The organism is Cupriavidus oxalaticus, from assembly GCF_038900635.1.
In the GTDB taxonomy this organism is placed as follows: Bacteria; Pseudomonadota; Gammaproteobacteria; order Burkholderiales; family Burkholderiaceae; genus Cupriavidus; species Cupriavidus oxalaticus_B.
In genome coordinates this window covers 1-47,904 of record NZ_JAYMRX010000039.1, presented here as the reverse complement: position 1 = coordinate 47,904, position 47,904 = coordinate 1, and the positions used below count along the sequence as shown (strand labels likewise).

The following is a 47,904-nucleotide window of genomic DNA, read 5'->3' as shown; positions in this document are numbered from 1 at the left end:
AGGGCTCGACCGTCGGCAGCAATGGCTGCAAGGCCTTCCACAATTCGTTGTTGATCTTTTTTCGTGCCATGGCACATCACAACGCTCAATTGCCATGTGGCGATGACATGGTTTTGTTAGCCGCTCTAAGGGCATGGAACAGGCCCTGGCCGCGGTGTTCCCGAACACCACCCTGCAGACCTGCATCGTGCATCTGATCCGCAACAGCCTGGAGTACGCCAACTGGAAGGAGCGCCGCGCCGTGGCGGCGGCGCTCAAGCCCGTGTACACGGCCCTCACCGTCGAGGCCGCGCTGGCCGAGTTGGCGGCCTTCGAGAACGGGGAATGGGGTCGGTGGTATGCACCGATCGGCGCATCCTGGCGTCGCGCCTGGGATCAGGTGATCCCGTTCTTTACGTTCCCGTCGGCGATCCGCAAGATCATTTACTGTCATTGCGTAGAAGCGCTTCCGCCGTTTCCGCCGACGTTAGGGTATGCAAGGCCCGGTAGCGGTAGCCTTTGCCATGATTTACCGCAACACCGCATGTTTGCAGCAAATGCCTCACTCTCTAGCAGAGCATGAGGACTCGTCATCGGATAGAGCTCAGGCGATCAATCATGCCCTTGACCGCCTTAAGCTGGACCGCCTCTTTCGTATCCCATTTGTCCAAGCCTGTGTAGCCCCACCAGTCCCAGCGACGAGAATCGATTGCCGCTGCAGTCGGCGATCACCGGTGGCGCAGGGTGTGGGCGGTGATGGAGCAGTGGATGCCCGGTGACTTGCTGGTGCTTCGCGTCGGCGAGAAGCGATCTCGTGCGGTACCACGCGTCGTCTGGATGGGTCTCACTCGCGGTGCCGTATCTCTTGACCAGTTTCTTGGAGGCCCGAGCGTGTTGCGCGGGGCGGCGGTGGTGCGTACAAGTGGCGTGCAAAGTGTTGAGGACTGGCGTCTGGAGTCATTGCGTGAGATCCTAATCGGTGCGAGCGTATATAGCGAGAGCCACCAAGGCCTGCTCACCGTGACACAGTTCACCCACCAGTCGGTTTTCAGTGCCCCACGGTGTCGCGACGCACTATCGGCGCGGTCAGCGCCTCTGGCACGCGCCCGCAGAAACGGGTACACCATGACGGATTCGCACTTTCAGGACGCGATGAATTGGTCGTTGGGGCCTCATCGCCGCAGCGGTTGGGACAACCGATACTTTATGGACACAAAATTTAGCGACTTCCAGACACCTGAGGTCCTGAGTATCGCCATCGTTGGAGAGAATGGTTACGTATTCTATGGAGAGCGTACGGACTTTAGCGAAACCAGGTGCAGCGATTTCGTCCGAGCGCTCGTGATACCGCAGTTCGGCCGATGCGAGGAAAGAGCGATGAATTTGGCGCAACTGCGTGAAGAGTTGTGCGATTGGATCGCGGGCATTCCTGCGGCTTCCAAGCCTGTCCTCTGCTACGACCACACCGTGGACCTTGACATGCTGCGAGTACTTCTGAGCGGGCGATTGCCGACCGATTGGCGCTTCGAGAATATCCGTGGCCAACTCGACCCTGCACGCCCGTCGGCATACTTTTTTACGGTACGGTGGCGAGCACCACGTGTTGCACGATGCGCGTGCCAATGCATACGCTTGCGGCTTTTAGCCGACGACGCTCGTCCGCCGATGGTCTACGGCATCTACGGCATAAACTCCCAGCCATAGCCTGGGGAGGGCATCCCCCGTCCTTCTTGAGAAATTCGTTGCAGCACGGCGTTGAGTTGCGTTGCCGTGAGCTCGTGACGGTCTTTCAGAAGCTGCGATGCCACTTCAGATGCTGGAACATCCATGACTTTGGCCACAAAGTAGCCGTGGTTTTCCTTCCGGGTGACAATGCCTCGTTCATGCAGGCGAAGAAGGGCTTCATTCAAAGGAGATCGGTATACGCGCAACTTGTCCGCCAGGCGCTGCGCAGGAAGATGTGCGCCAACGGCCAAGTTTTCATTCTGGATAAACGAGATGATGTCGATGGCTGCCGAACTGCACTTGCTCATAGTTGTGCTTGTGGAAATTCCCTTTCTTTAGTGGAGAGATTGTTCCCGTGCGCCTTGCGCCAAAGTCTTCCGCAATATCAAGGGGATGACTCCGCCTTCGCGGAGAAGGTCCACCTCAAGTCGAGTCTCGACAGCGGCCGTCGCCTCAAACGTGTCCACCGTGCCGCTTCGGCGAACAATGCGCACAAGAATGTTGCAGCGAGGTGAGAGTTTATCTGGGGCTGCGTTTATCACAACCATGTCACCCAGTTGAATGTTCAAAGATTGCGGAGTCATACCTTTGGGCATGCGTAAAGGCAATATCCCCATGCCAATGAGGTTGGAGCGGTGAATGCGCTCGAAGCTCAATGCGATGACGGCCCGAATCCCGAGCAGGCGTTGCCCCTTGGCTGCCCAGTCTCGGGACGATCCTGTCCCATAGCGCTCTCCTGCGATCAGCACGACGGAATCTCCATCCCGCCGGTAGCGGTCCGCCACCTCGAAGATTGGCTGAATACCGCCGCTTGGCACATGGACAGTGTGGGCAGTCGGCGCGTCGGGCTGCAGTAGGTTGAGGAGGGTCTTGTTGAAGAAGGCGGCCCGAACCATGACTTCCCAGTTCCCGCGGCGTGACGCGAATACGTTGAGGTCGTTCCGGTCGTCTCCTCGGCTGACCAGAAAGTCGGCGACAAAGCTGTCCTTGGGGATAGCGCTCGCCGGCGAGATGTGGTCGGTTGTAACGTCGTCTCCAAGCACCAGCAGCGGAAATGCCTCATAGCTTCCCAATTGCGACGCTTGGTCAAGGGATGCGAAAGGCGGTCGGCGCAAAGCTGTCGAACTATCATCCCATGGGTAGCGTGGCGAATCAGGCGAGGGAAGGGAACCCCAAATCGGGTTGCCGGATGCGATTTCGAATGCTTTACGGTAATCGCGAGGGTCCGTGCCTCTGGCCAGGAGCTCCTCTACTTCTTCACGGCTAGGCCAGAGGTCTTTCAGGTACACCGGCGTGCCATCAGGGGCGACCTGCACCGGCTCGCGCTCAAGGTCGGCCTCGGCGTTGCGCGCCAAAGCGAATGCGACCACGAGAGGCGGAGACATGATGAACGCCAGATTCAGCTCGGGGTGAATGCGTCCAGGGAAGTTGCGATTGCCGGACAGCATTGCTACAGGCCACGCCGACTGGTGGGCCATGGCCTCCCTTATTTCGGGTGTCAGTGGGCCAGGGTTCCCGATGCACGTCGTACATCCATATCCGACTATGTCGAATCCCACCGCGGCCAGATCGTCCGTCAGCCCACACCGCTCAAGATACGCCGCCGCAGCCGGCGAGCCAGGGGCAAGCGAGGTCTTTGTCCACGGTGCGACGGAAAGTCCAAATGCGCGGGCCTTCCGTGCGACAAGTCCAGCCGCAATCAGAAGAGCGGGGTCGGACGTGTTTGTACAACTGGTAATCGCCGCGATCGCAACGGGATAACGCGGCATTTGCTCCAATGCGACCTTCTGTTCAAAGGGAAACTTGGCAAGTGCGGTGCCGGTGTCAGTGTAGGCCAGTAGGTCCTGTGGTCGCCTAGGCCCGGCAATGTGCATATCAACGCTTGCGAGGTCGACTTCGATGGTCCGGGTGTATCGAGGCTCTTGGTTTTTGTCGAACCACAGGCCGATGCGCTTGGCATACTCTCCGACCAGCGCTACGTGATCTGTGCTCCGGCCCGTCGAGATGAGATACGTCAGCGTCTTGTCGTCGATGGGGAAGAAGCCTGTCGTCGCCCCGTACTCTGGCGCCATGTTGGCTACAACGGCTCGCTCGCCCGCAGACAGGGTGGCAACCCCTGGCCCGAAGTACTCTACGAATTCGCCCGACACTTCAATGGCCCGAAGTCGCTGGGTGACGGTCAGCGCCAGGTCGGTAGCCAGTACGCCTGGACGCAGCGCATTGTGGAAGCGCACGCCGATAACGTCCGGGATGCGCTGCATGACGGGCATGCCAAACATCACCGTCTGCGCTTCAAGTCCGCCAACCCCCCAACCAAGCACGCCAATGCCGTTAATCATCGGAGTATGACTGTCGGTGCCGATGAGCGTATCGGGAATGACCCATTTGGCGCCATTCCGCTCCTCGGAGGTCACGACTGTCGCAAGTTGCTCCAAGTTGAGGGTGTGCATGATGCCTGTCCCAGGCGGATGAATCCGAACGCGGGCCAGGGACTTGGATGCCCAGCGTAAGAAGCTGTACCGCTCGGCATTGCGAGTGCATTCAACCTTCAGGTTCACTTCGGCGGCATCGGACTGGGCGAAGGCCTCGACGGCGAGGGAGTGATCCACCGAAGAGTCGACTGGCACGACCGGGTTCAGCGCAGTCGGGTCGGCACCGGCCTCGGCAAGTGCATCACGCATTGCAGCGATATCCACCAATGCTGGCGTACTGGTCGTGTCGTGCATCAAAACGCGGCCGGGCTGGAACGCAATCTCGGTCGTGCTGGTGCCAGTTTCGAGCCACGCAAGAAGGGCCGTGATCGCCTCGTCGCGCTCGGCCCCTTCCATGGTGCGAGTGACGTTCTCGAATAATACGCGGAGCACGAACGGCAGCCTGGCCAGGGAGGGCCCCAGCATCGCGGGTAGGTCGACGTAGCGGTGCGCGACGCCGCCAACTTGGAGGCAGCTTTCTAGACAGGGTATCGAGGACATCATTGTATTTTGCACATTCATAGTACGAAATGCAATGGTGTTCTGCGATTGGCACCCCGAGCCCTCCGGGCGACACTCAGAGGGCGAGATCTGCACATTCTATAATTCCGGCGTAGCTGGCATACCGTGCTATGCCACCCATTCCGGGTGTCGAGGTAGACAAGTGGCAACGGTATTGTTCTCTTTCGTCCAAAAATACGCAGGATCGCGTGGTATATTTGATTGCATGACTAATGGCGCTGTGTGGTGAACATGTCCGCAGATTTAACTTTGGGCCAAAAAAAAGCCGTACAGGCCATCGTGGCTTACGTGCGCCGGGAAGGGCTCATGGCGGGGCATCACCTTCCGGAGTGGGGCTTGGCGAAGCTCATCGGCACGTCGCGTTCGCCTATCCGCGTGGCGCTTGAGCATTTAACGCAGCTTGGCGTTGTTCGCTATGACAAGCACAAAGGCTACTCGTTGGTCGCGAACGCCACAGACATTCCCATCGAAACTTTAGATGAAGTGGCTGTAGCTGATGACGCGGTCTACCTGCGCCTGGCAGACGCCTATTTCGGTGGTGAAGTGGCGGGATCGATGAAGGAGGCGGACCTCATACGCCTTCTAAACGTCACTCGGCCGGAACTCCGTCGCGCTTTGCAGCGGGCCGAGACGGAGGGTTGGACAGAAAAAGAGACAGGGTATGGCTGGGAGTTCACTGCGAGCGTGAACAGCCTCGAAGGTTACGAGGACCTTTATGCCCTGCGCATTGCCATTGAGCCAGCAGGCATACTAAGTCCGAAGTTTCGACCGGACCTGGCGGAGTTGGACGAGCTTCGGAAAGAGCAATTAAGCATCGTGAGCGGGCTGCATCGAACACTGACACCGATCGAGCGCTTTGAATCCAATGCGAACTTCCACGCCACCATTGCAAAATGGTCAGGAAATAAGCTCGCAATCCAGATCCTCCGCCGGCTCGATAAGATGCGTCGCGTGGTCGAGTATCAGCAGTCACGCCGACAATTGCCCCGCGTTGAATTGGCGCAGGAACATCTCGCCATTCTCGATGCTATTGAAGGTGGTGACTTCATTTCAGCCGCTTCCTTGCTCCGCAATCATCTGGACAACTCAAGGCGTAAAAAAGCCGTACCGTCGGCATTTCGCACAGAGCAAAAAGCTAACGAGAGTACGGCGGAGCCGACTGAGACAGTCGGCTAGCTCTTCGTGCTCAACAGATGACCTGTTGAGCGCGCCCCGCTACGATATTTCAGCAATCCCCGCCATCATCGACTGATATTCCTCGATTGTCGGGATCCGCCCGAGGCTGGATGCGATGGCCGCCGTTTCCGCGGACGCTAAAAATACCTTTGCGCCGTTGCCCATGCGATTGGGGAAGTTTCGAGTGCTGGTTGACACGACAGTGGCGCCGTCTCTGACTCGAGCTTGGTTACCCATGCATAGGGAGCATCCCGGAGTTTCGATTCGTGCTCCGACTTTGCCAAAAGTCGAAAAGCGGCCTTCTTCCCGCAGAATATCCGCGTCCAACTTGGTGGGCGGCGCTATCCACATGCGGACGGGCACCTCTCCGTTGCCTTTGATGAGGTCGCTGGCGGTGCGAAAATGACTGACGTTGGTCATGCACGAGCCGAGGAACACCTCGTCAATGTTCGTCCCTGCTACTTCCGACAGGAAGCGAGCGTCATCCGGGTCGTTCGGACAACACAGAATAGGTTCGGAAATCTCGTCTAGATTGATCTCTAGTACAGCTGCGTACGTAGCATTCTGGTCTGCTCTTAACAGAGATGGCTCATTCAGCCAGTTCTCCATCGCCTGTAGCCTTCTCTCAAGAGTTGCCCGCTCGTTGTATCCCTCGGCAATCATGCGTTGAATCAATTTCACGTTCTCTTGTAGAAAGCTCCGCACTGCCGGGATGCCTAACTGGACCGCGCATGCGGCCGCTGACCGCTCCGCTGATGCATCTGTGAATTCGAATGCCTGAGCCACAGTCAGGTCAGACAGGCCGTCGATCTCCAGAATTCGGCCTGCAAAGGCATTAACTTTGTTTGCCTTTTCTAATGTCAGGAGGCCTGCGCGTTTGGCGTACAGCGGAATGGCGTGTACCAAATCACGAATTGTGATTCCTGATTGCATTTGGCCACGGAAGCGCACAAGCACCGACTCTGGCATATCGAGTGGCATGGCGCCTGTCGCTGCGGCAAACGCGACTAGTCCCGATCCCGCTGGGAAACTCAATCCGATTGGGAAGCGCGTATGTGAATCGCCACCGGTGCCGACCATGTCGGGCAGCACCAGCCGATTAAGCCAGGAGTGGATGATTCCGTCGCCAGGTCGAAGGGAAACGCCGGAGCGCTCGGTCATGAACGAAGGCAATTCCTTTTGGACGCGGATGTCCGCCGGCTTGGGATATGCAACCGTGTGACAGAACGACTGAAGTACCAGGTCAGCAGAAAAACCAAGGCATGCGAGATCCTTCAGTTCGTCGCGTGTGAGTGGGCCAGTTGTATCGGGGGAGCCAACTGTAGAAATTTGGGGCTCGCAATAGGTGCCCGGGCTCACACCTTGCCCATCGGGCAAACCGCATGCACGTCCAACGATCTTCTGCGCGAGGGAGAAGCCCACAGCCGCGGCGGGCGCTTCGGCGTGCTGCTGAAAGACCTCGGAGGGCGGTAGCTTCAAGTAGTTGCGCGCCTCAGCAGTGAGGCGGCGGCCAAGAATCAGGTTAATTCGTCCACCTGCTCGCAACTCGTCGAGCAGCACTGGACTTTTCACCTGAAAAGGGGTCTCGTTTGCGCTTCCCTCGACAACCAGCCTGCCAGCATATGGGTAGAGCGAAATCTTGTCGCCGGTTTGAAGTGCCGAAACGTCAAGCTCAATAGCAAGACAGCCCGAGTCTTGCAACGTATTGAAGAAGATTGGCGCAATGGTGTTGGCCAAACATACGCCACCGCTTCGTTTGTTCGGCTGAAAGGGTACGTCGTGCCCGATATACCAAAGGAGGCTATTTGTGGCCGATTTGCGAGAAGAACCAGTACCCAGGACGTCACTGACAAATGCGATATCTCTGCCGCTAGTCCGACGGAGCTCCTCGATTTGTCGGGTTGGGCCCCGCTGGCCGTCGTAATCTGGCGTTACACCTGGACGAGCGTTACGCAGCATGCTGAGCGCATGAAAGGGGACATCCGGTCTGCTCCACACTTCTGTGGCTGGCGACAGGTCATCAGTAGTGATTTCGCCTTCCACTTTGAAGACTACCAGTTCAACCACCTGAGGTACTGCCGGCCTCGATGTGAACCACTCTGCTGCAGCCCAGCTCTTCAGCACTTCGCCTGCTCGAATGCTTCCAGCCTCTGCCTTCCGAGTCAGCAACTCGAAGTTGGCAAAGATCAGGATTGTTTTCCTTAGTGCCTCGACGGCCACATCACCGACTTCGTTATCGTCAAGGAGCGCAATTAGCGGTTCGACATTGAAGCCTCCCAGCATCGTGCCGAGCCTGAACGTCGCTCGCCGGCGCGACAGGGACGCTAGCTGGATCTCGCCCGTCGCTACGGAGGCGAGAAAGCGCGCTTTGATCGCGGCAGCCGGATCAACCCCTGGTGGCACTTGATCAGTCAGCAACTCCACTCCTTCCTGCTCGGAGTCGGAGGGCATGCCGGCCAGCAATCCATTGACCAGTTCGGCGGTTTGCGCGGCCGTAAGGGGGAGCGGAGGCAAACCTGCTGCAGCGCGCTCAACCGCGCTCTTGCGGTACGTCTCCATCTCGTTGTGAACTGCTTTCATGTCTTTATGTTGAAAAATAGCCACTCGAAGGATGCTGAACGCTTCGTAGCATCGTGGTTTACGCGGCCAAGCCAAAAAACTCGCGCCCATCTACTTTACTTTTGTCGTAAAAAAACGCAAGATAAAACCAACCAAAACAGGAGGCAAGCATGACAAGCAAGACATGGACGCGACGTCACTTTCTGGGCGCAATTTCTTCTGCGCCATTTGCCGGCACGGCCGGTGCGTCTTTTCTCGGCTTCAGTCCGAGCGTGAACGCCGCTGACGCGGCATGGCCGACAAAGCCCGTTCGTTTGATGGTCGGCTTCCCGCCAGGGGGCGGCGCAGACGCTATCGCGCGCCTCGTCGGGCGTAAATTGGAAGTGGAGTTGGGGCAGCCATTCGTAATCGATAATAAGAATGGAGCCACGGGCACGATCTGCTCCGCAGAGGTAGCGCGTTCAGCTCCAGACGGTTACACCCTGCAGGCTGCCCACGTCAGCTCAAATGCCATCGCGCCCATGTTGCTGGCCAAAGGGCGTTTCGACCCCATCAAGGATTTCACTCCGATCGGCCTAATCGGAATCACACCGCACGTTCTCGCGGTCAACAGCAAGAGTCACCTGCAGTCTCTGGACCAACTTATCAAATACGCAAAAGCGAATCCGGGAAAGCTGACGTTCATGTCCGCCGGGGTCGGTAGCTCTCCGCAACTTGCTGGCGAAGAATTCAAGCGAAAAGCAGGCATTGACATGCTGCACGTTCCCTTCAAGGGTACGGGGGAGGCCCTCAATGCGCTGCTTGCTAATGAAGTCGACATGACGTTCAGCTCTACGGGCTCTGTCATGCAGCACGTTAAGACCGGTCGGCTCAAGGTGTTGGCGGTTTGTTCGCCAAAACGCTTGGCTTCAATGCCCAACCTGCCGGCTATCGCAGAGGTATTGCCAGGCTACGAGGCATACACGTGGTACGGGTTGGCGGGGCCGGCAGGGTTGCCTACCCACGTCGTCGCCAAACTCGAGAAGGCCATGCAGAAGATCGTTCAGCAACCCGATTTCGTAAAGCGGATGGCCGATCTCGATGCAGAAGTAAAGCCTATGACGGCGGCACAGTTCAACGACTTCTGGCGAACCGAAGTGACCAAGTACCAAGCGCTGATTAAGCTGGCTAAGCTCGGCTAGCGCGAGGTTGCGACAGCCAGCCCCCACTTTTTTATTACAGTTTTATCCGGAGTAACGACGTGGCTCAACGACGCATTCCCGCTGTTTACATGCGGGGTGGTACCAGTAAGGGCGTCTTTTTTCACGCTTACGACTTGCCGGCCGATCCTAGCCAGCGGGATGCGATTTTGCTGCGTGTAGTCGGCAGCCCAGACGCGTATGAGAAGCACATCGATGGCATGGGCGGTGCGACATCGAGCACTAGCAAAGTTGTTCTGATCTCGAAATCCTCTCGCGGCGATTGCGATGTTGACTATCTGTATGGAGGGGTTTCCATTGAAAAGCCCGTCGTGGACTGGTCCGGCAACTGCGGAAATCTGACGGCTGCAGTTGGTCCGTTTGCCATCAGTGAAAAGCTGGTGGAAGCACCGATCAACGGCACCGCCATGGTGCGCATCTGGCAAGCCAACCTGGGTCAGCGCATCGTTGCTCACGTAGAAATGCGCGACGGTGAAGTGGTGGAGGATGGCACGTTTGAGCTGGACGGTGTTGCTTTCCCTGGTTCCGAAATCGAACTCGAGTTCCTTAACCCGACCGGCGATGCCGGCAAGATGTTGCCAACAGGCGCCCCAGTCGATCGCCTTGAGGTGCCGGGTGTGGGACTCATTGACGCGACGCTGATAAACGCTGGGAACCCAACAATCTTTGTTCGCGCAGAGGCCTTGGGTCTGAGCGGCATCGAGATGCAAGTCGACGTTAACGGGGACAGTGATCTTCTCGCTCGTGCTGAAGCTATTCGCGCCCATGCTGCCGTGAAGATGGGGCTTGCATCATCCGCCGAAGAGGCCACTACCGCTCGGCCGCACACCCCGAAGCTCGCCTATGTCTCGCCGCCCGCCGAGTACACCGCGTCCAACGGAAAAGTTGTGTCTACAGGGCAAATCGATATCGTGGCTCGTATCTTTTCCATGGGCCTGCTTCATCATGCGATGACAGGGACTGGAGCCGTGGCCATTGCTGCGGCGGGTTCGGTGCCAGGGACTGTGGTCAGCACTCTTCTCGGGGACACTCGGGTAAGGAAGGTTCGATTTGGTCACCCATCAGGAACTCTGACTGTCGGCGCTGAAGTTGCAAATAAGGTCGACACCTGGACGGTCAGCAAGGTAACGATGAGTCGAAGTGCGCGTCGTCTCATGGATGGCCACGTCTACGTCCCGCAAGTGTCCTCCGGGAATAGCTGAAGTGCTGTCTTTGGCTGGCCACGGAGCCTGCCTTCACCTGGAAAACTACCGATGAGCAATCTCGAGATCATCGCGAACGACTTGGCGCCGACAGGGAAGCTTCGTGCTTCCATAAATCTCGGAAATCCCCTATTGGCGGCGGTGGATGCGCCGAGCGGGGCATTGAAGGGCATAAGCATTGACTTGAGCAACGAACTGGCGGCGCGACTCGGTTTGACGGTCGAGTTTCTCGCTTTCGACGCAGCAGCGAAGTCAGTGAGCGCAGTCAGGAACGAAGAAGCGGATGTCGGCTTCTTCGCAATAGATCCTGATCGCGGTGAGGGCATAGCATTTAGCGCACCTTATGTCGTCATTCAGGGTAGCTACCTTGTCACGGTCGATTCTCCCTTGACTGCGAACGAGCAAGTGGATGTGGAGGGCTGCAGGGTCGTCGTGGGTCTTGGGAGTGCATATGACCTGTTCCTGACGAGGGAGCTTCAGTACGCGTCGATCGAGCGAGCCCCGACCTCGCCCGCAGTGGTCGAGACCTTCTTGCAGACCGATGCTGACGTGGCCGCCGGTGTCAGACAACAGCTTGAAGCCGATGCCTTGCGCTTCCCGAATCTGCGACTACTTCCGGGGAGCTTTATGCAAATTCAGCAGGCAACCGGCATTCCCGCGAGCAGGTCTGCGGGCACCCTGAGATTTCTCAGGGATTTCATCGAAGAAATGAAGGCGAGTGGAAAGGTTGCTGCCTTCATGCGGAACCACAATGTCGCGGGGGCTACGGTGGCGCCGGCGACGGCCGCTTAACTGCGCCAGTATCAGGCTGGCAAGCGGACCCGACGGTGCCCTTGCCAGCGATTTCTCAGTAAGCGTCTGTAGTCCGGCCAGGCATTCCCTCAGGGTGTTTCTAATTAGACGTTCGCTAGGCCGCCGGACAGCTCTCGTCCCTTTCCCACCAGTCTTTGACTCCTCGAGCCGCCTGTTCTCGGTGCGCTTGGAGTCCGTTCGTCCCCATTCCACAACAACGGCGAAAATGTGGATGCAGGGAGAATTGGCAGTTGGTTTTGCGACTCTGGCGTGCGCAGCCCGGTTGTTCAAGAGATCTATTCGGATCACTTCCATTGTACTATGCGTTGACACAGTACAAAAACTTGTCGATACTTCTTCATGGTTTCGCTGTCCGGGATGCAGTCTTCTTGAAGGTGCCCGCCAGAGGTCTCACCAGATGTGATTCGGTCCGCTACTGACGGGGTGGGTGCGTGCCACAACGCATTCGTACGATTGGGCGCTGGGTTGCATTGGGCGGCTTCCTGGCATTGAGCGGCATCATTGTGATTCTCGTATGGAGAATGATCCCGCCGTCGACTCCGAAGATGGCGATCGCCTGAGCCGCTGCAACGCGAGGGGATGCGCGCTATCCCGATATGTATTTTGCGGACTCATAGATCGATGTAGTGGCATGAGGCCGCCGAATTCTCGAGTAACTGGTGTGTAGGCATGGACAGCAATCGCAAGATAGTGTCGACGGCAGGAGAGATGGAAGACGCGGGAGTGGTGTTGCCCCTCAATGCCGTGGATTGCCATGTCCACGTTTTCGACCCTGCGCGCTTTCCATACAGCGTGCCGCGCAAGTACACGCCAGCTGCGGCAACCGTCGAGGACTTGGGGCGCTTTCACGCGTCACTCGGTATTCGCCGCACCGTGCTCGTCCAACCTAGCGTGTATGGGACTGACAACCGGTGCTTGGTGGATGCGCTGAAGACGCTGGGGGATAGCGCTCGAGGTATCGCAGTTCTACCGGACGACGTGTCCAGAGCCGAGCTTGATGAGCTTAATGGAGCGGGAGTCCGGGGAATTCGCATTAACGTACAAGTGAACGGCGCGCATGAGGCTGCGCACGCTCGCCGCGTAGTTGACCGAGCACTTACCCTGCTAGAGGACACGTGGTGGTGCCTGCAGATCTTCGCTGGCTACCAGATTCTCTTGAGCGTGGCCGACCTGATTGAGCAGTCGACGGTTCCAGTTATCCTGGACCACTTTGGGATGGCGCCCGTGGGGTGCCAGGAAAGGCCGCAAGAGTTTGCAGCCTTTCTACGCCTTCTTAGTCTTCCCAACGTCCACGTCAAATGTTCGGGCCCCCACCAGATTTCGCGATCCGGGCCCGAATACCAAGACGTGGCCCCTATCGCCACCGAATGCTTCCGGGCTGGGGCAGGGCGCGCAATCTGGGGCAGCGACTGGCCGCACACCGGCGGAACCACGCGCTCGGCCAACTACAACTGGATGGACGTTGAATCGTTCCGTTATGAAGACGATGCGAAGAACCTTCGCTCGGCTCGACTCTGGGCCGGTGAAAATGAGTTCACCAACGTCATGTCTGTCAACCCGGTGCACCTCTTCGGATTCGCTCAATACTGAGCGCCCGATGTGCCATTCACAAAGGAATCAAAGTGTCCAAGCCGCTATTGGGAATCATTGCCGACGACTTCACCGGCGGCACCGATATCGCCAGCATGCTCGCGAAAGAGGGCATGCGCACTGTGCAGACAATCGGTATTCCTCAGCAGCCTGTATCGGATGTCGATGCCATCGTCGTGGCTTTGAAGACGCGCACAAGCCCGGCCCAGGACGCTGTGAAAGAGTCTCTCGAAGCTGTTCGCTGGTTGCGCCAAGTAGGGTGCAAGCAGTTCTACTTTAAGTATTGCTCCACCTTCGACTCGACGCTGAAGGGGAACATTGGCCCGGTTATCGACGCCCTCATGGAGGAGTTGGGCGCTGATTTCACCATTGTGTGTCCCGCGCTCCCGGAAAACGGTCGCACGGTGTACAAGGGGAACCTCTTCGTCGGCGATGTATTGCTCAGCGAATCCGGGATGCGTCACCACCCGCTGACGCCGATGACGGATTCCAATCTGGTCCGACTGCTCGCGCCTCAGACGACGAAGACGGTGGGTCTTGTCGTCAGGGAAACCGTTGTGCAACGGCCGGAACAAATTGAAGACGCGTTTGCGAAGCTGAAGAGCAGTGGCGTCCAAATTGCGGTTGTCGATGCCACGGAAAACGCCGACCTGTACCGCATTGGTGAAGCATCGGCTGACTTGGCTCTTCTCACCGGCGGATCGGGCCTGGCGCTCGGACTCCCGCAGAACTACCGCAGGGCTGGCTTGCTTCGTAGTGAGACTTCCGCTTCGACGTTGGCAACCACGGATGGCAAGCTTGTCCTGCTGTCAGGTAGCTGCTCGGTGGCAACCAATGGCCAGGTCGAGCAATGGCTTCAGGCCCGCCCAGGCTTCAAGGTGGACCCGCTAGCAATTCACCGAGGCGAAGACGTGGCAGGAGAAGCAGTCTCATGGGTGCTCAACCAGACCGAGCCTGCTCTCGTGTACGCCAGTGCGCGACCCGACGAGGTAGCGGCAGTTCAAGCAGAGTTGGGTGTCGACGCTGCCGGGAAGTTGGTGGAAGGCGTGCTGTCGGCCATCGCCGCAGCCCTCAAGGGAAAAGGCTACAACAAGTTCATCGTTGCCGGCGGTGAAACGTCGGGTGCGGTGGTCAAGGCTTTGAACGTCCAGGGACTTCGTATCGGTGAATCTATCGCGCCGGGGGTGCCCTGGACTCAGTCGCTTGACGAGCGACCGCTGTCGCTTGCATTGAAGTCTGGCAACTTCGGCAGCGTCAAGTTCTTCGAGGAGGCGACGGCCGCATGTCCCTGACAGAAGCTCAGCAGCGCGAGAAGATGGTTCTGGCCGCAAAGTCGATTTTCGACCGCGGCCTGACCCACGGAAGCACGGGGAACATCAGCGTTGCGCTGGAAGACGGTTGGCTGCTGACGCCCACCGGCGCGTCTTTGGGCGACTTGGACCCCGCGCGCCTCTCCAAGCTCGACCGAGACGGCCGTCACATCAGCGGCGATGCACCGACAAAAGAATCGTTGGTCCACCTGGCGATGTATGAGGAGCGCAAGACCGCAGGGGCAGTCGTTCACCTGCACTCCACGCATTCCGTCGGGCTTTCGCTTCTCGACGATCTCGATCCGAGCGACCTTTTGCCACCGATGACGGCGTACTACGTCATGCGCGTCGGGTCGTTGCCGCTGGTTCCATACTACGCCCCGGGAGACCCTAAGCTGGCGGACGCGATCCGCATGTGGGCGGGCAAGCACCATGCGATGCTACTTGCTCATCACGGCCCGGTCGTCGCTGGAAATAGTTTGTCCGCAGCTGTGGATGCCTCGGAAGAACTTGAGGAAACGGCGAAGTTATTCCTGTTGCTGCAAGGACGTAAGTTTCGGTGCTTGTGCCCCGAACATGTTGCGGCATTGAAGGCAAAGTACAAACTGCCTGGGTAGGCAGCTTGTGTCACCCCGTTCGGGTGTCATGTCTTTGAAGGAGGTGAGCAATCGCCTCCTTTTTTTATTGCAAGCCTGCAAACGAACGGTGAGTAGGCATTCATTAATGCAAATACTAGCCTATCGATTAGCGCCTATCGCTGCGACCATGGCAGGTTATATCTCTCACTCGCGTGGTTGACGTATCAAAGCACTAGTCAAAAGAACGCGCTAGTTAATAGTCCCAGCTGCTGGAGCCTGATCGCTTACTGCGAACGTACGAGCAAGGAGCGCCACGTCAGACTGTTCCTCTAAGTCGTTGGCTACCGACACATGGCTCATCCCTCGGTACGATCGGTTGAACTGCGCATCGTACTCAGCGTGCTTCTTTCTCAACCCCGCCGGGCCGTGATGGGTATAGCCGTTGACCCAGCCCAGAATGGTGGAGGGGTCCAGCCCCATCTCCCCAGCGAGCGCCTTGAAACCGGTCGATTCACTCAAGTAGCGCTGAACGATATCGCGCTTGAACTTCTCATCGTATTTCGCCATGAAAAACACCCCAAAGGTTGGATGCGCGTCCAACTTTTGGGGTGCAGTTCAGCAACGGCGGGCTTTTCGCTATAGGGGCGAAATCTCAGGCGCTCTTCGCGGCCCAGTACGTCCGAGCGTTGGTGAACTCCCGAATACCAGCCGTCGCCAGTTCGCGCCCATAGCCAGACTTCTTCGTTCCACCGAAAGGTACTCGCGCATCCGATGCCGTAATAGCGTTGATGAACGCGGCTCCGCTGGTAACGCCCTTCGCGACAGCCAGGGCGCGCTCGTTCGACGCGGACCACACGCTTACCGACAGGCCGAACGGGGTGGCGTTGGCCAAATGGACGGCATCGGCGTCATCTTTGGCAACTGCAATGGCAGCCAGGGGGCCGAACGTCTCTTCGTCAAACGCGGCCATGCCGGGCTTCATGTTGGCGAGGACGGTTGGCTCATAGAAGTTGCCCGCCCCTTCGATTGCCTTGCCACCTGCCAGCAGGGTCGCGCCGGCTTCAACCGAACGGCGTACTTGCTGGTCCAGGGCATCGCGCAGGTCCGGACGTGCAAGCGGGCCCATCTGGGTTGCTGCGGAAGTCGGATCGCCGACTACCAAAGCCTTCGTAGCTGCGACGAAGCGGTCCGTGAACTGCTCGGCAATGGCTTGCGACACGATGAAGCGCTTCGCGCAGACGCAGCTTTGACCTGCATTGTGATAGCGCGCTTTGACTGCCGCGGTCACGGCGGCGTCGAGATCGGCGTCGTCTAGAACAATGAAGGCGTCGGAGCCGCCCAGTTCCAGCACCGACTTCTTCGACGCACGGCCGGCGGCAGCACCAACAGCGGCACCAGCGCGGTTCGAGCCCGTCAGGGTGACTGCTGCGATTCGGTCATCTTGAATCAGGCTATCGATGACTTGAGGAACCTGAGGCTCCGCCACTACCAGCGTGGTCACGAGATTCCTCGGAAGACCAGCATCAAGGAAAAGTTTCTCGAGAGCCAGAGCGCAGCCGGTGACGTTCGGGGAGTGCTTGAGCAATACACCGTTGCCCGCCGTGATGGCAGGGATGGCAAAACGCATGACCTGCCAGACCGGGAAATTCCACGGCATCACGGCGAGCACCATGCCGATGGGCTCATAGCTTACCCACGTATTGACGCCAGCGATGCTGACCGTCTCGTCGGCCAGGATTTGCTCGGCGTTGTCAGCGTAATAGATGGCTGTGACCGCGGACTTTTCCATCTCGCCCGCGGCTTCGGCGCCCACCTTGCCCATCTCGGCTGTGACCAGCTCGGCGAACGTCTTGGCTTGACTGCGCAGTTGTTCTGCCAGGCGGCGTACTGCAGCGACGCGGGTGGCGAGAGGCTGCTTGCCCCATTCCTTGGCTGCGACATGGCCCGCGCTAACGGCTGCCTCAATCTTTTCAGGGGTCCAACCTTCATAGGTCTGCAGCACGGCACCCGTGCAGGGGTTTTGCGTCGTAATGATGTTCGTCATGACAATCCTTCAGGTAGCGACAATGTGATACCGCAAGCCACTTCATTGGCGCGATGTCACTGTGGAATTTCCGCCTCCAAGGCGCACACAGCTAGAGCAGCAGGCTTCGAGTCAATCAGGGGCCCGTCTGCCTCCGGCGATGCCGCCATCATTCTTTTTTCACGATAAGCGTGAGGGACGCCGTCAGCGATGCCGAAACCGGCAGAATCGCCGAGAGTGCCCACGTACCGGCGGAGAACTGGCCCGTGGTTTCCTTGAGTTAGCTCATGAGATTGGGCCGGCAAATCCGCTGAGCGTGCCAATTGAGTTGCTAAACGCCAGACCTCCCGCTGCGGCAATGCCCGTCAGGAAGCGCGTGGGAATCGTCCAGAAGATCGCGCGAGCCGAGCTCACTGCGACGACAGCGGCACTGATACCGACGATTTCCCAGATAAACGAACCAGTCATGGTGGAAAGTGCGAGACCTGCTGCGCCGAACACGCAAGCGCATGCGAGGTTGAAGATGGCCTTGCCGCTACGATCCACAATTCGGGCCTGAGTCAGAAGTGGAAGTAAGCGCCAGGCGTTCTTGCTCATCGCTCGCCGGCGGATTTCCAGCTTTGTGGCAGCATCCGTCGCCACACCTTCATCCGTCGGCATTGAGTGGGAATACATAACGATCCTTCTGTTCACGACAAATACCTACCCACGCGGCTCCGCATGTCCGCCATGGAGTAGCGCGCACCGACGGCGGGCGCGCATCGGTGCATCACAGGATTGAAAACTGGTTAGTCGGCTGATACGTTCGCGGTCTTCACAACTGCCGACCATCTGGCGGACTCTGCGCGCATGAAGCGCGAGAAATCCTCGGGGGTCCCGCCAACCGGTTCAGCGCCCAGTTGTGCGAGCCGCTGTTTTGTCGCAGGCTCCTTCAGGATTTCATTAACTTGCGTGTTGATGTACTGAACGACGTGCTTCGAAGTGCCAGCAGGTGCGAGCAATCCGTACCAGGCAGGCGCATCGAACCCCGTCAGCCCTGCCTCGGAAAACGTCGGCACGTCCGGAAGCTCGGTCAAGCGTCGCGACCCTGTCACCGCAATGGCGCGCAGCTTGCCGCCCTTTAACTGGGGCAACGCCGAGGCAGCGGTATCGAACATCATTTGAACCTGCCCACCAATAAGGTCAGTTACCGCCGGACCGCTGCCCTTGTACGGGACGTGGATCATGTCAGTGCCGGTCATGCTGCGGAAAAGCTCGCCTGCCAGATGAACGGACGTGCCTTTCCCTCCGGACGCAAAATTGACCTTGCCAGGATTGGCCTTGACGTATCGGATAAGACCTTTGAGGTCTTTTTCGTGGAAATCTTTGGTGACTACGAGAACAGTCGGAGAGCTGGCAATCTGAACGACAGGAACGAAGTCCTTTTCAGTGTCGTATCGCAGCTTCTTGTAGACAAACGGATTAATGGACAGAGCCACCTGGCCAAACAGCAGAGTTTGACCATCCGCCGCCGAACGGGCGGCAAGTTCGTTGCCGATATTCGTGCCAGCCCCGGGGCGATTGTCGATAATGAACTGCGCTTTCGTCCGCTCGGACAAACGAGTCGCAATGTAGCGCGAGACGTTGTCACTGCCTCCACCTGGCGCGAACGGAACGATGATGCTTACCGGCTTCGTTGGGTAATTGCTATTGGCGTTGGCGCTGCCATTCAGCGAAATACTGGCGAGCGCTACTGTCAGCAGTACATTGAATGCCCTCATGCTGTCTCCAGACTGTTCTTGCTTTGTCGGGTGGGCGCGGTAGACAGGTAAAGGTTCCGCGCCCAGGCTCAAGCCTGAAATTAGGCCGCCGTGATGTTTTCTGCGACGGCTTGGCCGAATGCGGCGCAACCCATCTTGCCGCCCAGATCAGCGGTGCGGGTTTCCGGGTTGGCCAGCACCTTGTCCACTGCTACATCGATTGCCTTGGCTGCGGCCATGAAGTTGGCCTTTTCACGGTGCTCCCCGAGCCACTGCACGAGCATGGCAACGGACAGAATCATCGACGTCGGATTCGCCTTGTCTTGTCCCTGAATGTCAGGGGCCGAGCCGTGTTGCGCTTGTGCGCAGCAAAGCGAGTCGCCAGCCATTACAGAGCCGCCGAGGCCGAGGCTGCCGGAGAGTTCGGCAGCCAGGTCCGAAATGATGTCGCCGTAGAAATTCGTGGCTACCAGAACGTCGAAGCGCGACGGATCACGCACCAGGTATGCCGTGGATGCGTCGACGAGCAGGTCGTCGAGTTTCACTTCAGGGAACTCTGCAGCCACCTTCCGGACTTCACGCAGGAACAAGCCGTCAGTCATGTGAAAGCTGTTGGCCTTGTGGATCGCAGTGACATGCTTCTTACGCTTCATTGCCAATTCGAACGCGCGACGGGCGATGCGCTCCGAGCAATGCGCCGTGATTTTTCGCACGGAGATGGCCATATCCTTCGACGGCATCATCTCGCCCCAACCTTCATACATGTTGCGGTCGGGATAGAAACCTTCAGTCGCCTCGCGCATGATGACGAGGTCCATGTTATGCGTACCCTTACCCAGGAACGGACGGGAACGGTTGGGACGCACGTTCGCATACAGGTCCAGGTCGCAACGGAATGCGGCTGAGATGTTGCGGCCACCCTTGTCCGGCGCGGGGTAGTCGGCGTGCGATTGGGTGCCCAGAATCACGCCATCGTACGAGGTGGCTTTGTCCAGAACTTCCTGACGCAGAGTGGTGCCGTGCTTTTCCAGGCTGACGAAGCCAACGTCTTCGTAGTCGAACTGAAGACCCAGGTCAAACATCTGGTCAGCCTTCTTCAGGACGTCGAGGGAAGCGGCAACGATTTCAGGGCCAATGCCATCGCCCGGGAGAACAAGAATACGCATGATTAAAACTCCGAGTTAAGCCTTGGTGGACTGGTGTTCTGCCGACACAGGACGGGTTTCGCCGGAGCCGACAAGGGTCCGAGTCGCGTCGATGGTCGCGTAAATCCACAGGATCTTCATCGGCTCGGTTTTCGACAGGTTGCGGAAGCGGTGCGGGACGTTCGGGGGAATGAACGTGGTATCCAGCGGCTTGAGCCGATACTCGAGGCCGTCGATGTCGAGCATTGCATCGCCTTCCACGAGGACGACGCTTTCCTGGCAGTTGTGGCTGTGGAACGGAATCTCGACTCCTGGGGCAAAAGAGGTGTACCCGGTAATGAAGCTGTCCGAACCGATGGATTTGCCAACCAGCGGCGTCGTGCTCGCGCCACCGCCACGGTCATAGTTGGGCAGTTGGTCGGGAATCAGCAGTACTGCGCCCGAGGGGGTCTTGATAGTCATGAGTAACTCCGAAAGGATTCGCTGGCTCTGTCATGGACAGAGTCGGAATGTATTAAGCCGGTTGCCGGTCGAAGCCGTAGAGCTTTGCCGGGTTGTCGACAAGAATGCGTTGCAGCAGAGCGGGGGTGTTCGCCCAGCTGGCGAGCTGGCTCAGAGCGCGTCCAGCATCTTCCTTGCGGAAGGGTTCGACCTGCTCCAGATTGCCGTTACGGGTTCCAGAACTGCCGGTATGAGGCCAGTCCGATGCCCAAACCAGTCGGTCTGAGCGCGCAGCGATCAGCGCTTGTCCGAACTCGCTAGCGTCATCAAAATTCGGGGCATTCCGGGAGACGCGATAGGGGGCCGAGAGCTTCACGTATGCATTGCCCTTCTTTACGAGCTCAACGACGCTCGCGAACGCAGCCTTCTGCTCTTCTTTCTTGTGAGCTTTGACGCCTGCGACGTGGTCAAGCACGACGGGAACCTTCAGGTTTGCAATGTCTGCGGCGAGCTCAGCAATGACGTCCACATCCGCGTAGACCTGGACGGCCCAGCCCAGAGATCCAACCAGTTGTTCTGCCCGTTTCAGTTGAGTTAGCGCGAATTCGTGGTTTCGTTGGCCGCTCACCTCCAGGTTCAGGCGAATCCCACGTACGCCGCGCTGATGCATTGATTGCAGCGTTGTGTTCGGCGTCTTTTCGAGGTCAATCACCGCAACGCCTCGAGCCCTGCCGCTTAGTTGGCCCAGCGCGTCGAGAAGCGCGGCGTTGTCGACGCCGTAGACGCTCGGCTGCACTAGAACAATACGGTCAATACCAAGACGCTGTTCGAACGCAATGAGGTCCTCAACCCGGGCCACTCCCGGCGTATACGAGCGTTTGGGGGTGAACGGGAAACGCGCGCCATCGAAAAGGTGGACGTGACAGTCGCAGCTTCCGAGGGGCAGCTTGAAAGCTGGGGCGCTGACGTGGCTAACGAGATCCTGGTTCACGGGGCTTCCTGTTTTTTGGACACCCGGGGCGTCGCTGCAATGGCATCAAGGAGGGTCGAGCCACCCATGGCCGCTAGGCCCGCCTGAAGCAGTTGTCTACGATGCACCCAGTCTCCTGTTCTTATGGGACGCACCGTTGTGGCGCGATATGTGGAATTTTATAAATTCAAAGAACCAAGTAAAGCGTTTTTTGCGGTCGCAAAGAACCTAGAGGGTGAGCAGTGCTCCAGAACCCTTGATTTGGTAAGGATTTACAGGTGTTGTAATGGTTTACACCTAGGCAACCTGCAGGCCTCAAAGTGGATAGGAAGGCATCGACAGAAGTGCCGGAGACGTGGCACGTAAGGAATATAAAAGACCAAGATGCTCGTTGTGATAGGATCGCTCAACCGAATCGGAACGCTTGACCATGGCTCGCCAGCTCGCCGACGTCCTTGCAGCAAATATCCACCAGTACATTTCCGCCTCCGGCATCTCGCCAGGTACCCGTTTGCCCGAGCGCGCGTTGGCAGATCAATTCCGGGTGTCCCGTTCTCCGGTAAGGGAGGCCCTTCGTAGACTGGCCTTGCTAGCTGTTGTGGAGATGCATCCGGAAGGCGGATATGCGGTAGCGGAGGGCGGCACCCATCTGCCGGTGAACTCACGCGAGCCAGGTGCAGAAGATGGCGATGATGCTGAAGGCACCTACTTCAAGATCGCAGAGGAGCGGCTCGCCGGCGCACTGCCGGATCGCTTCACTGAGAACGAGATGATGCGTAGGTACAGCGTTACGCGTGCGCAGCTCAGTGCCATCTTGCGACGCATGGCACAAGAAGGATGGGTTGAGCGCCTACCCGGGCATGGATGGATGTTTCTCCCGGTTCTTACGTCGGCAGAGACCTACAAGCAAGGCTATCGGTATCGTTTGCTTATCGAGTCCGCCGGGATTCTGGAGCCGACATTTGAACTGGATCGAGAAGCTTTGTTGCGATGCCGGTCCGAGCAGGTGGCGCTCGCGAATGGTGGCGCGAGAACAGCAACAGCCGCGGCCTTGTTCGATGCCAATAGCCGTCTTCATGAAACCATCGCGGCCTGTTCCGGAAATGCCTTCATTCTGGAAGGGCTGCGCAGACTAGACCGTTTGCGCAGACTCATGGAGTACCGGAAAGCAGTGGATCGCGACCAGGCGGAACGTCGGTGCAGAGAGCACCTGACGCTAATCGACCTGCTTTTGGGAGGTCAGAGAGAAGCCGCTGCCGACTTCATGCGCTTGCACCTTCGCAACGCGGTGAGGGAAAAATCAGACAGCTAAGCCTTTCACCACCACCCACCCCAGCACGTGGCGCAATGACGGAAGTCGGCCACTTGCCTGCATACTTAGCCGAGAAGACCGCGAAGTTTCTTTACCGCGCTGTCCGGGGTCGTCAGCACCGGTCGTCCCGCCGACTGTTCCAGAGCCTGTGCCGCGGAAGTCATCGAAAACTGGGCAAAGCAGATTACGTCGAACCGCGCGAGATCGGCGCCTTTCTGCGCAACAAGGGTGTCATGGCGAATTTGGTCGCCCCGGCGTAGCGCGTCCAGAGCTTCGGGAACGTAGAAAGATTCGAGGGTGACAGGAAGCGCGCGAGCAGCAGCCTCAGCTTCCAATTCCTGCGTAATCGACGCAATTGCAGGTTCAAACGTGGCCACGAGTGCAATGCGAGTACCAGAGAACAGGGCCTCGTCAATCATTGCTTCGTTTGGCTTGAGAACCGGAACCGATGATGCCGCTTGCGCGGCTTCGATCGCTGCACCGAATGCGGAGCAAGTAAAGAGAATGCCTTCCGCTCCACAATCCACTCCGTACTGGGTCAGTGCCTTGAACCGAGCAATGATGAGTGGGGCGTCGACCGGCGTATCTCGTAACGCATCGGAAAGCGAATCATCGAGCAGATTTGCCGTCTCGGCCTCGGGCCAAAGACGCTGGAAACTCTCAGCAATCGCCGGAATTGCGACGGCAGTTGCGTGGATCAATTGAATGCGTGTCATCTGGAGTAGAGGCGGGCGTCGAGTTTCGGCGCAACGCCCTGTAGAGCTTAAAGGGTAATTGGTGCGTCCACAACCAAAATGCCGTCGGCATCCGCATAGATGTACTCGCCGGGACGAACGCGCTGACCTGCCATGTCGACGGTTGCGCCCACGGTTCCTTCGTTGCGCTTGAGAGATTTCATCGGCATGCAACCCAGCGCCTTGATGCCTAGCGTGATACCCGCAAGCACATCCTTGTCACGGACATGTCCGTAAATGACGGCGCCGGCCCAGCCATTCTTTGCTAGGTCAGCCGCAATAATGTCTCCAAGCAGGGCGCAACGATCGCTGCCTCCGCCGTCGACGACCAGAACCTTGCCCGTGCCGGGAGTGGCGCTCAGTTCCTTGATGCGGGAGTTGTCTTCAAAGCATTTCACCGTAACGGCCTCACCTTCGAAGGTGGTCACAGCGCCAAAGTCATGGAAAACCGGCTTGAAGACGCGAGCATCTTCCATCAGCTTGTCACATAGGTCAGTAGTCTTGAGTGTCATGCCATGCCTCTTTATGAAAGTGCTGCCGCTGACGACCCTCTTGGGAAAACGACGGGTCGCCGGGCTGCTTTGTCGAATCAGTGCGTTGTGCCTAACAGCTATCGATTAGCGTAGGCAGTAGAAGGCAGATTTCCCAGCGTAGCTTGCCGTATCGCCGAGTGCTGCCTCAATGCGCAGCAATTGGTTGTACTTGGCGATGCGGTCCGAGCGCGACAGCGAGCCGGTCTTGATCTGGCCTGCGTTCGTGCCCACGGCGATGTCGGCAATCGTACTGTCCTCGGTCTCGCCCGAACGGTGCGAGATCACGGCCGTGTAACCAGCGCGCTTGGCCATCTCGATGGCGGCAAAAGTCTCGGTCAGGGTGCCGATCTGGTTGATCTTGATCAGGATCGAGTTGCCGATGCCCTTCTCGATGCCTTCCTTCAGGATCTTGGTGTTGGTGACGAACAGGTCGTCGCCGACCAGCTGCACGCGCTTGCCGAGCTTGTCGGTCAGGGTCTTCCAGCCGTCCCAGTCGCCTTCGGCCATGCCGTCCTCGATCGACACGATCGGGAACTTGTCGCACAGGTTGGCGAGGTAGTCGGCGAACTGGGTCGACGACAGCTTCAGGCCTTCGCCTTCCAGCTGGTACACGCCTTCGGCCTCGTGGTAGAACTCGCTGGCGGCGCAGTCCAGCGCCAGCAGCACGTCCTCGCCAGCGCGGTAGCCGGCCTTCTCGATGGCTTGCACGATGGTGTTCAGGCACTCCTCGTTGGACGAGAAGTTCGGGGCGAAACCGCCCTCGTCGCCCACCGCGGTGGACATGCCCTTGTCGGCCAGGATCTTCTTCAGCGCGTGGAAGATTTCGGCGCCGCAACGCAGCGCTTCGCGGAAGCTGGTCTGCGACACCGGCATGACCATGAATTCCTGGATGTCCAGGCTGTTGTTGGCGTGCGCGCCGCCGTTGACGATGTTCATCATCGGCACCGGCAGTTGCATCGCGCCCGAACCGCCGAAGTAGCGGTACAGCGGCAGGCCGGCTTCTTCGGCGGCGGCCTTGGCCACCGCCATCGACACCGCCAGCATGGCGTTGGCGCCCAGGCGGCCCTTGTTCTCGGTGCCGTCGAGGTCGATCAGGGTGCGGTCCAGGAAGGCCTGCTCGGAGGCGTCCAGGCCCATGATGGCTTCGGAGATTTCGGTGTTGATGTGCTCGACCGCCTTCAGCACGCCCTTGCCCAGGTAGCGGCTCTTGTCGCCGTCACGCAGCTCGATGGCTTCGCGCGAACCGGTCGACGCGCCCGACGGCACCGCCGCACGGCCCATCACGCCCGACTCCAGCAGCACATCGCACTCGACCGTGGGATTGCCGCGCGAGTCCAGCACCTCGCGACCGATGATATCTACGATTGCGCTCATGTTCCTCCGTGTATTAATTGTTACTGCACCAATGAATCTGCTACTGGATCAGCCGCTGTTGCGCAGGCCTTGTGCCAAGCCATTGATCGTCATCTTGATACCTTGCACGATGCCTTCGGATACCTGCCCGGAACGATGTCGCTTTAGCAACTCAATTTGAGCGTGGTGCAAGGGGTCGAGATACGGACTGCGATTCCGGATCGAGCGGCGGAAGGCCGGATTCCCGGCAAGCAGAACGTCCACCTTCAGGATGCCAAGAAGGTGACGCTTCGTGAGTTCGTACTCGCCTCGGATTCGGCTAAAGATGCGATCCCTCAGCTCAGCATCCCTGGTCAGGTCGGCGTACCGCGAGGCGATGCCGAGGTCCGTCTTTGCGAGAACCATTTCCATGTTGGACAACATAGTCCTGAAGAAGGGCCATGAACCCTGCATCTCTTGTAGGAATTCCAAGCCGTTTGGGTTCTCCCGGAGCCAGGCGTCAACTGCGGATCCAAATCCGAACCAGCCCGGTAGCATCAGCCGACATTGAGCCCACGAGAACACCCAAGGGATAGCACGCAGATCCTCTATACGGTCTCCTGACTTCCGCGACGTCGGGCGACTGCCAATGTTGAGCTGTGCAATCTCTGAGAGCGGTGTGGACTCACGGAAGTAGGTACTGAATCCATCCGTTTCGTACACGAGCTCGCGATATGCCACATAGGCTTGCGCCGAAAGGGCCTTGGTAACCACGTGGAAGATCTCTTCCTTGCTGGCGTCGAGTTCTTGCCCGATAGCGCAAGCTTCAAGGCTTCCCGCCACCAGGGCTTCCAAGTGCTTCCGACCTACTTCTGGGTTCTTGTACTTCGATGCGATGACTTCACCTTGTTCGGTGATGCGAATCTTTCCAGACCGCGCGCCATGGGGCTGTGCGAGAAGCGCATCGTAGGCTGGCCCACCACCGCGACCGACCGCTCCTCCGCGGCCGTGGAACAATCGCATTCCAACGCCGTGACGAGTCAGTACCTGTTCAAGGCTGATCTCAGCTTGGTAAATTTCCCAGCAGGAAGTAAGGAAGCCCCCGTCCTTGTTGCTGTCGGAGTACCCCAACATAATCTCTTGCTCGTTCCCCCGTTGGGTTACGAGTGTCCGGTATTCCGGAATGGCGAGGAGCGCTTCCATGACTCCCGGGGCTCCGCGCAAATCCGGGATGGTTTCAAAGAGAGGGACGATGAGCACTTCATTCGAAGGATTTCCGCTGCCGATTGAACTCGTCAGCAGCCCGGTTTCCTTGAGGAGGACAGCAACAGCCAAAATGTCGGAAACTTCCGCAGTCTTAGAAATAATGCAATGGCGTACCAAGGGGGCGCCATACACCCCCCGCAATTGACGAGCTGTGGCAAATATCGCGAGCTCTGACTTGGTTTCGTCACTATAGGCTGCGAACGCGGACCACAGTGGACGTGTACCAGCAAGCTCTGCGCTGAGGATAGTGCGCTTCTCTTCCTCGTCACGATCAAGGTAGTCAACGCAAACACCGGCCCTCTCGAGAAGTTCTGCAATCGTCCTTGCATGCACCTCCGAATTCTGACGAAGGTCGATCGGTGCAAGGTGGAACCCAAAGACTTCCACGGCCTTGGCCAGGTTGCGCAATTCCCCTTCCGCAAGCAGGGAAATGTTCAGGGAAAGTTGAATCTGCTTAAGGTCCTCAGCCATCTCGCTAGGAGTTCGATAGTAGTCCGGCGATACGAGGGCTACCGGTGTGGCGCCAGCATCAAGGCAGGAGCGCGTAGCCGTGAGTTTCTGAGAAACATATGCCAAGGCGCGTCGGTACGGTTCGTCGCTTGTATGCGGCGAGACACAGTTGGCTCGATCCGACATGAGCTTGACCGAGGGGGCGACGCGAGTTCGAGCCGTAGATAGGCTGAGCGTCTGGATCAAATGCGCCAGGACGCCCTGGTAGTAGTCGATGCACGCCTCGGATTGCAGCAAGGCAGCCGATTTCAAGGATTCCGAACCCACGTTCGGGTTGCCGTCACGGTCGCCGCCAATCCATGTTCCGACTTGAAGTAGAGGTTGTGTCCGCTTCGGTGCTGGAACTCGAGGCCCGTGACCTAGCTCTCCAACGGTGTCCTCAAGCCAGCAGTGCAAGCGAGGGACTTCCTTGAGGAAAGTTCGAGTGAAGTAGCTGATTCCGTTCTTGACCTCATCGGCCACTGTCAGCCCTTGGGCGCGGAGAAGTCGAGTGTTCCATAGGCAGTTCACCGAGTAGGCGATGCCGTGACGGAGCTCTTCATCCTCATTCGGCGTGAGCTGACGAGCATCCCGAGCTTCGAGTAGCTCCGCGATACGGCGTTCATGCGTGAGGATGGTTTGACGTCGAACTTCGGTGGGGTGAGCGGTCAAGACGGGGGTAATCGACAGCCGGGACAGTAATGCCCAGATGTCCTTTTGGTCATAGTGCGAGGCCACCAGCGAGTTCAGGCTGCGCAGGAGACTGCCAGGTCTCATAAAGAATCCGGCCATTTCCGCTGCACGGCGAACGCGCTTCTCGTGCTGGTCTTCTGCAATGTTGGCTAACAGGAGGAACAAGGTAAAGGACCGTGCAACGGTCTGCATTACCTCCGCAGGCAAGCCTTCCATGGCGGCGTTCAAGCGCGTGCGTACGCTGTCGTCTGTTGTCCTGCTGAACGCCAGAGCCAGTCGACGTATTTCCTCGACTTTCTCAAATATCCCAGCACCTTCTTGTGCCTTCAGAACACGGCCAAGTTCGTCCCCAAACAGTCGAATGTCATTTGTAAGGCGATCTTCCAGTTCAGCCTGAAGCCCCTCGTAGCCGGCGAGACCTTCCAAGTCCTGTTCGGGATTGAATAAACTGGTGGCGGAGCGAGGGCGTAGAAGAGAGAGGCCTGACAGAGGCGTCGTGGTCACGATAAGTCCCATACGTGTTACCGGCGAGATCTCTCCTCGCCCGTGAAAACATAGGCAGTGAAGTGGCTGTCCGTGGCCAGCCACTTCGAGCGTCAGAAGATGAAGCGGGTGTTGATGAATGCAGACTTGTGACCGAGGACGATGTCGTCCAGCAAGGCCTTCGAATCCGGAGTCGCCTTGGCGGCTACCATTGTGCGAATGGAGAAGGCCCGCAGCGCATCGGAAACCGACAGCGTTCCTTCCGCGGAGTCCTTTCGACCAGTAAACGGGAAGACGTCCGGGCCGCGCTGACACTGGCAGTTGATGTTCACGCGGCAGACCTGGTTGACGAGTGGGTCGACGAGCGTCGCGATTGTGTCTGCGTCCGAGCCGAAGATACTGACCTGCTGGCCGTAGTCAGAACTCTCGACATAGGCCAGCGCGGTTTGGACGTCGTCAAACGGCACTATGGGCACCACGGGGCCGAACTGTTCCTCCCGATACAGCCTCATACGCTCGTTGACGGGATACACCACCGCCGGGACGAACAGCGATTCGTCGTTGTCGCCACCGCCTGCATTTCGAACGGACGCCCCTTTCTCCACCGCGTCCTCAATGCACGCGGTCAGGTACCGTGGCTTGTTCTTGTCGGGCAGGGGAGTGATGAAGACCCCGTCTTCCCATGGCATACCGATTTTCAAGGCCGCCAGTGCCGCGCAGTACTTGTCGAGGAGCGCTTCCGCAATGGACTGATGGACAAGGAGGGTCTTGAGCGCGGTACAGCGTTGTCCGTTAAACGAAAGCGAGCCCAAGACACATTCCTTGACCGTGAGGTCGAGGTCAGCGTCCGGCAGGATGATCGCCACATTCTTTGCATCAAGACCCAAGACGGCGCGCAGGCGGTTCGTCTTCGGATGCAGCTTCTTGAGCTTGTCGGCTACGCGTGACGAGCCAATCAGTGCGAGTACGTGGACCTGGCCTGAGGCCATCAACGGTGGAACGACTTCTTCGCCACGGCCGTAGACCGTATTGACCACGCCCGCAGGGAAGGCATCCCGGAAGGCTTCGAGGATCGGTGCGAAAAGCAACGTGCCGAACTTTGGCGGCTTGAACAGAATCACGTTGCCCATAATCAGGGCTGGGATGAGCGTCGTGAAGGTTTCGTTCAGTGGATAGTTATACGGACCCATGCACAGCACTACACCAAGCGGTGCACGACGAATCTGGGCGATGGTGCCTTCAACAACTTGGAATCGCGAATTGTTGTTGTCGAGTTCTTTGAGGGCATCAATGGTCTGACGGATATAGTCGACGGTACGGTCGAACTCCTTGGCGGAGTCGACAGCCGACTTACCAATCTCCCACATGATGAGGTTGACGATGAGCTCGCGCTTCTCGACCAGTCGTTGGGTGAAATCCTGGACATGCGCAATGCGCTGGTCGACGGACATCGTGGGCCACTGGCCGGTACCGGCTGCGTGCGCGTCCACTGCGGCTTTCAGTGCCTCCAAACTTTCAGTTGCCGTCGTGACCGGAAAGCTACCTACCGTCACTGGGTGGAGCTTTCCTTCAGCATCCCGTACACGAACGGGAGACTGCACGGTGTGCACCGGGCCGTCCCATTGTCGGAGCTCCCCATTGATCAGGATATGGCGCTGATTGAGTGGTTCGCCCAGACGGTGCTTGGCCGGGATGGAGTCAGCCGTCGGAAAGAGGGCGGCCAGGTGGGTGGTTTGATTCGATGTTGCCATGGGAATGCTCTTGCGTCAGCTTCGGTGGGACGGGACGGGGAACACGAGACGCAACAGGTTGGTCGACCCTGGCGTGCGGAATGGCATGCCAGCAACGATTGCAAACGGTCGCGTTTCGGGCTGAAAGCCTTCGGCTCTCGCTACCTCCGTTGCGTGTTCGACCATGTCTTCAACGCTCTCCGCATCGTCACCATGTACCGCGTGGACGCCCCAGACCAGCGCAAGACGGCGAGCGGTTTCAATCTTGGGCGTCATGCCAACCACGGGCACGTTGGGTCGCTCATGTGCAACGCGTAGTGCGCTCGAGCCGGAGAGGGTGTAGGTCAGGCAAGCGGACAAGGGCAGTATGTCTGCAACGGTGCGGATGGCGGCACCGATCGCGTCGGCTGCATCCGCACGACGCGTTGCTGCGATGGCGCCCATCGTGTCGCGTTGAAGCTTGTCGCGCTCAGTATTCCGAATGATGCGTGCCATCATTTGTACGGCTTCAAGCGGATACTCACCACTCGCGGATTCGGCCGAGAGCATGACGGCATCCACGCCGTCATACACCGCGGTCGCAACGTCTGATGCTTCGGCGCGCGTCGGAGCGGGCGAGCTCACCATCGAGTCGAGCATCTGGGTGGCCACCACAATCGGCTTGCCAGCTTCGCGGCACAGTCGGGTCAGTCGCTTCTGAATCGTAGGGACCTCTTCCGGGGGCATTTCGACACCGAGGTCCCCGCGGGCCACCATGATGGCGTCGGCAGCGGCGATGATGGCGTCGATGTCTGCGATGGCATTCGGCTTCTCGATCTTCGCCATGATGCCAACCGTGTTCCCGACGATGCGCCGGACTTCCTCGATGTCCTGGGCGGACTGGACAAAAGAGAGGGCCACCCAGTCAACACCGAGCGTCAGCCCATACGCCAGATCGCGATGGTCTTTCTCGGTCAGAGCGGAAAGCGCGAGGGCGCAATCGGGGACATTCACACCCTTGCGGTCAGAGATTTTTCCGCCGGTTTCCACGGTGGTATCTGCGAAATCCGGTCCGCAGCCTGTGACACGCAGACGCACTCGACCATCGTCGATGAGCAGGGCATTGCCCGGCGAGAGGGCTTCGAAGATTTCCTTGTGGGGAAGGTGAGCGACGCGATCGTTACCTTCTACGGCCTGCAATTGCAGTCGGAAAGGCTGACCCGCCACCAGCTTCACCGGCCCATCCGGGAATGTGCCCAGACGGAGCTTCGGGCCTTGCAAGTCGAGCAGCACGCCAATAGGGCGACCTGAAGCGACCTCCGCATCGCGAATGAGCTTAAGCCTGGCTGCGTGATCCTCGTGTGTTCCGTGGCTGAAGTTCAACCGGAATGTATCTGCGCCTGACTGGAAAAGTTGAAGGATTGTTTCACCGCTGGAAGAAGCGGGGCCGAGGGTGGCCACAATCTTGGTATGGCGCTCACGGCGCTGGCTCATGGTCTGTCTCCGATGACAAGCATTGCAGGGCCCGGTTGGTTGGGCATTGTTTTCTGCGACTTGTCAGGAACGAGGTCCATGCAAGCCGTCCTTCGGGCAGTGTATGAGAACGAATGGTACTATGCAACCTCAAAGTACATAATAGGCCAAAAAACACGCTAGGATCACCTGGCGTGTTCTTAGAAGTGCGTTTCGATTTCCAATTGACGAATGTGAAGTGCGTTTTCGTCGTCGTCCATGTGGGTCTTGATTTTCCGGACGACGTTCAAATGCTGCCGCAGGAAGGCGGCAGCTTCTTCTCTCTGTCCATGCTCGAGCAGGTCCAGCAGCTTCAGATGCTCTTCGCATTGCCTAACCAAGCGCTGACGGTCGGTGTTTGCCTTGTACTCCATCAGGCGGCGCTGTTGGTTTTGGCGCACCAGGGCGTCAATAAAGTTGGGGTTGCGGGAGCAGCGGATGATGGTCTCGTGAAATTGAGACCCGATCTCAAACAGTTCGGCCCGGGTCAGGGTATAGATTTCACCCGCAAGCATTGCTTCCTGTCGTGCTCGCGCCTTTGCAAGCGCCGGCTTGTCTAGCCTGAAAGTCGGTTCGAGGATGGCTGCCGGTTCGATGGCCATACGAAACCGGTAGCTGGCGTTGTGCGCGTCGGCATTGGCCAGAAACGGAGTTACTCGCCAGCCATGGCCGGTTTTCCGCTCCAGGAGGCCTTCCCGGAACATACGTGCAAGCACCTGCTTGAGTAGCCCGCGACCAGCGTCATACCGCCGCAGCAGTGCTCGCTCACTGAACTCGGACTCCACGGAACCAGACAGCAGGTCCTCTGCAAGCTGTTGATACAGCTCGTCGGCGTTGGTTGATGGCTCTTCCTCGTCGGTCTCCAATTCCGCTGGCTCCTGGGCAAGGAAGTAGCCCCGACCTGGCTCATTGCTCACGATGCCTTGCTGTGCCAAGAGCTCAAAAGCGCGACGGACAGGCGTGCGGGAAACCTCGAGCGCTTCGCAGAAGATTCGCTCGGGCAGATGCGAGCCCACCTCGATCTTGCGATCTTTCAGCAACTGCACGAGTCGGCTCGCGATCAATGGCGCCAAAGGCTCGTTAGCTTTCGTGTTCATGTTGGGCAATAAGGGAAAGTTCTAGGGCAGCGCTTCCGCTCGGACGCAGAGCCGCAATTCTGGTGCAGAGGATAGCCCGGAATCCCAAGCAGTGCAGGGGAAAGCGGGTTTTAGCGTGCGTTGAGAACTCGCAGGGCCTCTGCACGCAAAATCTTATAAGCGCCTCATAAGACATATTTATCGGTTTGACATTGGTACTATGCGCACATAAAGTACGACAACACCAGTTGTATCATGGTGCCACAAAGAACCATTATAAGGCGGAGCCAGGACAATACCTCCGCACTAACAAACCATAAAACTTGGAGACATCCATGCAAAAGAGGCTTGCATTGGGAGCCGGTGCGCTTTGCCTGTGGGCGGGGGTTGCACAAGCGCAGTCGTCATCGAATGTGCTGCTTTACGGCATTATCGACACAACCATTCGGTATTCCAACAACAATGCTGGCGACAAGGGTCTGGCCGAGTTGACCGATGGCTATTTCAACGGATCGCGGTGGGGCATGCGCGGTACGGAAGACCTGGGTGGTGGTCTCCAGGCAATCTTCAACCTGGAAAGCGGCTTTGACCCGAGTACCGGCGTATCCGCGCAATCGACAGGCACGGCCAACTATGGCCAGCAAAGCACGAACAACCAAGGACGGCTGTTCGGGCGTCAAGCGTGGGTCGGCTTGATTCATGAAAAGGTCGGCCGGTTCACGTTCGGGCGTCAATTCACTACGGCATACGACGCATCGGGTCGCTTCCAGCCGAACGGTCACCCAAACCTCGACGCCGTCACGATCGTCAACAGCTACACCGGTCCCCGACAAGACAATATGGCCAAGTATGTTGGTCAGTGGGGTGCCTTGTCGGCTGGTGCGCATTACACCTTTGGCGAGGTACCGGGACAGACCAAGCGCAGCTCGAGCTATGGGGTATCGCTTGGGTACAGGCAGGGCCCGGTCGATGTCGGGGCATTCTGGCAACAAGCTAATGCGCTGACGACGCCCGAAGCCCGCAAGGTTTGGGGCCTGGGTGGCAACTACCAGCTCGGTATCGTAAAGCTGGCATTTGGCTACATCAACAATCGCTTCGATGTCAGCGCCCAACGCAACGACGTATTCACTGGTGGCTTCGCTGTTCAGGCGTCATCGGCCCTGACTTTGTCGCTGGCCTCCCATTATGACCACCAGAAGAACCCGGGTGGCAGCCGCATCATGGTGACCGGCGTCGCGGACTATGCATTGTCGAAGCGCACTGACGTCTACGCGGAAGTCGACTTCAATCGCATCAATGGCAGCTACGCGGTCCCGAGCTTTATGGGCGTGGCTGGCAGCAAGGTCGGCGGCGGTATCGGCTTGCGTCACAAGTTCTAAGCCAGTTCAACCAGTCGACACTGGGTGCCTGCTGTAGCGGAGGTGGTGCCCTTCAGGCCGGGGTTCTGTACGAAACCCGGTCCTTTTTCCCGCTCAGAATGTGTCGCTAAGGCGGCCCGACGCAGGCCTTAAAAAGCGACAGCAGTAAGAGAACATAAGGATCGGAGACACAAATGGAATTCGCTGATTCTCGCTCGATGCCCAGTCAAGGCATTGCGGCTACTGAGCTGCGCTCGACGGCGCGAGGGCGCCGACGGGCTTTTGCCATTGCGGCGTCCGTGGTCGCAATCGGCAGCGGACTTTGGTCTCTCGGTGCGTCGGCCCAGAGCAACTATCCGGACAAGATGATCCGCATGGTGGTTGCCTTCTCAGCCGGCGGCCCCAACGACGTCATGGCTCGCGTTGTCGCGCAGAAAATGTCAGACATTCTAGGCCAGCAGGTTATCGTGGATAACCGTCCAGGTGCGGGTGGCATGATTGGGACCGACTTCGTAGCAAAGTCGCCCGCGGATGGCTACACGTTGCTCTTCGCGAGCGTCCCCTTCGTGACGGCGCCGAGCATGTACAAGCGGCCAACCTACGCGGTGGAGCGGGACTTCATTGGCGTGTCAAAGGTCGCGGTCTCTCCCATCGCGCTGATGGTCAAGCCGGGGGCACCGTACAAGAATGTCGGTGACCTCATCACGTTCGCCAAAGCGAATCCAGGCAAGCTGAACTTTGCCAGTGGCGGTGTCGGCTCCACTCCTCATCTCGCCATGGTCCTTTTCCAGGATCTGACGGGTGCGAAGCTGAATCACGTTCCCTACAAGGGCGGGGCGCCTGCCTTGACCGACCTGATGGGCGGTCAGGTCGACATCATGATGGACAGCTTCACCACGACGCTTCCGTACATCGAACAGAAGAAGGTGTCAGTGCTGGCCGTGGGCGACAGCAAGCGCGCAGCCAAGCTTCCCTCAGTGCCGACCATGGTCGAGAGCGGTGTGAATGGGTTTGTGATGAACCACTGGGTGGGGGTTGTCGCACCGAAGCAGACGCCGAAACCGGTGGTGGACAAACTCAACGCAGCCGTCAACCAGGCTCTGAAGGACCCTGCAGTCCGGGACCGTCTCGTGGGCCTGGGCGCAGAGCCTGCCGGTGATTCGCCGCAACAATTCCAAGCGTTCCTGAAGGGCGAGGTCGAGCGTTGGCAGAAGGTCGCCAAGGACGCAAAGGTCGAGCTCGAGTAAATCAGATATCAAAAAGGGGCCTCAGCTACGCCCCATTCAAGGATAGCAATGCACCGTCTGGTACTAATTCGTCACGGCGAATCGACCTGGAACAAAGAGAACCGATTCACCGGCTGGACTGACGTCGATTTGACGGAGCAGGGTGTGCGGGAGGCCAAGGCGGCGGGACGTGCCTTGCGTCACGCAGGGTTTCAGTTCGACGTGGCTTACACGTCAGTATTGCGCCGAGCCGTGCGGACCCTCTGGCAAGTCCAGGATGAATTGGAGCAGATGGGGATCCCGGTGCAACATGAGTGGCGTCTGAACGAGCGCCACTATGGCGCGCTTCAAGGGCTGAACAAAGCCGAGACAGCGCAAAAGTACGGAGACGACCAGGTTCTGCAGTGGCGGAGAAGCTTTGACATTTGTCCTCCAGCGCTGGATGCTCAACACGCTCGCATCATCAATGGCGACCGCAGGTATGCAAACGTGGCGCCGGAAGACATGCCGATGACGGAGTGTTTGAAGGACACCATCGAGCGCGTCCTCCCACTTTGGAACGATGCGATTGCGCCAGACATTCGTTCGGGCAAGCACATCCTCGTCGTCGCCCATGGAAATAGCATCCGGTCACTGGTGAAATATCTCGATCGCATCTCCGACAGCGACATCGTCGGCCTGAACATCCCCAACGGGGTACCACTCGTTTATGACCTCGACGCTGATCTGAAACCGATCCGGTCCAGCTATCTGCCCATCGACGCGTACGGTTCCAGAACTTGGAAGTGAGGGAGAGCCAGATGAAGCCGCTCGTGATTGGCAACTGGAAGATGAACGGCAGCAGCGCGCTAGCGAACCACTTGTTGGCAGAAATCGCCGTGGGAACGTACTCGGCCGATGTCGCTGTCTGCGTCCCTTTCGTCTATTTGAAACAAGCAAGAGAATTGCTCGCGAACTCGACAGTCAGCCACGGGGGCCAGAACGTGTCCGAGTTCAAGCCGGGGGCATTCACCGGCGAAATCAGTGCTGAAATGCTCGCGGATGCAAGCTGTGCCTATGTCATTGTCGGGCACTCTGAGCGCCGGCAATACTTCGGTGAGACGGACGTCACTGTGGCCAAGAAGGTGCAGCGAGCACTCGAGGCGGGAGTACAACCTGTTCTTTGCGTGGGCGAAACGCTCGTGGAGCGTGAGAGCGAGAACACCGAGGCAGTGATTGGCCAACAGTTGCGCACAATTATGGAGATGCTTACGACAGAACAAGCCTCCCGGCTTGTCATTGCGTACGAGCCAGTATGGGCGATTGGCACCGGCAAGAGCGCCTCTGTCGAGCAAGCACAGGCAGCCCACGCGTTTCTGCGTGGATGCTTGTCGGAAAAGCTAGGTGAGCACAGCGCTCGGACAGTGCCCATTCTGTACGGCGGTAGCGTGAAGCCGCAGAGTGCAGCCAGTTTGTTCCACGCACCCGATATCGATGGAGGCCTTATCGGCGGCGCTTCACTCGTGGCCGAGGACTTTGCCGCAATTGCGAATGCAATTTAGTGCTGCGTTCGTCAGCGGCATAGGGTGCAATACCAGAAAGGAAGCGCAGCGGTACTCATCGCTACGACCAGGAAGGCCACTTGGGTGAGGACGTCGAGGAGCGGTCGAGACATTTTATCTTGTGACATGGTCGCTTTTTTCGTCGTTGTATTTTGTCATGATGCGCTACGCTACCTGAACGGCAACTGAACACGCCGCTCAGGTCTGCGCATCGCTTCTTCGGGAGGAGAGCAGCAACTGCCGCCCTCCAGCCGGGACTCTCAATTCACCGTGATGGATCCCGACCAAATCAGTTCCTGTCCCGGAAAATCGAGGTTCCAGTAAGGGGAGGGACAGCCATCCGAGTGGATCTCCATGATACGCAGAGAGGCCGGCGTATTGGTCAGCTTTCCGGCGCAGTCCCTGTAGGCGGACAGCTGATTTCCCACAATCAAGTAATTGCCGTTTTCACACAGCGAGAGCGTGCGTGGCTCAATGCCGCCAGCATCCAGCCGGTGGCGCTCAGTCAACGAACCGTCGTCGGTGCTGATCTCATACACGACAAGCTCGTTCTCTCCCTCCGTGAGACGTCGGCTGTCTCCTTGACTCACTAGCGCGTCGGCGCGATTGGCGGCGTAAAGCCAACGCCCGGAAGGGTGGACCAGCACGTTCCCAACCCGTTGTCGGCGTGCGGGAGGCAGCTGCAATACCGACCACCGGTTCAATGTAGCTTCGGACGGCACCCCTGTTTCAAAGGAGTGCAGCGCTATGGCATTGCCGCGTTCAAGCGCAACGTATAGCCAAGGACGTGTGGGATGCTCAGCGACATCCCTGGGGCCCAGACCTGGTGAGTAGGCAGTTTCTTGGATTCGCTTGAACTTGCCGCCCTCTACGGAATAGGTCTGCAGCTGACCGATGTCCTCTTCGAATCCTGGGCGCAGATCATTGCCGCGGGCGCAAACGACTGCAGTGTTGCCGCCCTTGCCGAAATGCACTGAGTGCGGAAACACGCCGATGTCGGGCCTGGTTACGGTATCCAGTCGGAAGCCGATGTAGCCATCGTTGTTCAACTCGAAGACTCGAACTGTCGCTGGCCGTGCAAACGTAATGGCGAGAAACCGAGCCGATGGATCAACCGCGACGTGAATGGGGCGATGCGGAAGTGGGATCTCGACCTGTGCCAATGTGGTGCCACCCATCGCATTCATGCGAAGGACTTTCACGAAGTGCGTGTCGCCTGCGCGCCCGCCTGGTCCGCCATTGCTGCATACGATGTAGAGGAGTGGAAGGAAGGGGTGCGAAACTGCAAACTGGACGGGAAGGCCGACGTCGACGGTCGAGCGTTGCCGGGCGTCTGCGTCGGCACCTTGCAAGCTGAGAACGTGCAACTGAGCGGCAACCGCCGCAAGTACGAATGTCTGAGTCGTTGCCATGGGACTATGCGCAATCTGCGGAAAACAATAAGGGCAGGACACTGCCGTCGCGGACGGCGTGTAACCTGCCCTGTCCTGCGGTAGAGCGTCCGGAATTAGGCGGCTTTCACTGCCTTGGCAACCAGTTCACCGAAGGCCTTGCAGCCCAGCGTGCCGCCGAGGTCGGGCGTACGGGTGGCCGGGCTTTCCAGAACCTTGTCGACAGCAGCTTCCATCGCTGTGCCGGCGCGCAGGAACTCCGGCTTGTTGCGTCGCTCGCCGATCCATTGCATCAGCATGGCTACCGACAGAATCATCGACGTCGGGTTTGCCTTGTCCTGGTTCTGGATATCCGGGGCCGAGCCGTGCTGGGCCTGGGCGCAGCAGTTCGTGTCGCTCGCCATGATCGAGCCAGCAAGCCCCAGGCTGCCCGACAGCTCGCTGGCCAGGTCCGACAGGATGTCGCCGTAGAAATTCGTGGTCACGATCACGTCGTAGCGGGACGGGTCACGCACCAGGTGAGCCGCCATTGCATCGACCAGAACGTCGTTGACTGTCACTTCCGGGAAGTCTGCCGCCACGCGACGCACGCATTCCAGGAACAGGCCGTCGGTCATGTGGAAGCTGTTGGCCTTGTGGATGGCCGTGACCTTCTTGTTACGCTGCATCGCCAGCTCGAAGGAACGGCGGGCAATACGTTCGCTGCAGTGAGCGGTAATCTTGCGAATCGACAGAGCCATGTCGGGGCTCGGCATGACTTCGCCCCAGCCCTTGCTCATGTTGCGATCCGGGTAAAAGCCTTCCGTGGCCTCGCGCATGATCACCAGGTCCATGGTCTTGCCTTCTTTCATGTTCGAAGGCAGGAACGGACGGGTACGGGCCGGCCGCACGTTTGCGTACAGGTCCAGGCCAACACGGAAACCAGCCGACACATTACGACCGCCCTTTTCGGGGGTGGGATAGTCGGCATGCGATTGCGTACCGAGGATGATGCCGTCGTAAGTCTTGGCGCGATCCAGAACTTCTTGACGGAGCGTGGTGCCGTACTTTTCCAGGCTAACGAAACCGACGTCGTCGTAGTCGTATTCCAAGCCCAGCTTAAAAGTGGCGTCCGCTGCTTTCAGGACGTCCATCGCTGCGCCAACGATTTCCGGGCCGATGCCGTCGCACGGCAGAACAAGAATCCTCATTATCTATCTCCGATGTAAGTGTGTGTCCGGCACCATCTGCCGCGACTTCGTAGTGTAGCCCCGAAACGTACTATGTCAACCTAAAATACCAAAAAGGGGAAGGAATTGTACCGGCGGGCGTCTGAGATGCTGCGTTCAGGCACTAAACACCCCAGGTTAGTGACGCATAGACGTCAAAAAGGCGCGTTCGGGGACCAATACACCGCACCGTTGAGCACACAAGCTGTTGCCCGCCCTTTCACGAGTGGCCAAGGCGATGTTGGCCGCCGCCAAAGTCGCGATTCATATGACCAAAAGGCCTCTTGGATCATCTCGGGCGACTACAGCCTTCCTGACAAACGCTTTACGTGATTACCCGAGGTTTGGCCCTTCCGTGCTTGACGTACTTCTGTGTCGTCGCTAACGTTCTTTGCAAGCGCAAAGTACCAACCTGTTTGTACTTTGACTACGCAAATACCAGAAGATATGGAGATACGAATGATTCGTTCACGCGGCCTCATTGCAAAGGCCATGCAGTTCTGCGCGGTTCTCGCGCTGTCTACGTCGGCGTTTGCACTCGACAGCGTCAAGATGATGATCCCCGGTACGCCCGGTGGTGGCTTCGACCAAGCCGCCCGCACGCTGGGCAAAGCCATGCAGGAGTCCGGCCAGGCAAAATCGGTTTCCTATGAGCACCGCGCTGGCGCCGGTGGCAGCATTGGCCTGGCGCAATTCGTGAACGCCAACAAGGGGGACCCCAACGCCCTGATTGTTACCAGCGTGAACACGGTCACCGGCATCCTGCAAAGCCGGTCGACCACGTCTCTGATGCAGGCGACGCCTGTCGCAGTGGTGTTCACGGAGTTCAACGTTCTCGCCGTGGGTAAGAACTCGCCGTACAAGTCGATGGCGGACCTCCTCGCAGCATTTAAGAAGGAGCCAACGAGCGTTCGTTGGGGTGGCGGCTCGAAGGGCGGTATCGACCACTTGGGCATCCTCGAACTGGCTCGTGACGTCGGGGTGTCTGGGGATAAGGTGAACTACATCCCGCTTGGAGGCGGCGGAGAAACTAACGCTGCCGTACTGGGTGGGCACGTGACTGTAATTTCTGGCGGATACCCGGAGATTGCCAAGTTTGTTGAGGCCGGCCAGATGCGGCTGCTCGCCGTCACGTCGCCGACCCGCATCCCCGGCGTGAACGCGCCGACGCTCAAAGAACTGGGCTACAACGTCGTGACTGGGAACTGGCGCGCCTTCCTTGGCGCACCCGGCATCAGCGCGCCTCAAAAGCAGGGTCTGGTCGACGCAGTAACCAAAGCCACCGCATCGCCTTCCTGGCAGGTAGCGCTTAAGACGAACAACTGGACCCCGACACTGATCACGGGGCCGGAACTGGATGCCTTTTTAAAGGCGGAGAGCTCGCGCTATGAAAAGGCGCTGAAGGACAGTGGACTGCTATGAAGACGAGTGAACACTTGCAACCTATGCAGTTTCCCGAGGAAGACGTGAGTCTCGATAAGCCGGCATCCCCGAACTACGCACACGTGCTTATTGGTGCGGCCCTGTTGGCGTGCTCCATGATGCTAGTCGCAGGGGCGCTGGCGCTCCCCCAAGACAAGGGGTACACAATTATCGGCGCACAGGCGTTTCCGTTTGCAGTTGCCTTTCTGCTGTTTATGGTTGGCGTTGGGCTGACATGGCAGGGGATCAAAGGAGGATTTCGTTTCCTACCCGCAGAGGCGGCCGCCGCAGCACCACTGGGTGGCAAGCAGATGCGTAGCGCATTGTGGATCTCCGCCGGCCTTCTCGTGAATGCACTGCTCATTACGCAGATTGGCTTCGTGTTGTCTTCGACACTGCTGTTTGTCGCCGCCGCACGGGCATTTGGCAGCAATCGTTGGGCCAAGGACATCCTTATTGGCCTGGCGCTGACGGTCCCCGTCTACTTGGGCTTTACACAAGGCCTGGGTGTTCCGCTGCCCGCTCTCATCAACTCGTGGATCTGACGAGTAACTAGATACTGGTGGAAAAAATGGTCGAAGTATGGATGCCCCTCCTGCAGGGGTTCGGCGCAGCATTGTCTCCGGAAAACTTGATGTGGGGATTCGTTGGCTGCTTGCTGGGTACGATGATTGGGGTGCTGCCTGGCATTGGCTCGGCGCTGACCGTCGCGATGTTGTTGCCTCTGACTGCGAAGGTGGAGCCCACCGGCGCGCTGATCATGTTCGCCGGGATCTACTACGGCGCAATGTTCGGTGGGTCAACGACATCGATCTTGTTGAATACGCCGGGTGAGTCGTCCTCTATGGTCACCGCCATGGAAGGAAACCTGATGGCGAAGAACGGGCGTGCCGGCCCGGCGCTCAGCACTGCAGCGATCGGCTCCTTCGTGGCAGGCTTGATTGCGACAGTGCTGGTGACGCTGTTTGCGCCGTCGATTGCCGCCTTCGCGCTTCAGTTCGGACCGACGGAGTACTTCGCGATCCTGGTCCTCGCATTTGTCACGGTGTCGTCGCTGCTTGGGGCCTCTCTGCTCCGCGGCATGGCCAGTCTGGGGCTTGGTCTGATGCTCGGCCTGATTGGTATGGACAGCGTTTCGGGGTTTGCGCGATACACGCTAGGCGTGCCCGAGCTCATCGACGGCATCGAAGTCGTGCTCGTCGCTGTTGGCTTGTTTGCTGTCTCGGAATCCCTCTACAACGTTCTGTATGAGGGGGAAGGGGATACCAAGGTCCATAAGATGTCGTCGCTTCATATGACGGCTAGCGACTGGAAGCGCTCGGTCCCGGCGTGGATCCGCGGCGCGCTTATCGGATTTCCGTTTGGCTCGATCCCTGCTGGCGGCGCGGAGATTCCGACGTTCCTGTCTTATGCGACGGAGCGGAAGCTCAGCAAGTATCCGCAAGAGTTCGCGCCGAATCACGGCATTGGTGCCATTGAAGGCGTCGCTGGCCCTGAGGCCGCAAACAATGCCTCCGCGACTGGTGCGCTCGTTCCGCTCCTGACGCTTGGCATTCCGACGTCTTCGACGGCGGCAGTCATGTTGGCGGCATTTCAGAATTACAACCTCCAGCCGGGTCCACTGTTGTTTCAAACCTCGGGCGATATCGTCTGGGCTCTGATCGCCTCGCTGTTCGTTGGCAATGTCATCCTCCTGGTATTGAACCTGCCGCTCGTGCGGGTGTGGGTGAAGTTGCTCAACGTTCCACGACCATACCTTTACGCAGGCATTCTGGTCTTTGCCACGATTGGTGTCTACGGCATGCGTCAGTCGTGGTTTGACCTGGTCCTCATGTTTCTGATTGGGTGGGCTGGGGTTGCGATGCGGAAATTCGACTTTCCCGTAGCTCCCGTCATCGTGGGCATGATTCTGGGTCCCATGGCTGAGAAGCAGCTTCGGCTGGCGATGTCTATCAGCCAAGGCGACTGGCTCGTGTTCTTTACTCAGCCGATTTCGGCAACGCTGTTGGGCGCTACGTTCCTCATCCTGTTTGTGCCATACATCCTTCGGCGGCGTGGGATTCGCCTCGCTGAGGACGACTGAGCGTACGGTGTGATCGAGTTGGGCAGCCAGGTCGTCTGAACGGGAGGGGGTCCGAATGGAACGCCTCCCGTTTTTGCGTCAGCGCGTGTGAACTTTGAAGCAATGCATTCGAAGAAAGGCGACGAGGTTCCCGACCAGTAGTGCGTAAGGAGTTTCAAGTGGAAAAGGTTCTCAAAGCGCTATGCGCGCTCCTAATCGGCGGCAGTGCTGGGGCAGCCTTTGCGATGGTGCATGCGCCAGTACCATGGCTGATAGGCCCGCTATTGACCGTCGCGCTATGCAATCTTGCGGGATCTCGCTTTGACACTCCCCGCTGGCTTCGCGCGACTGGCCAATGGTTAATCGGGGTCGCATTAGGTCTGCATTTCACCCCCTCGATGGTTGCTCAGATAGCGACCTATGTCCCCTACATGGTGGCGGCAGCTTTCGTCGCGATTCTCTTTGGGCTGATTGGAGGCTGGGCAATCTCAAAATTTGCCGGAGTGGACCGAGCGACCGCCCACTTTGCGACCGCCATGGGTGGAGCCCCCGAGATGGCTGTTGCAGCCGAGCGGGAAGGGGCTTGCATCGACCAAGTCGTCACCTCGCACATGCTGCGGGTATTGCTCACAGTATCCATCGTGCCCGCTGCCGTACAGTATGGGGCGCAACTTACGCCTCACCTGAAAATCCACGGGGCGAGCTTCTTGCCGACTATCCCGCTAGTGCTCCTCGCCGGCATCGCACTTTGCTGTGCGGTCGCGGCAAAGCGCTACAACTTCCCGAACGCATATGCCCTTATCCCGCTGTTTGTCACCGCGGGAGTAACAGCATCCGATCTCGCCGTACTGGAGGAAGTCCCAAGATGGATCAGTGTGTGTGCACAAATCCTCGTCGCTGTCTCGCTTGGAGCGCGGTTTAGCCCGGAGTCTCTAGCTGCGTCACGCAGGCTGCTGGTGCCTATCGTCCTGTACAGCCTGGTCAGTATTGGCATGGCAGCGCTAGGGGGGGTCGCACTCGCAAAGTTTCTGGGGATGCCCGCTTCGACGGGAGTGCTCAGTCTAGCGCCAGGTGGGATGGCGGACATGGGCATCGCTGCGGATGCGCTCGGTCTAGCCGTGCCAATAGTGACCGGATTTCATGTCATTAGAGTAGCGCTGGTTGTGCTGCTCTCCTGGCCGGCATACAAATGCGTCCGTTATCGTCGAACTAGACCTGGAGCCGCTTAAGTGAGGTGGCCGGTGGCTCCCCAACCGTCTTCAATTTGGGCAGATTTTTTTGCAGTGCGGCCCAATTGCCGGCCGGCAGAAATTGGCCGCTTCAGTAGTCATGGTAGGTGTACGAGAGAGCGAGAGACGCGAAGATTCCACTTGAAAACGACGGGGCCGCGGCTGCACTGCCGGCGCCCCTCGCCGAGCGCGCGCAGCTCAGTCGCAGTGATTGACTCGGCGCGCGGTTGCTACATTTGGCATGTACGCTTCAGAAGCCTACCGTCTGGAACCAGAACGGCGAGCCGGCAACCGCCATCGCCACAGCTAGCGCCGTCATTTGAATGAGGGCCGCGCCCAGACGGTTCAGGCGCGGCAGCTTTGTGAAGTTGCGAGGGCGAGCATGGCAGGGGTGGGGCGTTAAGATGGCGGCATGATGCGGGGAGCGACCTGAATGGTGCCTGAGCGGCCTGTTCAGGTAATGTTCAGGTTGCTTCCTTGACAATGTGCCCCCTGACGTCTCTGCACCTTTCCCCGTTTTCCGGCGGCGTGCGCCGTCTCGTTCGAATCGGCCTGATTGCGGCCGTGCTGGGCGTGCCTGGCCTGGGCCACGCCGATACCGACGCCGCCGATCGCGCCCGCGCCCGCGCCGCGCTGCGCTCCGGCGAGATCCTGCCGCTCTCGCGCATCCTTGATACGGTCGCGCGCCAGTACAGCGGCGATGTGATCGATGTGAAGCTCGATCGGGACGACGGCATCTGGAAATACGAAGTCAAGCTGCTGCTGCCGACCAGCACCGTGGCCAAGCTCAAGTACGATGCCCGCGACGCGACCCTGGCTGAAAGCCAAGGGGCGCGATCTCGAGCGCGTCCGCAAGCCCTGACGCCATGCGCATCCTAATCGTCGAAGATGAGGCGCTGCTGGCCGACCAGCTCACGCAGGCGCTCGCGCGTTGCAAAATTGTAACAGTTAATCCATCCAATATGCGTCCGTCGCGACGGGTGGACCTGTAACGCCGACCACGTGCGCTGCAAGCTAAGCCAGGACGACTCACTGCCACGTCGGTGCTTCCGCTAGGGTTACGGCTCCCGATTCAATTGCGGTATCGTCGTTTGTCGTTCGCTGTCAGCACGGAGCCTCGTCTAAACGCCCCTTGCGCTGGTGTGTGGCGCCAGCACGTCTCATAATATATCCTCTTCACTCTTCAACGTAGGCTCCCACCTGCAATATGTGGCGGAGAGGGCCAGACATGTACAACACAAGTTTCGAGGATGAGATGGCGACCGGTATTGTGAAATGGTTGAACAGCGAAAAAACAATATGGATTCATCACGCCCGATGATGGCGGCAATGACTTGTTCGCTCATCACAAGGAAATCCAAACCGGGTTCAAGTCACTGGAGGAAGGTGCGAAGGTGGAATTCGAGGTAACGCAAGGTCTGAAGGGACCGCAAGCGTCAAAGATTCGCAAGCTATAATGGCCTCGTCCTGGGGGCGTAATGGCGAGCCGTGCGAATTGGCGCATGCATTCGGCACCGTCGCTTGGACTTTTTGTAAATACCCTTTTTGCCCGGAAATGGCAACAGGCGCGAACTTTAAGACTTCTTGCCCTTTGCACTCGAAATCTTCGAGCCAGGGTATTTGGCCGCTTGCGCGCTTCCGCTATTGCGTCAGGTTCAAACAGCGGAACGTCGTAGTGGACCTGCCGGCGCGTTTCGCGCACGTTCGCCTGCCAAGCGGCTACGCAGCATGCCGCATCAGGTCGCAAATGCTGGGGAAGACTTTGGTACTCCAGGTTGGGCCACGGACCAAATCGTAGTGACTGCCTCCCGGGATATTGACGAGACGCTTGTAGCGCGAGGACAAGCCGCGGCACAGGTCATGCGTAGCGTGAGTCTGTCCGCAACTGGATATGTCGTCAAGCTCGCCTTCGATGGTCAACAACACGCTGGAACGGATATCCTGGGGACGCACGGCCTGGCCCGGCACCTGCCAAGTGCCGAAGGCTGCACGCCGGAAGCTGGACGAATTGCGGACGCAATTCTCGACGAAGCTGAGGCGGGTCCGCGACCAGACCGTCATCGCGTAGGAACGGGCAGGCCAGCGAGCGCCGCGCTTTGCGCGAACTGGATGCGGAGCGCACTGCGCGCCAAAAGAGCGATCGGTTGGTCGAAGAAATTGCGAGCCGAACTGGCGGCAGCCCGCCACGAAGCCCGCGACGCGGCGGTGGTGCAGGCCGAGACACGTGCCCGACTCGAAACCCAGGTCGCGGCGCTCACCACGCGGCTTGCGGCCTGCCGACGCTGCAGCGCGGAAAGCGGCCGACGACCTGGCCACGGTGCAGTCGGAACTCGCCGCGGCGGGGTGCTTCGATCCACCGCCCCTCCACCGCCGCCCCCGCCTCCATCCGCGCCAGCGCCGGTGGTCTGCTACCGTAACGCCGCGGGGCAGAGTTGGGACGGGTAGGGCGAGATGCCCGACTGGCTGCGGCGGGCGGTCAATGCGGGGCAGAGCAAGGAATTTTACCGGGTTGGATAGTATCACCGACGCATTCGGCCCTCTGTCCAATGGCGGATGTGACGAGGGCGAGGCTGTGCGATTAGGCGCGAGAATTCGGAAGGAAGGCTTGGCGCAGGCGAGAAGCGAACGACACGCAAGAGACAAGGTCTCACCGTCCATGGGATTAGGAAGCGTCTGCACCTGCAGTGACTTCAATGAAGGAAAACAAATTGGCCCCAGAGCAAGAAGTTGAACCCTTTGTCGCGAGCAATGCGACGGACGGACTTGGTCAGATGGAGCTGCCCATCGCTGAGGCGATGCGTGACGCTGATCCCGTCATTGGTGAAGCCAGTGGTGCATGCGTCGGTAGTGGCAGCGTTGACACTCAGCCCCGACGCTTGGACTTCTGGTCGACAAGCCGGGATAGCAGCCCGACGGCGATCGTGTCATATCGGCGCCGACGGCCTTACGCAGCCCCGGCCGCTTCAACGGAAGACGTGGCACCGGAAGAATCGAGGGAAGCTGCCGCCTCGGCCGCGTTGACTAAATCCGACGCGCGGGAAGCGCCCATTGAAGCCATGCCCGCGGAAGCGACCACTGAAGCCGCGGCTGAAGCTCCGATTGAAGTTCTGGCCACGGACGAACCGATGGAAACTGCCGCCCAGGACAATCTGACCGAAACGGTTGCCCCCGTAGCACCGCTTTACGCCCCAGCTCCGGAAGCTGCGCCTGAAGAGAGGCGGGCCCCTAAGAGCGGTCGGAAGCCGAAAGCGCTCGCGGAAACCGCCACTCTGGAAGCAGCGCCTGACGAGACGCGGGCCCCGAAGCGCGGTCCCAAGCCGAAAGCGCTCACCGAAACTGCCACTCCGGAAGCAGCGCCGGAAAAGAGGCGGACCTCGAAGCGCGGTCGGAAGCCGAAAATCCTGGCTGAAGTTGCCGCTCCGGAAGTCACAACTCAAGAGACCTCAACCCGGAAGCGCGGGCCGAAGCAGATAACACTGCCTGGAGTGGAGGCTGCCCCGAATGCGCCGACTCAGAAGACGCGAACCCGGAAGCCGCGACAGGAGCAAAAAGCGCCTACCGCAACCCAAAGCCCATCCCAGTCCTCACTGCTCGCTCAACTGGCATCTGTCAATGCTCAACTTGAGCAATTGCGAGCCACGGAAGTGCCAAAGGTCGTGGAGGAGATTCGGCAGTGGATGCAGGAGTATGACCTCAGCATTGAGGACATTGCGGGCAGGCCGGTTGAGCCCGCTGCCCGCGCTGTTCCGACCAAGACTAAGAGCGGCTAACAAAACCATGTCATCGCCACATGGCAATTGAGCGTTGTGATGTGCCATGGCACGAAAAAAGATCAACAACGAATTGTGGAAGGCCTTGCAGCCATTGCTGCCGACGGTCGAGCCCT

37 protein-coding genes and 4 pseudogenes are annotated in these 47,904 nt (G+C 58.8%); 21 read left to right on the top strand and 20 right to left on the bottom strand.

Annotated elements, in window-relative coordinates; all coding sequences use genetic code 11:
- Positions 1 to 127 precede the first annotated feature (127 nt).
- A pseudogene (locus tag VSR71_RS33410) lies at positions 128 to 427 on the top strand (transposase); the annotation flags it as partial.
- Between the two features lie 1,231 nt (positions 428 to 1,658).
- On the opposite strand, the gene VSR71_RS33405 reads toward VSR71_RS33410, so the two are convergent.
- On the bottom strand, positions 1,659 to 2,012 hold the full coding sequence (locus tag VSR71_RS33405) for a GntR family transcriptional regulator (protein ID WP_115684112.1): 354 nt from the start codon (positions 2,010 to 2,012) through the stop codon (positions 1,659 to 1,661).
- Positions 2,013 to 2,039: 27 nt separating this feature from the next.
- Positions 2,040 to 4,676 (bottom strand): aconitate hydratase AcnA, encoded by a 2,637-nt coding sequence (acnA, locus tag VSR71_RS33400; protein ID WP_373424432.1) that lies wholly within the window; start codon positions 4,674 to 4,676, stop codon positions 2,040 to 2,042.
- 252 nt (positions 4,677 to 4,928) lie between these two features.
- On the opposite strand from acnA, the gene VSR71_RS33395 reads away from it, so the two are divergent.
- Complete coding sequence (locus VSR71_RS33395; RefSeq protein ID WP_115684114.1) at positions 4,929 to 5,873, top strand: GntR family transcriptional regulator; 945 nt, start codon at positions 4,929 to 4,931, stop codon at positions 5,871 to 5,873.
- A gap of 39 nt (positions 5,874 to 5,912) precedes the next feature.
- Here VSR71_RS33395 and VSR71_RS33390 read toward each other — a convergent pair whose 3' ends face one another.
- Positions 5,913 to 8,453, bottom strand: coding sequence for a bifunctional aconitate hydratase 2/2-methylisocitrate dehydratase (locus VSR71_RS33390; protein ID WP_232348333.1), 2,541 nt, complete (start codon positions 8,451 to 8,453; stop codon positions 5,913 to 5,915).
- 149 nt (positions 8,454 to 8,602) lie between these two features.
- Between VSR71_RS33390 and VSR71_RS33385 the strand changes: the two genes are divergently transcribed.
- The 6 genes from VSR71_RS33385 to otnC all read left to right on the top strand — a co-directional run bounded on the left by VSR71_RS33385 (position 8,603) and on the right by otnC (position 15,163).
- A complete protein-coding gene (locus VSR71_RS33385) occupies positions 8,603 to 9,613 on the top strand; it encodes a Bug family tripartite tricarboxylate transporter substrate binding protein (RefSeq protein ID WP_115684044.1) in 1,011 nt (336 codons plus the stop codon).
- Between the two features lie 59 nt (positions 9,614 to 9,672).
- Positions 9,673 to 10,833, top strand: coding sequence for a 2-methylaconitate cis-trans isomerase PrpF (prpF, locus tag VSR71_RS33380; RefSeq protein ID WP_115684045.1), 1,161 nt, complete (start codon positions 9,673 to 9,675; stop codon positions 10,831 to 10,833).
- Between the two features lie 51 nt (positions 10,834 to 10,884).
- Positions 10,885 to 11,625, top strand: a complete 741-nt coding sequence (locus VSR71_RS33375; RefSeq protein ID WP_115684046.1) for a transporter substrate-binding domain-containing protein — start codon at positions 10,885 to 10,887, stop codon at positions 11,623 to 11,625.
- A gap of 690 nt (positions 11,626 to 12,315) precedes the next feature.
- Positions 12,316 to 13,236, top strand: a complete 921-nt coding sequence (locus VSR71_RS33370; protein ID WP_115684047.1) for an amidohydrolase family protein — start codon at positions 12,316 to 12,318, stop codon at positions 13,234 to 13,236.
- 26 nt (positions 13,237 to 13,262) lie between these two features.
- Positions 13,263 to 14,528 carry a 3-oxo-tetronate kinase gene (gene otnK / locus VSR71_RS33365; RefSeq protein ID WP_115684048.1) on the top strand — a complete coding sequence of 422 codons (1,266 nt, stop codon included), beginning with the start codon at positions 13,263 to 13,265 and terminating at the stop codon, positions 14,526 to 14,528.
- The gene (gene otnC, locus VSR71_RS33360) at positions 14,519 to 15,163 is read left to right on the top strand and encodes a 3-oxo-tetronate 4-phosphate decarboxylase (protein ID WP_115684049.1); all 645 of its coding nucleotides are present in this window, start codon (positions 14,519 to 14,521) and stop codon (positions 15,161 to 15,163) included. Before otnK ends, otnC begins: the two co-directional genes overlap by 10 nt.
- A gap of 330 nt (positions 15,164 to 15,493) precedes the next feature.
- Here the strand turns inward: otnC and VSR71_RS33355 are convergent.
- The 7 genes and pseudogenes from VSR71_RS33355 to VSR71_RS33325 form a co-directional block, all read right to left on the bottom strand.
- Positions 15,494 to 15,691, bottom strand: a pseudogene (locus VSR71_RS33355) (helix-turn-helix domain-containing protein); the annotation flags it as partial.
- Positions 15,692 to 15,776: 85 nt separating this feature from the next.
- Positions 15,777 to 17,168: an NAD-dependent succinate-semialdehyde dehydrogenase gene (locus VSR71_RS33350; RefSeq protein ID WP_115684051.1), complete on the bottom strand. Its 1,392-nt coding sequence runs from the start codon at positions 17,166 to 17,168 to the stop codon at positions 15,777 to 15,779.
- Between the two features lie 264 nt (positions 17,169 to 17,432).
- Complete coding sequence (locus tag VSR71_RS33345; protein WP_147298477.1) at positions 17,433 to 17,822, bottom strand: MFS transporter; 390 nt, start codon at positions 17,820 to 17,822, stop codon at positions 17,433 to 17,435.
- Between the two features lie 113 nt (positions 17,823 to 17,935).
- Complete coding sequence (locus VSR71_RS33340) at positions 17,936 to 18,907, bottom strand: Bug family tripartite tricarboxylate transporter substrate binding protein (RefSeq protein WP_115684052.1); 972 nt, start codon at positions 18,905 to 18,907, stop codon at positions 17,936 to 17,938.
- Positions 18,908 to 18,987: 80 nt separating this feature from the next.
- Complete coding sequence (locus VSR71_RS33335; RefSeq protein ID WP_115684053.1) at positions 18,988 to 20,052, bottom strand: isocitrate/isopropylmalate dehydrogenase family protein; 1,065 nt, start codon at positions 20,050 to 20,052, stop codon at positions 18,988 to 18,990.
- 15 nt (positions 20,053 to 20,067) lie between these two features.
- Positions 20,068 to 20,493, bottom strand: coding sequence for a cupin domain-containing protein (locus tag VSR71_RS33330; RefSeq protein ID WP_115684054.1), 426 nt, complete (start codon positions 20,491 to 20,493; stop codon positions 20,068 to 20,070).
- Between the two features lie 52 nt (positions 20,494 to 20,545).
- The gene (locus VSR71_RS33325) at positions 20,546 to 21,463 is read right to left on the bottom strand and encodes an amidohydrolase family protein (protein WP_115684055.1); all 918 of its coding nucleotides are present in this window, start codon (positions 21,461 to 21,463) and stop codon (positions 20,546 to 20,548) included.
- Between the two features lie 409 nt (positions 21,464 to 21,872).
- Between VSR71_RS33325 and VSR71_RS33320 the strand changes: the two genes are divergently transcribed.
- Positions 21,873 to 22,754, top strand: coding sequence for a GntR family transcriptional regulator (locus VSR71_RS33320; protein ID WP_115684056.1), 882 nt, complete (start codon positions 21,873 to 21,875; stop codon positions 22,752 to 22,754).
- 65 nt (positions 22,755 to 22,819) lie between these two features.
- Here the strand turns inward: VSR71_RS33320 and VSR71_RS33315 are convergent, their stop codons facing one another.
- The 7 genes from VSR71_RS33315 to VSR71_RS33285 form a co-directional block, all read right to left on the bottom strand.
- Positions 22,820 to 23,470 carry an aspartate/glutamate racemase family protein gene (locus tag VSR71_RS33315; protein WP_115684057.1) on the bottom strand — a complete coding sequence of 217 codons (651 nt, stop codon included), beginning with the start codon at positions 23,468 to 23,470 and terminating at the stop codon, positions 22,820 to 22,822.
- Positions 23,471 to 23,517: 47 nt separating this feature from the next.
- Positions 23,518 to 24,000 (bottom strand): ribonuclease E activity regulator RraA, encoded by a 483-nt coding sequence (gene rraA / locus VSR71_RS33310; protein ID WP_115684058.1) that lies wholly within the window; start codon positions 23,998 to 24,000, stop codon positions 23,518 to 23,520.
- A 105-nt stretch (positions 24,001 to 24,105) separates the two neighbouring features.
- Positions 24,106 to 25,395, bottom strand: coding sequence for a phosphopyruvate hydratase (eno, locus tag VSR71_RS33305; protein ID WP_115684059.1), 1,290 nt, complete (start codon positions 25,393 to 25,395; stop codon positions 24,106 to 24,108).
- A 48-nt stretch (positions 25,396 to 25,443) separates the two neighbouring features.
- Positions 25,444 to 28,227, bottom strand: coding sequence for a phosphoenolpyruvate carboxylase (ppc, locus tag VSR71_RS33300; RefSeq protein WP_197717981.1), 2,784 nt, complete (start codon positions 28,225 to 28,227; stop codon positions 25,444 to 25,446).
- Between the two features lie 170 nt (positions 28,228 to 28,397).
- On the bottom strand, positions 28,398 to 30,035 hold the full coding sequence (locus tag VSR71_RS33295; RefSeq protein WP_115684061.1) for an NADP-dependent glyceraldehyde-3-phosphate dehydrogenase: 1,638 nt from the start codon (positions 30,033 to 30,035) through the stop codon (positions 28,398 to 28,400).
- Between the two features lie 15 nt (positions 30,036 to 30,050).
- The gene (gene pyk / locus VSR71_RS33290) at positions 30,051 to 31,487 is read right to left on the bottom strand and encodes a pyruvate kinase (RefSeq protein ID WP_116332811.1); all 1,437 of its coding nucleotides are present in this window, start codon (positions 31,485 to 31,487) and stop codon (positions 30,051 to 30,053) included.
- A 179-nt stretch (positions 31,488 to 31,666) separates the two neighbouring features.
- Positions 31,667 to 32,602, bottom strand: coding sequence for a GntR family transcriptional regulator (locus VSR71_RS33285; protein WP_115684086.1), 936 nt, complete (start codon positions 32,600 to 32,602; stop codon positions 31,667 to 31,669).
- A gap of 314 nt (positions 32,603 to 32,916) precedes the next feature.
- On the opposite strand from VSR71_RS33285, the gene VSR71_RS33280 reads away from it, so the two are divergent.
- From VSR71_RS33280 to tpiA, 4 genes are all read left to right on the top strand, one after another.
- Positions 32,917 to 33,960, top strand: a complete 1,044-nt coding sequence (locus VSR71_RS33280; RefSeq protein WP_115684087.1) for a porin — start codon at positions 32,917 to 32,919, stop codon at positions 33,958 to 33,960.
- A gap of 173 nt (positions 33,961 to 34,133) precedes the next feature.
- Complete coding sequence (locus VSR71_RS33275; protein WP_115684088.1) at positions 34,134 to 35,186, top strand: Bug family tripartite tricarboxylate transporter substrate binding protein; 1,053 nt, start codon at positions 34,134 to 34,136, stop codon at positions 35,184 to 35,186.
- 48 nt (positions 35,187 to 35,234) lie between these two features.
- Positions 35,235 to 35,954: a 2,3-diphosphoglycerate-dependent phosphoglycerate mutase gene (gene gpmA, locus VSR71_RS33270; protein ID WP_115684089.1), complete on the top strand. Its 720-nt coding sequence runs from the start codon at positions 35,235 to 35,237 to the stop codon at positions 35,952 to 35,954.
- An 11-nt stretch (positions 35,955 to 35,965) separates the two neighbouring features.
- Positions 35,966 to 36,706: a triose-phosphate isomerase gene (tpiA, locus tag VSR71_RS33265; RefSeq protein ID WP_115684090.1), complete on the top strand. Its 741-nt coding sequence runs from the start codon at positions 35,966 to 35,968 to the stop codon at positions 36,704 to 36,706.
- A 260-nt stretch (positions 36,707 to 36,966) separates the two neighbouring features.
- Here tpiA and VSR71_RS33260 read toward each other — a convergent pair whose 3' ends face one another.
- Both VSR71_RS33260 and VSR71_RS33255 read right to left on the bottom strand, forming a co-directional pair.
- Entirely contained in the window at positions 36,967 to 38,118 is a 1,152-nt protein-coding gene (locus tag VSR71_RS33260) for a lactonase family protein (RefSeq protein WP_115684091.1), read from the bottom strand.
- 95 nt (positions 38,119 to 38,213) lie between these two features.
- Positions 38,214 to 39,287, bottom strand: a complete 1,074-nt coding sequence (locus VSR71_RS33255; protein WP_115684092.1) for an isocitrate/isopropylmalate dehydrogenase family protein — start codon at positions 39,285 to 39,287, stop codon at positions 38,214 to 38,216.
- A 477-nt stretch (positions 39,288 to 39,764) separates the two neighbouring features.
- Between VSR71_RS33255 and VSR71_RS33250 the strand changes: the two genes are divergently transcribed.
- From VSR71_RS33250 to VSR71_RS33225, 6 genes and pseudogenes are all read left to right on the top strand, one after another.
- Positions 39,765 to 40,727 carry a Bug family tripartite tricarboxylate transporter substrate binding protein gene (locus tag VSR71_RS33250; protein ID WP_115684093.1) on the top strand — a complete coding sequence of 321 codons (963 nt, stop codon included), beginning with the start codon at positions 39,765 to 39,767 and terminating at the stop codon, positions 40,725 to 40,727.
- Complete coding sequence (locus tag VSR71_RS33245; protein WP_197717983.1) at positions 40,724 to 41,272, top strand: tripartite tricarboxylate transporter TctB family protein; 549 nt, start codon at positions 40,724 to 40,726, stop codon at positions 41,270 to 41,272. Before VSR71_RS33250 ends, VSR71_RS33245 begins: the two co-directional genes overlap by 4 nt.
- A gap of 41 nt (positions 41,273 to 41,313) precedes the next feature.
- Positions 41,314 to 42,810 carry a tripartite tricarboxylate transporter permease gene (locus tag VSR71_RS33240; RefSeq protein WP_115684097.1) on the top strand — a complete coding sequence of 499 codons (1,497 nt, stop codon included), beginning with the start codon at positions 41,314 to 41,316 and terminating at the stop codon, positions 42,808 to 42,810.
- Positions 42,811 to 42,968: 158 nt separating this feature from the next.
- Positions 42,969 to 44,018 (top strand): AbrB family transcriptional regulator, encoded by a 1,050-nt coding sequence (locus VSR71_RS33235; protein WP_115684094.1) that lies wholly within the window; start codon positions 42,969 to 42,971, stop codon positions 44,016 to 44,018.
- Positions 44,019 to 44,495: 477 nt separating this feature from the next.
- A complete protein-coding gene (locus VSR71_RS33230) occupies positions 44,496 to 44,897 on the top strand; it encodes a PepSY domain-containing protein (protein WP_232344710.1) in 402 nt (133 codons plus the stop codon).
- A gap of 376 nt (positions 44,898 to 45,273) precedes the next feature.
- Positions 45,274 to 45,475 (top strand): annotated as a pseudogene (locus tag VSR71_RS33225) (cold-shock protein).
- A gap of 262 nt (positions 45,476 to 45,737) precedes the next feature.
- Here the strand turns inward: VSR71_RS33225 and VSR71_RS35430 are convergent.
- Complete coding sequence (locus VSR71_RS35430; protein ID WP_373424427.1) at positions 45,738 to 46,334, bottom strand: hypothetical protein; 597 nt, start codon at positions 46,332 to 46,334, stop codon at positions 45,738 to 45,740.
- Positions 46,335 to 46,344: 10 nt separating this feature from the next.
- Between VSR71_RS35430 and VSR71_RS33210 the strand changes: the two are divergent.
- Together VSR71_RS33210 and VSR71_RS33205 are read left to right on the top strand one after the other, a co-directional pair.
- Positions 46,345 to 46,535: pseudogene (locus tag VSR71_RS33210) on the top strand (H-NS histone family protein); the annotation flags it as partial.
- A 176-nt stretch (positions 46,536 to 46,711) separates the two neighbouring features.
- Positions 46,712 to 47,788 carry an H-NS family nucleoid-associated regulatory protein gene (locus VSR71_RS33205; protein ID WP_238987364.1) on the top strand — a complete coding sequence of 359 codons (1,077 nt, stop codon included), beginning with the start codon at positions 46,712 to 46,714 and terminating at the stop codon, positions 47,786 to 47,788.
- The last annotated feature ends 116 nt before the right edge of the window (positions 47,789 to 47,904 follow it).

Excerpts from the sequence above, each read along its gene's own strand:
- VSR71_RS33405 (WP_115684112.1), bottom strand. The coding sequence starts at position 2,012 with ATGAGCAAGTGCAGTTCGGCAGCCATCGACATCATCTCGTTTATCCAG.
- acnA (WP_373424432.1), bottom strand. The coding sequence starts at position 4,676 with ATGTCCTCGATACCCTGTCTAGAAAGCTGCCTCCAAGTTGGCGGCGTC.
- VSR71_RS33395 (WP_115684114.1), top strand. The coding sequence starts at position 4,929 with ATGTCCGCAGATTTAACTTTGGGCCAAAAAAAAGCCGTACAGGCCATC.
- VSR71_RS33390 (WP_232348333.1), bottom strand. The coding sequence starts at position 8,453 with ATGAAAGCAGTTCACAACGAGATGGAGACGTACCGCAAGAGCGCGGTT.
- VSR71_RS33385 (WP_115684044.1), top strand. The coding sequence starts at position 8,603 with ATGACAAGCAAGACATGGACGCGACGTCACTTTCTGGGCGCAATTTCT.
- VSR71_RS33375 (WP_115684046.1), top strand. The coding sequence starts at position 10,885 with ATGAGCAATCTCGAGATCATCGCGAACGACTTGGCGCCGACAGGGAAG.
- VSR71_RS33370 (WP_115684047.1), top strand. The coding sequence starts at position 12,316 with ATGGACAGCAATCGCAAGATAGTGTCGACGGCAGGAGAGATGGAAGAC.
- otnC (WP_115684049.1), top strand. The coding sequence starts at position 14,519 with ATGTCCCTGACAGAAGCTCAGCAGCGCGAGAAGATGGTTCTGGCCGCA.
- VSR71_RS33350 (WP_115684051.1), bottom strand. The coding sequence starts at position 17,168 with ATGACGAACATCATTACGACGCAAAACCCCTGCACGGGTGCCGTGCTG.
- VSR71_RS33345 (WP_147298477.1), bottom strand. The coding sequence starts at position 17,822 with ATGTATTCCCACTCAATGCCGACGGATGAAGGTGTGGCGACGGATGCT.
- VSR71_RS33340 (WP_115684052.1), bottom strand. The coding sequence starts at position 18,907 with ATGAGGGCATTCAATGTACTGCTGACAGTAGCGCTCGCCAGTATTTCG.
- VSR71_RS33335 (WP_115684053.1), bottom strand. The coding sequence starts at position 20,052 with ATGCGTATTCTTGTTCTCCCGGGCGATGGCATTGGCCCTGAAATCGTT.
- VSR71_RS33330 (WP_115684054.1), bottom strand. The coding sequence starts at position 20,493 with ATGACTATCAAGACCCCCTCGGGCGCAGTACTGCTGATTCCCGACCAA.
- VSR71_RS33320 (WP_115684056.1), top strand. The coding sequence starts at position 21,873 with ATGGCTCGCCAGCTCGCCGACGTCCTTGCAGCAAATATCCACCAGTAC.
- VSR71_RS33315 (WP_115684057.1), bottom strand. The coding sequence starts at position 23,470 with ATGACACGCATTCAATTGATCCACGCAACTGCCGTCGCAATTCCGGCG.
- rraA (WP_115684058.1), bottom strand. The coding sequence starts at position 24,000 with ATGACACTCAAGACTACTGACCTATGTGACAAGCTGATGGAAGATGCT.
- eno (WP_115684059.1), bottom strand. The coding sequence starts at position 25,395 with ATGAGCGCAATCGTAGATATCATCGGTCGCGAGGTGCTGGACTCGCGC.
- VSR71_RS33295 (WP_115684061.1), bottom strand. The coding sequence starts at position 30,035 with ATGGCAACATCGAATCAAACCACCCACCTGGCCGCCCTCTTTCCGACG.
- pyk (WP_116332811.1), bottom strand. The coding sequence starts at position 31,487 with ATGAGCCAGCGCCGTGAGCGCCATACCAAGATTGTGGCCACCCTCGGC.
- VSR71_RS33285 (WP_115684086.1), bottom strand. The coding sequence starts at position 32,602 with ATGAACACGAAAGCTAACGAGCCTTTGGCGCCATTGATCGCGAGCCGA.
- VSR71_RS33280 (WP_115684087.1), top strand. The coding sequence starts at position 32,917 with ATGCAAAAGAGGCTTGCATTGGGAGCCGGTGCGCTTTGCCTGTGGGCG.
- VSR71_RS33275 (WP_115684088.1), top strand. The coding sequence starts at position 34,134 with ATGGAATTCGCTGATTCTCGCTCGATGCCCAGTCAAGGCATTGCGGCT.
- gpmA (WP_115684089.1), top strand. The coding sequence starts at position 35,235 with ATGCACCGTCTGGTACTAATTCGTCACGGCGAATCGACCTGGAACAAA.
- tpiA (WP_115684090.1), top strand. The coding sequence starts at position 35,966 with ATGAAGCCGCTCGTGATTGGCAACTGGAAGATGAACGGCAGCAGCGCG.
- VSR71_RS33260 (WP_115684091.1), bottom strand. The coding sequence starts at position 38,118 with ATGGCAACGACTCAGACATTCGTACTTGCGGCGGTTGCCGCTCAGTTG.
- VSR71_RS33255 (WP_115684092.1), bottom strand. The coding sequence starts at position 39,287 with ATGAGGATTCTTGTTCTGCCGTGCGACGGCATCGGCCCGGAAATCGTT.
- VSR71_RS33250 (WP_115684093.1), top strand. The coding sequence starts at position 39,765 with ATGATTCGTTCACGCGGCCTCATTGCAAAGGCCATGCAGTTCTGCGCG.
- VSR71_RS33245 (WP_197717983.1), top strand. The coding sequence starts at position 40,724 with ATGAAGACGAGTGAACACTTGCAACCTATGCAGTTTCCCGAGGAAGAC.
- VSR71_RS33240 (WP_115684097.1), top strand. The coding sequence starts at position 41,314 with ATGCCCCTCCTGCAGGGGTTCGGCGCAGCATTGTCTCCGGAAAACTTG.
- VSR71_RS33205 (WP_238987364.1), top strand. The coding sequence starts at position 46,712 with ATGAAGGAAAACAAATTGGCCCCAGAGCAAGAAGTTGAACCCTTTGTC.